Origin of the sequence: Streptomyces sp. NPDC056738 (assembly GCF_042790435.1) — a bacterium.
In the GTDB taxonomy this organism is placed as follows: domain Bacteria; phylum Actinomycetota; class Actinomycetes; order Streptomycetales; family Streptomycetaceae; genus Streptomyces.
The window spans coordinates 721487-779157 of record NZ_JBHTZF010000003.1; the positions used below are offsets into that span (position 1 = coordinate 721487).

Here is a 57671-nt window from a genome sequence, read left to right on the forward strand (position 1 = left end):
GGGTGCCTCAGATGTTCCACGCCGCCACTCCCCCCGATCGCGCAGCGAGGTCCAGAAACATCCCCCTGAGTTCTTGGCGGGAGGGCCTGTGACCAACTCGCTCCGACCCCACGGCCACCACAGATCACCACTCCCCCCGGCGCAGCAGTCGGTGGACGCGGTGCCGAGCCAGCGCTCCCCCCGGGCGTCCGCGACGGCGGGCACCGCGCCGGAGACCGCGCCGGGCGCCAAGCCCGCCAAGCAGCGCGACGCCTTCTTCGACAACGCCAAGTACCTGGCGATCGTGCTCGTGGCCATGGGTCACGCGTGGGAGCCGTTGAAGGGGCAGAGCCGCGTCCTGGAAGCGCTGTACACGGTCGTGTACACCTTCCACATGCCGGCGTTCATCATCATCTCCGGCTATTTCTCGCGCAGTTTCGACATGCGCCCCGACCGGCTGAAGCGGCTGGTCACCGGCGTGGTCGTCCCGTACGTCCTGTTCGAGACGGCGTACTCGCTCTTCGACCGCTTCGCCGGCGGCGACCCGGACCAGGCGATCAGCCTGCTCGACCCCTGGTACCTCACCTGGTTCCTGGTCGCGCTGTTCATCTGGCGGCTGACCACCCCGCTGTGGAAGGTGGTCCGCTGGCCGGTCCCGGTGGCGGTGTGCCTCGCCCTGCTCGCGTCCGTCTCGCCCGAGATCGGTGACGACCTGGACCTCCAGCGGGTGCTGCAGTTCCTGCCGTTCTTCGTCCTCGGTCTGTTCATGAAGCCCGAGCACTTCCAGATGGTGCGCCGCCGCGAGGTGCGCGTCCTGTCGGTGCCGGTCTTCGCGGCGGCGCTGCTGGTGGGCTGGTGGGCGGTGCCCCGGATGAACACCGCGTGGTTCTTCCACCGTGACAGCGCGCAGGAGCTGGGTGCCCCCTGGTGGGCCGGCGTCGTCATGACGCTCGCGCTCTACGGCTGTTCGCTGGTGCTCACGGCCTGCTTCTTCGCCTGGGTGCCGCGGCGCACGTTCTGGTTCACGGCGCTGGGCGCGGGCACGCTGTACGGCTATCTGCTGCACGGTTTCGTCGTCAAGGCGTCCGAGTACTGGGGCTGGTTCGACCACGGGTGGCTGCACAAGCCGCTCGGCGAGGTGCTCGTGACGGTATTCGCGGCCGCGCTCGTCACCGTCCTGTGCACCCGGCCGGTCCAGCGGATCTTCCGGTTCTCGATGGAGCCGAAGATGACGTGGGCGTTCAAGCCGGACCCGGCCCAGGCGGCCCGGGAGCGGGCCAAGGCCGGCGTCTAGCGGCGCGGCGGGCGATCGGCCGGACACGGGCCGGCCGAGGGCCGCGAGGCCGGTCGGCGGACGAGAGGCGCGTCAGAGGCGTACGAGAAGGGCGGGCCCGGAGCGATCCGGGCCCGCCCTTCCGCGTGTCGGCGTTCAGCCCGGCGGCAGCCCGAGCAGGGAGCGCATCGTCGCGTACTTCCTCGTGAGCCGGGCCCGGGTGAGCTCGTCGAGGACGGCGAGGCGGCCCGGGTCGGAGTTGTGGGCCAGGTCGGAGGCCTTGACCAGCAGGGCGCCCCGGGTGGTGCGGACGCGTCGGGCGTAGGACTCCGGGGCCTCGCCGTCCGCCTTGGTGAGCGCCCGCACGATGTCCTTCGTACGAGGGCTCAGCGCGGCCCCGTCCAGCCACTCCTCGGAGAGGGCGTCGTCCTCGACGGCGTCGTGCAGCCAGGCCGCCGCGATCTGGTCGTCGTCGCCGCCGCGCTCGCGGACGCCGTCCGCCACGGCCTGGAGGTGCTCGGCGTACGGCCGGCCGGCCTTGTCGGTCTGGGCCGCGTGCGCCGCGCGGGCGAGCGCTTCGACTTCGGCGAGGGTCAGGAGAGGTCGGGTCACGCGATCAGTGTCTCCTCGGTACGGGCCGCGGCTCGTGTCGCGGGGACCGCGGGGGCGGTCAGCGGACCGGGGCCAGGGCGTCGCGGCAGATGAGCAGGAGGGCCCGGTCGTCGTTGACGTCCCTGGCGACCGCCTCGATGAGGTGCCAGGCGGCGCCGTGGAAGCCGCCGGCGACATAGCGGTCGGCCTCTCCGGTGAGCCGGTCGATGCCCTCGACGATGTCCCGGTCGGCGGTCTCCACCAGGCCGTCCGTGAACAGCATGAGCACGTCCCCGGGCCGCAGCGAGCCCTTCACCGGGTCGAACTGGGCGCCGTCGTACACGCCGAGCAGGGGGCCTTCTGCGGCCTTCTCCTCCCAGCGGCCGCTGCCCGCGCTGAGCTGGAGGCCCGGCGGGTGTCCGGCGGAGAAGAGTTCGTAGTCGCCCGAGTCGAGGTCGAGCACCAGATGGATCGAGGTCGCGAAGCCCTCGTCCCAGTCCTGGCGCAGCAGATAGCCGTTCGCGGCGGGCAGGAAGGCGTGCGGCGGCAGGGAGCCGAGGAGTCCGCCGAAGGCCCCGGACAGCAGCAGGGCGCGTGACCCCGCGTCCATGCCCTTGCCGGAGACGTCCGTCAGGACGACTTCGAGGGTCCGGCCGCCGTTCGTCCGCGCGGCCACGACGAAGTCCCCGGAGAAGGACTGGCCGCCCGCCGGGCGCAGCGCCATCTCGCGGTGCCAGCCCACCGGCAGCTTCGGCAGCTTGCTCTGCACGCGGATGCGTTCGCGCAGGTCGAAGAGCATGGTGCCGCCGCGCCGCCAGGGCACGCCCACGCGGCTGCGGAACTGTGCGATCAGCAGTCCGAAGAAGCCGCAGGCCGCGACCACCAGGACCACGCCGGGCGTCACCCGGGAGGGGCCCTCGGTGTAGGGGCCGAGCTTCACGGACTCCACTATCAGCGCGGTGGCGGCGGCCGCGTACAGCCCGAGCAGGCTGGCGGGCCGCAGCAGCAGGCCGCCGGCCACGATCGGCAGGACCAGGGCGGCGGGTGAGCACCACACCGAGTTGACCAGGGTCGTGGAGGCGATCACCGGGATCATGATCAGCAGACCGGCCAGGGCGATCCAGTCGGAACCGTCCCCGCGGAAGTAGTCGACGGCGGATCTGCGCAGCCCTGTTCGGGCCCGGTGCCATTGCATCTTCAACCGGGCCGTGAACGTATCGGCTGCGGCGCGCCGCCCTCGTCCTGCTGCCATTAGTTCGGGACCCTATCCATCGGACCAGGCGCTTGGCACGGGAGGTCCTACTTGTCCCCCCTCCGAGCGCTCAACTTCACAGAGAACCGCGCCGGCGCGTGCGCGCCGGGGGCCGCCGCGGACGGGCGAAATTCCCTCGCTCGTACCGCATTGCCCTGGTAGGCATGGGCTATGACGACTGACGTTCGGGTGCTGCGGCAGGCCGACTGGGACGAATGGTACGAGAACCTGATCCGCGCGTTCGGAGGTGTGGCGGAGTCGTCCGAGGAGCGCGAGCTGTGGAACGCGCTCACAGAGTACGACCGTTCGCTGGGCGTGTGGGACGGGGAGAGCTGCGTGGGCACGGCGGGGGCCTTCTCCTTCCGTGTCACGGTGCCGGGCGGCGCCTCGGTGCCCGCGGCCGGGGTCACGATGGTGAGCGTCGCGGCCACGCACCGGCGGCGCGGGGTGCTGACCGCGATGATGCGCCGCCAGCTCGACGACGTACGGGCCAGAGGTGAGTCGCTCGCCGTCCTGGTCGCGTCGGAGCCGGTGATCTACGGGCGCTTCGGCTACGGCATCGCGACCCTGTCCGTCGGCGCGGAGATCGACACCGCCCGGGTCCGGCTGTCCGTGCCGGCCGGTACGGACGACGTACGGCTGCGCTACGCGGCGCCGGCCGAGGTGCTGGACGCGTGCGAGGCGGTGTACGCACGGCTCGTGCCGCTGCGGCCCGGGATGCTGGAGCGCCGGCCCGGCTGGGAGCGGCTCATGCTGCTCGACCCCGAGAGCGAGCGCGACGGTGCCTCGCCGCTGCAGTGCGTCGTCGCCGAGCGGGACGGCGAGGTCGTGGGGTACACGCGCTTCCGGGTCAAGCCGGGGTGGGGTCCGGCCGGACACAACGGCGCGGTGGCGATGGTGGATCTGGAGGGGCTGGACCCGGCGGTGCGGGCCGCGCTGTGGCGCTTCCTCTTCGACATCGACCTGACGTCCACGCTGCGGACCCGGGGTCGCCCCGTGGACGACGCCTGGCAGTACATGGTCTCCGACATCCGCCGCTGCCAGCTTCGGACGAAGGACTCGCTGCACGTGCGGCTCGTCGAGGTCGGCGCGGCGCTGGAGGCGCGCGCCTACCAGGCCCCGGTGGACGTGGTGTTCGAGGTCGAGGACTCCTTCTGCCCCTGGAACGAGGGGCGTTGGCGGCTCACCGGCGACACCAAGGGCGCGGTGTGCGCACGGACCGAGGACGCTCCCGATCTCGCTCTGACCGTCCGGGAGTTGGGGGCCGCCTATCTGGGCGGTGTGTCGCTGGCCTCGCTGGCGGCGGCGGGCAGGGTGCGTGAACTGCGGCAGGGAGCGCTGACGGAGGCGTCGACGGCGTTCACGTCGACGCTCGCCCCGTGGCTGCCGCACGGGTTCTAGGCCTGTCCGACGATTCCCGTCCGGCGGGCGCCGGGCGCCCGGCGGTCGCTCAGGCCTTCTGGCAGGCCGGGCACCAGAAGAGGTTGCGGGCGGCGAGATCGGCGGTGCGGATCTCGCCGCCACAGATGTGGCAGGGCAGGTCGGCCCTGCGGTAGACGTAGACCTCGCCGCCGTGGTCGTCCACGCGCGGCGGGCGGCCCATCGCCTCGGGGGTGTGCTCCGGCCGGACGGTGTCGATGCGGTTGTTGCGGACGCCCTCGCGCATGAGGTCCACGAGGTCGGCCCAGATGGCGTCCCATTCCGTGGCGCCGAGATCCTTCCCCGCCCGGTACGGGTCGATGCCGTGCCGGAAGAGGACCTCCGCGCGGTAGACGTTGCCCACCCCCGCGATCACCTTCTGGTCCATCAGCAGCGCGGCGATCGTCGTACGGCTGCGGGAGACCCGGCGGTAGGCCGCGGCGGGATCGGCGTCCGGGCGCAGCGGGTCCGGGCCGAGGCGGTCGTGTATCGCGTGTTTCTCGTCGTCCGTGATCAGCGCGCAGGTGGTGGGGCCGCGCAGGTCGACGTACGCGGTCTCGTTCGCGAGTCGCAGGCGGACGGTGTCGGTGGGCGGCGGGGCGGGCGTGCCTCCGAAGCCGACCTTGCCGAAGAGGCCGAGATGGATGTGGATCCAGCGCTCGGGGCGGAAGCCGAGGAAGAGGTGCTTGCCGTGGGCCTGCGTCTCGGTCAGGACCGATCCGTCGAGGAGGGCCGCCGCGTCACCGAACCTGCCCTGGGGGCTGGTGACGCGGACGCCGCGGCCACCGAACGCGGCGAGGTAGTCCTCCGCGAGCCGGTGAATGGTGTGCCCCTCGGGCACCGTTCCTCCTGCTGTCTGTCTCGTCCGGCGGACGGCGGCCCGGGCTCCGGCGGTTCGCCGGCACCCGGATCCGCGGCACGCGGCCCGTCGGTGTTACGCCTGCGGCTGCTGCGGGTGGTGGGCCGGGATCGGCGGGAGTTCCCGGGTCTTCTCGTAGTCCGCGAGCATCTCGATGCGCCTCACGTGGCGCTCCTCGCCGGTGAAGGGCGTGCCGAGGAAGGTCTCGACGAACTTCGTCGCCTCTTCCTGGGAGTGCATCCGGGCGCCGACGGAGATGACGTTCGCGTTGTTGTGCTCGCGGCCGAGCGCGGCGGTCTCCTCGCTCCAGGCGAGGACGGCCCGTACGCCGGCGACCTTGTTCGCGGCGATCTGCTCGCCGTTGCCGGAGCCGCCGATGACGACGCCGAGGGCGTCCGGGTCGGCCACCGTGCGCTCCGCCGCGCGGAGGCAGAACGGCGGGTAGTCGTCCTGGGCGTCGTAGATGTGGGGCCCGCAGTCGACGGGCTCGTGGCCGGCGGCCTTGAGCCACTCGACGAGGTGGTTCTTCAGTTCGAGACCGGCATGGTCGGATCCGAGATACACGCGCATGGTCCGAGTGTGACACGGCCGTTTCGGGGCAGTCGCGCCGGGTCCCACCACGCAAAACTGTGACCCAGCCTACAGAACCTCAAGGAAACCTCAAGTAACGATCTGGATTCAAAGGTTCACGAATCGGATCGCCTCCGTTTCACTGGACCAACTTGTACGCCGGTCCTCACAACGGACCGGTGCGCGCCCCGTACACCGCTCGTACGGATCGCGCGCTCTGTACGGGAATCTGCTCATCCGGCGCAAAGGAACCCACCTCATGACCTCGCAGCCGACCCCCACGAAGGCCGCACAGGCCTCCGGAGGCCCCGGAGAACCCGGTGGCGGCCTCCAGGCCGGACTCAAGAACCGCCATCTGTCGATGATCGCCATCGGCGGTGTCATCGGCGCCGGGCTCTTCGTCGGCTCCAAGGCCGGCATCGCCACGACGGGTCCCGGCATCCTCCTGTCGTACGCCCTCGTCGGCACGCTCGTGGTGCTGGTGATGCGGATGCTCGGCGAGATGTCCGCCGCCAACCCGACCTCGGGTTCGTTCTCCGCGCACGCCGACCGCGCGCTGGGCCGCTGGGCCGGCTTCTCCATCGGCTGGCTCTACTGGTTCTTCTGGGTCGTGGTCCTGGCCGTGGAGGCCACCGCGGGCGCCGACATCCTCGAGGGCTGGATCCCCGCCGTACCGCAGTGGGGCTGGGCGCTCATCGTGATGGTGGTGCTGACGGCCACCAACCTGGTCTCCGTCGGCTCGTACGGCGAGTTCGAGTTCTGGTTCGCCGGGATCAAGGTCGTGGCGATCGGCGCGTTCATCGTCGTCGGCGGCCTGGCCATCTTCGGGGTGCTGCCCGGCGTCGACGCCGAGAAGGCGGGACTGGGCAATCTGACCGACCACGGCGGATTCCTGCCGCACGGACCCGGCGCGGTCCTCACCGGTGTGCTCCTGGTCGTCTTCTCCTTCATGGGCAGCGAGATCGCGACGCTCGCCGCCGGTGAGTCCGAGGACCCGCAGCGCGCCGTCACCAAGTCGACGAACAGCATCATCTGGCGTATCGCCGTCTTCTACCTGGGCTCGATCCTCGTCGTCATCACCCTGCTGCCGTGGAACGACCCGTCCATCGAGAAGAACGGCTCGTACGTCGCCGCCCTCGACTCCCTCGGCATCGCGCACGCCGGTCAGATCATGAACTTCATCGTGCTGACGTCCGTGCTGTCCTGCCTCAACTCGGGCCTGTACACCGCCTCCCGCATGGCCCTCTCGCTCGGTGAGCGCGGGGACGCGCCGAAGATGTTCGCCAGGACCACCCGGCGCGGTGTGCCGATGGCCGCCATCGTCGTCTCGGTCGTGTTCGGCTTCGTCGCCGTCTTCTTCAACTACAAGTTCCCGGACTCGGTCTTCCTCTTCCTGGTCAACTCCTCCGGTGCGGTGGCCCTGTTCGTGTGGCTGGTCATCTGCTTCTCGCAGCTCCGGATGCGGAAGATCATCCAGCGCGAGGCGCCGGAGAAGCTCGTCGTGAAGATGTGGCTCTACCCGTACCTGACCTGGGCGACCGCCGCGATGATCGTCTTCGTGCTCGGCTACATGCTGACCGACACCGAACACGACGGCCGGGAGACCGTGCTGCTGTCGCTGATGGTCGCGGCGATCGTGCTGGTCATCGCCCTCGTCCGGCAGAAGGCCGGCGCGGGTTCCCGTTCTTCCGCGCGGGTCGAGAGCGACGCGCCGGAGAAGACCCGGGCCGAGGTCGGCGCCTGACCCGCCCCCGAAGCCCGAGCGAGGAGGGGCCCGCGGCACACCGCCGCGGGCCCCTCCCTGTTCACAGCACGGTGAAGCCGTCGTTCACAGCACGGTGAAGCCGTCCCTGACCCGGTCGTAGACCTCGATCGCGCGGCCCTCGACGTCCTCGTGGTACCAGGTGTTGATCTGGTACGACTTCCCGTCGGTGTCGAAGCCGAGCAGCCGCGCGTGCCAGCTCACGCCCCTGAGCGTGAAGGTGTACTCCCAGACGACCGCGGTCCGGCCGCGGAACATCGTCTGCTCCAGCCGGATCTTCCGGTAGTCCTGCCCCTGGTGGGCGTTCCGCTCGGAGGTCGTCCAGGTGTCCAGCAGATTCCCCCTGGCGATGGACGACTTGGCCGCCAGTTCCTGGGTGCCGTCGGGCGAGGTGTAGTGCACCTCGGAGCCGGTCTGCGGATCGCGCCGCCAGCCCTTGGGGGGCACCCAGGCGTAGCCCCCGGCCTCCCGGCGCGCTCCCGCGGGCAGGGTGGGCGGACGCGAGGTGCCCTCGACGGTGGGCGCCGGGGACGAGGGGCCTTCGGCGGCGGAGGCGGTCGACGCGGACGGGTGCGTGGCGGCGCCCGCGCCGCCGCTCGATCCGCCGGTCAGGGCCACGACGGCCCAGGCGACGGCTCCCGCCGCGACGATCCCGGCGGCGGCGAACGCGCCGCGCCGCCGGGCAACGGACCGGCTCCGGCCCCGGTCCTGGCCCCCGCTCCCGCTCTCGCCCCGGCTCGGGTCGGGGCTCCGGCGTCCGCCGCCCGGGGGGCCGGACGGCACGGCGGGCTCCGGGAGTTCGTGCGGCTCCGGCACCACGGGCACGCGCACCGTGGGCCGCCGGGAGGGAACTCCGGAGCCGGGTTCCGTACGCGGTCCGGAGGCGGCTTCGGTGGAGGCACTGGCCACCCCCGAGAGCCCCGGCCCCTGGACGGCGGCTGCGGCCTCGGGGTCCGGGATGGGCGCGGGTTGCGAGGCGGGCGTGGGTTGCGGGGCGGGCGTGGGTTGCGGGGCGGGTGCGGGTTGCGGGGCGGGTGCGGGTTGCGGGGCGGGCGTGGGTTGCAGGGTGGGCGTGGGTTGCGAGGCGGGTGCGGGTCGTGGGGCGGGGCCGGGTCGTGGGGCGAGGTCGGGTCGTGGTGCGACGTCGGGGCCGGGTCGTGGGGCGGGTGCGGGTTGCGGGGCGGGTGCGGGGCGTGGTGCGACTTCGAGTTGCGGGGCGGGGTCGGGGCCGGGTCGTGGGGCGGGTGCGGGTCGTGGGGCGGGTCGTGGGGCGGGGGTGAGGTCCGCGAGTGCTGTCTCCAGTTCCTCCAGACCGGGGCGCGCGGTCGGGTCCTTCTCCAGGAGGGCGGCCAGGATCTCCCGCAACTCCCCCACCTCAGCGGGGAGTTCGGGCTCCTCGTAGAGAACGGCGTGCAGGGTCGCGAGGGTGGTGGACCGGGAGAACGGGGAGCGGCCGCCGAGGGCCGCGCAGAGCGTGGCGCCCAGCGACCACACGTCGGAGGGCGGGCCCTGCGGGCGGCCGGAGACCCGCTCGGGCGCCATGTAGTCGGGGGAACCGACCAGCATGCCGACCATGGTGAGGGCCTCGGCGTCCTGGAGCGCGGCGATGCCGAAGTCGGTGAGGACGACGCGGTTCCGCCCGGCGCTCTCGACCAGGACGTTGCCCGGCTTGATGTCGCGGTGCAGCACTCCCTGGGCGTGCACCTGCCGCAGCGCCCCGACCAGTTCGAGACCGACGCGGGCCGCCTCGCGCGCCTCCAGCGGTCCGCCCTCGGCCACGATCCGTTCCAGCGAACGGCCGGCGACGAGTTCCATGACGATCCACAGCCGCTCGCCCGCGTCCACGACGTCGTAGACGCGCACGACGCCGGGATGGTCGATCCGGGCCGTCGCCCTCGCCTCGCGCAGGGTGCGCTCCCGGCGGGTCCTGGTGCCCTCGGGATCGAGTCCGTCGATGCGCATTTCCTTGACCGCGACCTGCCGGTCGAGCATTTCGTCGGCGGCTCGCCACACCCGCCCCATTCCCCCCTGACCAATACTCTCGACCAGCCGATAACGTCCGGTCACCAATAATCCCGGAACACCACCCTGTACGTTCGCCGACATTTCCTGCACCCCCCTGAACATCAGCCACGACCGCCCGTAACGACGGAACCACAAGGGTCACACTTCGGGCCGTACCAGCATAGTGCGGAGAAATCTTGTGGTACCTCTTCAAGTACTGCGAATTCAGGCGCGGCCAAGGGGGGCGAACATGAGTTCTCGTCGGACGACCATCATGACGGGATCCCTGCTCACAGCATGTTTCTCGACCATGATGATCCTTTCCTGGACCGCTGTCGCGGACGACGGCGGACCGGGGAGCGGCAAGGGCGGAAAGGCGGTGGACGAGGCGCCGGCGGGTGTGCGGGTGACCACGCTGCTGCCGGAGAAGATCTCGGTCGACAACAGTACTCAAAAGACGGCCATTTCCGCCACGGTGAAGAACGGGGGGACCAAGGAGAGCGGCGATATCAGGCTGCTGGTCGTCGGATTCGACGGCCTGAAGGTCAAGAACGTCGAAGGCTGCACCGCCATGGCGGAAAAGAATCTGCCGAAGGGGTCGAACAGCGGTTTCATCTGTTCCACCGGGAATCTCGCGGCGGGTGAATCGAAAACGTACGACGTCGAGGCCACGTTCGATGTGAGCCGGACCGGCAAGATCTGCCTTCCGGTCCAGACGGGCGACGGGAAGAAGACGTACTGGCAGCAGGGCCCGGTCCCGTTCGGTACGACGAATCCGTCCCCGAACGCCCCGGCGACCCCACTGCTGCTGGGCACCGACAACAAACCTGTGGCACCGGGCGGCGACCGACTGCCGAAGACGGGACCCGGAGAAGAGGTCGTGCCGCTCGGTCTGGCGGGCGCGGCGCTGATGTCGGCCGGAGCGGCGGGGCTGTGGTGGGCCGGCCGCAGGCCGCGGCGGGAGCACTGAGCGCCGGGCACACCGGCGGCCGGGAACGCGCGGAGGCCCGCCGGGTCGGAAACCGACCGGGCGGGCCTCGACGTCATCGCCTCACCGGCGCGGGCGTCACTTCTTGTCGACGAGCTTCCACGCCGTGGGCAGGATGCCCATCGCCAGGGCGGCCTTGAGAGCGTCGCCGATCAGGAACGGGGTGAGGCCCGCCGCGACGGCCGCGCTCGCCGACATGCCGGTGGCCAGGGCCAGGTAGGGCACGCCGATCGCGTAGATGATCGCCTCGCCGAGCAGCATCGTGCCCGCCATGCGCAGCACGGAGCGGTCGGCGCCGCGGCGGGCGAGGGCGCCCACGACGGTCGACGCGAGCAGCATGCCGAGGATGTAGCCGAAGGACGGGGCCGAGGCGCCGGAGCCGCCCTGCGCGAACCACGGGACGCCGGCCATGCCCACGAGCGCGTACACCGCGAGCGACAGGAAGCCGCGGCGGGCGCCGAGCGCGGTGCCGACGAGCAGCGCGGCGAAGGTCTGGCCGGTCACCGGCACCGGGGAACCCGGGACGGGCAGCGAGATCTGCGCGGCGAGACCGGTGAGCGCGGCACCTCCGAGCACGAGGGCGGCGTCACGGACGCGGGAGGCCGGGAGAAGGTCGGCGAGGACCTCGCCCGGGCGGGAGGGCGTGGCGACAGCGGTGCTCATGAGGACTCCGGCGAACAGGGGTTGCCCCCTCGGCCCATGGAGGGCCCGGGGGAAGGACAGGTCGGAACACGGCGACGCTATCCCAGGGGTGCACGGGTGATCACCGTCAGCGCTCGACAAAGCGCGGATCAACGGCTTGGTGGGCTCCTTACAAAGAGTGCCTGGTACACCTGCCCGAAGGTGATGCTGGTCACTGAGGTGACGTCGTTTTCGCTACGGGTCGGTTCGGGGGCCGGACTGTGGGGACTCACCAAAGGCTCCGTCGGGCGCTCGACCGCCGGGCGGAGGGGGCGCCGGTCCGTGGGCGCGTCCGGCAGGCGGTGTCCGGTCCGTGGGCGCATCTGGCAGGTCCACCCGGCGAGCCCCTACCCTTCACCCCATGGTTCCCCAGGCCCTGAACTTCTCGTCGCGTCGCTATGTCGACCTGCGACGCCAGGGAACCGCCACCTGTCGCCACGCCTCCTGAGGCGGGGCGGAGCGGATCCGGCCCGCCGGGACGAGACCACAGCGGACCCCACCAGGCCATGTCGCGGCTGTCGCGGCGTGGCGTACGTGACGGCGCCCGGCCGGACCAGCTCCCGAGGATGAACTCCATGGCCAGTACGGTGGCACCCCCTTCCCTGTCCCCTCCCTCCCCCGTTCTCGACCGGCGCCGGGCGAGCGCCAGCGTGATCCTGCGGTCGGTGCTGGAGCACGGGCCGGTCGCCCGCAGCACCATCTCGCGGCTGACCGGACTCTCCCCGGCGTCGGTGACCGACTACTGCGCACGGTTCACCGAGCGGGGCCTGATCCGTGAGGCCGCCGCACCCCTCAGGTCGGGCGGGGTCGGGCGGCCGCACCTCCCGGTCGATCTGGACCACTCCCGCTTCGTGGTCGGCGGGGTGCACGTGGCCGTGCCGTACACGACCGTCGCGCTGCTCGACCTGCGCGGCCGGGTCCTCGCCGAGAAGCGGCTGCGGCACGAGGGCACCGAGCCGGGCCGGGTCCTCGCGAACGCCGCCGAGGCGATCACCGCGCTCCTCGCCGGTGTTCCCGGCCGCACCGCGCTCGGCGTCGGTGTGGCGGCGGGCGGCTGGGTGGACGCCGAGTCCGGCACGATCGTGGAGCACCCGCTGCTGGGCTGGTACGACGTGGCCGTCCGGGAGACCCTCGGAGCGCGTACGGGGCTGCCGGTCCATGTGGACGGCCACGCGCGGGCGCTGGTCAACGGGGAGCGGCTGTTCGGGCGGGCCAGGGGCAGCCGGAGCGTCCTTCATCTGTTCGCCGGCAACGTGGTGGACGCCGCCTTCGCCACGCACGACCAGGTGCACCACGGACCCCGCTCGCAGGCCGGCGCGATCGCCCATCTGCCGCTGACGGGCGGCTCGGAGCGGTGCGACTGCGGCCGGACGGGGTGCCTCCAGGCCGAGCTGAGCGAACGGACGCTGTGCCGGCGGGCCCGGGAACTCGGCGTCACGGACGGCTCGAACCCGATGCACGTGGTCTCCGCGGCGGCCGCGGGCGACCTACTGGCCGTGGGACTGCTGACGGAGCGGTCGCGGATGGTCGGGCGGGCCGCGGGGCTGCTGCTCGACGTGCTCAACCCGGAGACGGTCGTCGTCACCGAGATCGGCGCCATACACCGGGAGGACTGCCTGGAGGCGCTGCGCGAGGCGGTGGGACCCGCGCGGGCGTCGGCGGTCGTGCCCACCAGCTTCCCCGATTCGGTGCTCGCCGTGGCGGGCGGATCGGTCGTGCTCGACGTCCTGTACCGCGACCCGCTGGGCTCTCCGGGCCGCTCACCGGGCGCTAATTAATTCAGAAAGTCGGAATGTTGACAGGGCTCGTTCCCGAACAGGAGCATCGTGGACATGAGCAGCGCGCGGGTGCAGGTTCCGCTCACCAAGTGCCGTGTGGTCGACCTGATGCGGGTCGCACGCACACGTTGTTGCTGACCCCTTGTCGCCGACCGGTCGCCCCTGACGTCTCGTCACCGGCACCGTGTCGCCGGTCCTTCGGGACGCCGATCCGCTGACGCGCCGAGCCGCCGGCCGGCCGGTCCCCTCTCCGGCTGATCCGCCGGAGCGCGGGATCCGCAGGCGGCCTTCACCCGAGGGCCGCCCGGACGCCGCCACAGCCGCACACGCCCCGCCTCGCGCGGCACGCCTCCCCACGATCGGCCGGCCGACGCCTCCCGTCAGGCGGGCGCTTCGGCTGTCGTCGCCCTGATCGCCCGTCTCTTCAGGCACGCCACCGGCGTGCGTCCCTTCGGCGCGCCCGCGTCCCCTCCGGCCTCGCCCTGCCCGGAACCTCGCGCGCCCTCCCGCCACTTGGAATCCCCGGAGTCCTTCCATGCCACCACTGTCCGCACGGTCCACGCGTTCCTCCTCTCCCCTGTCCGCGTCCGGTGTCGACCGGCGCGTGTTCCTGTCCTCCCTCGTCGGTGCCGCCGCGGCGGCGGGCCTGAGCGGCTGCGCCGGTGCGAGCGCGGCCGGCAGCCGGTCCCAGGGGGACCTGTCGGCGCCCCTGTCCGGCAAGGTGCCGCAGGGCACCGAGCTCAAGATCGCCTCGTACCAGGGCGTCCAGGAACTCCAGTTCAAGCTGGCGGGGCTGTCCGACCTGCCGTTCACCGTCTCCGACTGGGTGAACATCGGCGCCGGACCCGACGTCATCAACGCCTTCCGCGCCAAGTCCCTGGACGTCGGCAACAACGCGGGCATCCCGCCGATCCAGGCGCACTTCCAGGGCTTCGACGCGAAGATCGTCGCGATCAACATCACCCGCAAGCCCAACTACCTGTTCGCCACGAAGCCCGGCAGCGACATCAAGGACGTCCAGGGTTTCAAGGGCAGGAAGCTGGCCTTCTCCCAGGGGCAGGCGCAGGGCGTCGTCCTGCTGCGCGCCCTGAAGCAGGCCGGCATCGCCTACGACGACGTGACCCTCGTACCGCTGACCAGCAACCAGTTCCTCACGGCGCTCCAGGCGGGCCAGGTGGACATCGCCCCGCTCGCGAACAGCCAGGCGCCGGCCTATCTCAAGCAGTACGGGTCCAAGGGCGCCCACACCATCACGACCGACGTGGTGGACCTGCTCAACCTGCTCTGGGCTCCGTCGTCGGTGCTGGCCGACCGCGCGAAGGCCGCCGCGGTCGCCGCGTACATCCCGCGCTGGGCGAAGGGCCAGGTGTGGGCGTACGAGCACCCCGACGCCTGGAACGAGGAGTTCTACGTCAAGACGCAGAACCTGACCCTTCCGCAGGCGCAGGCGATCACCGCCCTGGCCAACAAGCCCTTGTTCCCGCCGAGCTGGGACGAGGCCGTCAAGTGGGAGCAGGAGACCGCCGATCTGCTCGCGGAGGGCGGCTTCGTGAAGGGCTTCAAGGTCGGCTCGCTCTTCGACCGGCGCTTCGAGGCCATCGCCGCCAGGGCCGTGCCCGCGGAATACCGGAAGTGACGGCCATGACGACCAGGACCACGACCGCGACTCCGGACACCACCGACACCGAGACGGCGGCTCGGGCCGCGGCCACGGCCACGGCCACGGCCACGGCCGGGAACGAGACCGGGACCGAGGCCTCGGCCGCACCCGGGAAGGAGACCGGGACCACGGTTGCGGCCACGCCCGGGACCGGGACCGGGACCGGAGCCGGAGCTGGAGCCGGGACAGCGGCGGTCGAGGCGGAGCCAGCCGAAGCGGCCGACGCGGCCGACGCGGCGGCGGGCGGCGGGGCCGCACCCGGGGAGCGCCGGGAGCGCCGGTTCCGGCGAGCCCCCCGTGCGCGGCGGCGCGGTCTCGCGCCCGGCAAGCGGCTGCCCGCCTCCCGGCTCATCGGACCGGCGCTGTTCCTCGCCCTGTGGGCCGTCGCCTCAGCCGCCGGACAGCTCGATCCCGGCGCGATCCCCGCGCCCTGGACGGTGCTGCGGACCACCGGTCACCTGTGGACCGACGGCACCCTGCCCACCGATGTGCTGACCTCCCTGGAGCGCGCGGGATACGGCTTCGCGTTCGGCCTGACCGCAGGTGTCCTCCTCGCCCTCGCGTCCGGGCTCAGCCGCGTCGGCGAGGCGCTGATCGACGGGACCGTGCAGCTCAACCGGGCGATCCCGACCCTCGGTCTGATCCCGCTGTTCATCCTCTGGCTGGGCATCGGCGAGACCTTCAAGATCGCGATCATCGCCATCGTCGTCTACATCCCGATCTATCTGAACCTGCACTCCGCGCTGTCCGGCATCGACCACCGCTTCGTGGAACTCGCCGAGGTCCAGGGGCTGTCGAGGCTCCGCTTCGTCCGGGAGATCGTGATCCCCGGCGCGCTGCCGGGCTTCTTCGTCGGGCTCCGGCTCGGCGTGACCGGCTCCTGGCTCTCCCTGGTCGTCCTGGAGCAGATCAACGCCACCAGCGGCCTCGGCTACATGATGTTCCAGGCCCAGAACTACGGCCGGACCGACATCATCCTCGTCGGCCTGCTGATCTACGGCATCTTCGGGCTCGTCTCCGACAGCGCGGTTCGTCTCGTCGAACGAAAGGTGCTGTCATGGCGACGCACGCTCAGCAACTGACCCGTCCCGACACGGTCCGTCTGCGCGGACTCACCCGGTCGTTCGAGGGCCGCACGGTCCTCGACGGAATCGACCTCGACCTCCCGGCGGGCCAGTTCACCGCACTGCTCGGCCACAGCGGCTCCGGCAAGAGCACCTTGCTGCGCGCCATCGCCGGCCTCGATCACGGCGTCGCCGGGAGCGGCGAACTCACCGCCCCGCAAAGGGTGTCCGTCGTCTTCCAGGACTCCCGGCTGCTGCCGTGGCGCCGCGTCCTCGACAACGTCCTGCTGGGCACGGACGGCCGGGAGGCCGCCGAGAAGGGCCGCTCGGCCCTGGCGGAGGTGGGACTCGCGGGGCGGGAACGGGCCTGGCCCAACGAGCTGTCCGGCGGCGAGGCACAGCGCGCCGCCCTGGCCCGCTCGCTCGTCCGCGAACCCGAACTGCTGCTGGCCGACGAGCCGTTCGGGGCGCTGGACGCGCTCACCCGGATCCGTATGCACGTGCTGCTGCGCGAACTGTGGGAACGCCACCGGCCGTCCGTGCTGCTCGTCACGCACGACGTGGACGAGGCGATCGTGCTGGCCGACCGGGTGCTCGTGCTCGACCACGGCCGCATCGGCGTCGACCTGACCATCGACCGCCCGCACCCCCGCTCGTACCGCGAACCGCTGCTCGGTGAGTACCGCGAACGGCTGCTCGCCGCCCTCGGCGTCACGGAGGACCACGCATGACCCGCCGACTGCACCTGAACGCGTTCCTGATGAACACCGGCCACCACGAGGCGTCGTGGCGGCTGCCGGAGAGCGACCCGTACGCGCACGTCCGGCTCGACCACTACGTACGGCTGGCGCGGATCGCCGAACGCGGCACGTTCGACTCGCTGTTCCTCGCGGACGGCCCCCAGCTCTGGAGCCGGGTGGCGCAGCGGCCGGCCGGGGCGCTGGAACCGCTGACCCTGCTCACCGCGCTGGCGACGGCGACCGAGCACATCGGCCTGATCGCCACGGCGTCGACGTCGTACAACTCGCCCTACAACCTGGCCCGCACGTTCGCCTCGCTGGACATCATCAGCGGCGGGCGGGCCGGCTGGAACATCGTGACGACCGCGGGTGCCGAGGCGGCCCGCAACTTCGGCCTGGAGCACGAGCCCGCCCACGCCGAACGGTACGCCCGCGCCGCGGAGTTCGTGGACGTGGCGCTGAAGCTCTGGGACAGCTGGGAGGACGACACGGTCGTCGCCGACAAGGAGCGGGGGGTCTGGGGCGACGACGACAAGATCCATCCGCCGCGCCACAAGGGCACGTACTTCCGTGTCGAGGGCGCCCTGAACGTGCCGCGCACACCGCAGGGTCACCCGCTGCTGGTGCAGGCGGGCTCCTCGGCGGACGGCAGGGCCTTCGCCGCCCGCTCCGCGGAGGCGGTGTTCACCGCGCAGCAGACCCTCGACGACGCGCGGGCCTTCTACGGCGACCTCAAGTCCCGTGCGCGGCGGGCGGGACGCGACCCGGAGCACGTCAAGGTGCTGCCCGGCATCGTCCCGGTGATCGGCTCCACCGAGGCCGAGGCACGCGGGCTCGAACAGGCCCTGGAGGACCACATCGTGTACGACCACGGCGTGGCCCGGCTGGAGTCGCTGCTCCAACTGCCCGCCGGGACGCTCGCGCTGGACGAGCGGCTGCCCGCCGACCTGCCGCCGGAGAGCGCCGTCGAGGGAGCCAAGAGCCGCTACACCCTCGTCGTGGAGCTCGCCCGGCGCGAGCGGCTCACGGTCCGCGAGCTGATCGGCCGGCTCGGCGGCGGGCGGGGCCATCTGACCTTCACCGGGACGCCCGGGCAGGTCGCCGACGCGATCGAGGAGTGGTTCCGCGGCGGGGCCGCCGACGGCTTCAACATCATGCCCCCCGTGCTGCCGTCCGGCCTGGACCTCTTCGTCGACCACGTGGTGCCGATCCTGCGCGAGAGGGATCTGCTCCGCCGGGAGTACGGGCCCCGGCAGACCCTGCGGGAGCGCTACGGGCTGCCGCGCCCGGCCAACCGGTACGCGACTCCGGCCACGACGGCGACCACGCTTCCCGCGTCGGCACCGGCACCGGCACCCACCCAGGCGACCGCGTCCGCTCTCGCCTGACCCCGCCTGACCCCGTTCGCGCTCCCCGAGCCCCAATCCCGAACCCCGAATCCCTGAATCCCCGAACCCCCGAACGGCCGAACCGAAAGGACCCGTACCCATGTCGGACATCGAGATCCAGAAGGTCACCGCGCACATCGGTGCCCGCGTCCTGGGCGTCGACATCTCCAAGCCCCTGGACGACATCACCGCCGCCGCCCTGCGCACAGCCCTCGACGAGCACAAGGCGCTGGTCTTCGACGACGTCGACCTGGACGACGAGGGGCAGCAGGCCTTCGCCCGTCACTTCGGCGACCTCACCACCGCGCACCCCACGGTGCCCGCCGTGGACGGCGCCCCGAACGTGCTGCCCGTCGACAGCGAGCGGGGCCGCGCCAACCACTGGCACACCGACGTGACCTTCGTGCTCAACCCGCCGCAGGCCAGCACCCTGCGCAGCATCACCGTGCCGCCGTACGGCGGTGAGACGCTCATCGCCAATTCCGCGGCCGCCTACCGCGATCTGCCCGAACCGCTCCGCGCGTTCGCCGACACCCTGTGGGCCGAGCACACCAACGACTACGACTACGCGGTGCCGGACGAGAACATCGACGAGGAGCAGGCCGCGCAGCGAGCCCAGTTCACCTCCATCAAGTTCCGCACAGCGCACCCGGTCGTCCGGGTGCACCCGCTGACCGGTGAACGCGGCCTGTTCATCGGCGGGTTCGCGCAGCGGATCATCGGGCTGTCGGTGGGCGAGTCCCGCAAGATCCTCGACCTGCTCCAGGCGTACGTCACCCGGCCCGAGAACGTGCTGCGCTGGCGCTGGTCCCCGAACCAGCTCGTCCTGTTCGACAACCGGATCACCCAGCACTACGCGATCGACAACTACGACGGTCTGCCGCGCCGGCTGCACCGGGTGACGGTCGCCGGTGACGTGCCGGTCGGCATCGAGGGCAAGGAGAGTCACTCGATCGAGGGAGACGCCTCGCACTACACGTCGGTGGCCGCGTGACGCCGTACCGGATCGTGTGACCGGCGACGAACAACGGACGCCGGACGGCGGACGACGGGGCGGCCCCCGCGAGGATCCCCCTCGCGGGGGCCGTCCGTCAGGGCCCGCACGGCACGTTCAACGAGATCAGGGCGGCCGCCCCGTCCTCCAGCCGGAGTTCGGTGATCGCCGCGTTGCGCAGGCCCGGCAGGACGCGGCGGTACTCGCCCAGCGGGACGGACAGCGCGGCGCACAGCACCAGCCGCAGCAGGGTGTTGTGGGCGACGACCAGCACGCGCTCGCCGGGGTGGGCCTCGGCGATCCGGCGCAGGGCGCGGGTCCCCCGGGCCGCCGCGGTGCGGGGATCCTCCGCCTCGGGGAAGGGATAGGACACCGGATCGGCGCGGAACGCCTTGGCCCGGACCGGGTTCTCCAGCTCGAACTCGGCGAGCGTGCGGCCCTCCAGCACCCCGAAGTCGCATTCGCGCAGCGCGGGTTCACGCCGGGCGACCAGCCCGAGGGCGCGGCACGCGGGCTCGGCCGTGGCGACGGCACGGGACATGGTCGAGGTCCAGATCGCGTCGACGGGGTGCGCGGCGGCCCAGCGGCCGAGGGCCTCCGCCTGGGCGCGGCCCTCCTCGGTGAGCTGGACGTCGCTCACTCCGGCGTAGCGGTTCTCCGCGTGCCAGACGGTCTGCCCGTGCCGGGCCAGGAGGAGGGTCGTACTGCGGCTCGTAGTACTCATGAGGCCGCAGTATCCAGGTCGGGCCGGGCCCGCGGGCGCACCACGAGAAGTCCGGCCCGGGACCGGGCGCGGCACACCGGCCGCCACGCACGACACCCCCGCCGGCGGGCACGGGACACCCCGTCGCCGGGCCGGTCCGCGCGGGACCGGGACCGGGTCCGGGGTGCAGGGTGCGGGGTGACGAAGGGGCTAGAGGTTGCTGAAGTCCGGTCCCGCCGTCCGCGTGCGCTTGATCTCGTAGAAGCCCGGCACCGAGGCGACCATGAGCGTGCCGTCCCAGAGCTTGGCGGCGTCCTCGCCCTTGGGGGCCGGGGTGACGACCGGGCCGAAGAAGGCGAGCTGCTCGCCGTCGGAGCCGGGCACGGCGATGACCGGGGTACCGACGTCCTGGCCGACCTTGTCGATGCCCTCCTTGTGGGAGGCGCGCAGCTCGGCGTCGAACTCGAAGTCCTCCTGGTCGGCGTAGTCGATCAGGTCGGCGGGGAGCCCCACCTCTTCGAGAGCGCCGGCTATCGCTTCCTTGGTCGGGCCCGCGCCGTCGTTGTGGAAACGGTTGCCGAGCGCGGTGTACAGCGGGCCGAGGACGTCGTCGCCGTGCTTCTGCCAGGCGGCGGTGACCACCCGGACGGGCTGCCACGCCGTGGTCGCGAGCATCTCGCGGTAGTTCTCGGGAAGCTCGTCGAGCTTGGGCTCGTTCAGTACGGCGAGGCTCATGATGTGCCAGCGGACCTCGATGTCGCGGACCTTCTCCACTTCCAGCACCCAGCGCGAGGTCATCCAGGCCCAGGGGCACAGCGGGTCGAACCAGAAGTCGACGGGGGTCTTGCCGGAACTGGTCTGAGCGGTCTGCTCGGGCATGCTTCTCCTCGGAACGCGGTGTTTCCCGTGGCAACACCGGCACGCGCCCGCACCATTCCCGCGCATCCGTGCGATTCGAGGGTGGCCATGGGGATTCCCCTGTGTCGCCGCCGCCGCGCTGCCCGCCGTAAGGAGCACATGGGAGGATCGGCCCTGTTCGCACATGTCTATGACGCCATGAGGGAGTGCAGCCGTGCCCGGTGAGAATCTGTCCCGCGACGAGGCCCAGGAGCGGGCGGCACTGCTGTCCGTCGACAGCTACGACGTCTTCCTCGACCTGCGCTCGGCCGTCGGGGACACGGAACCCGGCGGGTCGGGCGGCGGGCCCCGCACCTTCCGCTCGGTCACCACGCTCCGCTTCCGCTGCGCCGAGCCGGGCGCGGCGAGCTTCGCGGACCTGATCGCGCCGAGTGTGACGGCCGTCTCGCTCAACGGGCGGGACCTCGACCCGGGTGAGGTGTTCGACGGCTCCCGGATCCGCCTGGAGGAGCTGGCCGCCGAGAACGAGCTCGTCGTGGACGCCCAGTGCGCCTACTCCCGTACCGGCGAGGGCATGCACCGCTTCGTCGACCCGGAGGACGGCGAGGTGTATCTGTACACGCAGTACGAGCCCGCCGACTCGCGGCGTGTCTTCGCGAACTTCGAGCAGCCGGACCTCAAGGCGCCGTTCCGCTTCGAGGTACGGGCCCCCGAGGGCTGGACCGTCTGGAGCAACGGGGTCGGCGAACTCGTCGACGGCGTGTGGAAGTTCGCCGAGACCAAGCCGATCTCGACGTACATCACGGCGGTCGTGGCGGGCCCGTACCACTATGTGACGGACTCCTATTCCCGCGTCTTCGACGACGGTACGACGCTGGAGATCCCCCTCGGCGCGATGTGCCGCAAGGGTCTGGCCCCCCACTTCGACGCCGACGACGTGTTCCTGGTGACCAAGCAGGGCCTGGACTTCTTCCACGACCACTTCGACTACCCGTACCCCTTCGGGAAGTACGACCAGGCGTTCGTGCCCGAGTACAACCTCGGCGCGATGGAGAACCCGGGGCTCGTCACGTTTCGCGAGGAGTACATCTTCCGCGGCAAGGTGACGCAGACGTCGTACGAGGCGCGGGCGAACGTCATCCTGCACGAGATGGCGCACATGTGGTTCGGCGACCTCGTCACCATGGTCTGGTGGGACGACCTGTGGCTGAAGGAGTCCTTCGCGGACTTCATGGGCACGTTCGCGAACGTGGGCGCGACCCGCTTCACCGACGCCTGGATCACGTTCGCCAACCGCCGCAAGGCCTGGGCCTACCGGGCGGACCAGCTCCCGTCCACCCACCCGATCACGGCCGACATCCGTGACCTCCAGGACGCCAAGCTGAACTTCGACGGCATCACCTACGCCAAGGGCGCCTCCGTCCTGAAGCAGTTGGTGGCGTACGCCGGACAGGACGCCTTCCTGGAGGGCGCGCGCCGCTACTTCAAGCGGAACGCGTACGGGAACACCCGCCTCGGCGATCTGCTGTCGGCCCTGGAGGAGACGAGCGGCCGGGACATGGCCGCCTGGTCCCGGTCCTGGCTCCAGACCGCGGGCGTCAACTCCCTCACCCCGCAGGTGATCCTGGACGCGGAGGGGCGGATCGGCGAGCTCGCGGTGCTCCAGGAGGCGCCCGAGTCGCATCCCGAACTGCGCCCGCACCGGGTGGCCGTGGGCCTGTACCACCGTGAGGACGGCGAGGGTCCGCTCGTGCGGTACGCGCGCGCCGAGGTCGACGTCGACGGGCCGCGCACGATCGTCACCGAGCTCGCGGGCGCGCAGGCCCCGGCGCTCGTCCTGGTCAACGACGACGACCTCACGTACTGCAAGATCCGCTTCGACGAGGGCTCGCTGGCCACGCTGCGGGACGCGCTCGGCGAGATCACCGACCCGCTCGCACGGGCCCTGTGCTGGTCGGCGCTGTGGAACCTCACGCGCGACGCGATCCTGCCGGCCCGGGACTTCATCGCCCTGGTGCTGCGGTTCGCGGGCCGCGAGTCCGACATCGGCGTCCTGCAGATGCTCCAGGCCTGGGCGAACTCCGCGCTCGTCAACTACGCGGCGCCCGGATGGCGCGAGGAGGGCGGGGCGCTGCTCGCCGAGGGCGCGCTGAAGGAGCTGCGGCTCGCCGAGCCGGGTGGCGAGCACCAGCTCGCCTGGGCCCGGTTCTTCGCCACCGTCGCCTCCTCCGAGGCCGACCTCCAGCTCCTCCAGGGTCTGCTGGAAGGGACGGCGAAGATCGACGGTCTCGACGTCGACCAGGAGCTGCGCTGGGCGTTCCTGGAGCCGCTGGCCGCGCGGGGCGCCGCCGACGAGTCCGTCCTCGCCGCCGAACTCGCCCGTGACGACACGGCGTCCGGCAAGCGGCACCAGGTCCGCTGTCTGGCCGCCCGTCCCTCGGCCGCGGTCAAGGCGCAGGCCTGGGCGGCGGTCGTGGAGTCCGACGCGCTGTCCAACGCCCTCGTCGAGGCGACGATCTCCGGCTTCGGCCAGCCGTCCCGGCGGGACCTGCTGGAGCCGTACACCGCGAAGTACTTCGCCGCCATCGAGCGCGTGTGGGCGGAGCGGTCCATCCAGATCGGCATGGACGTCGTCCGGGGGCTGTTCCCCTCGCTCCAGGACTCCCCGGAGACCCTGGCCGCGACGGACGCCTGGCTCGCGGCGCACGAGGACGCGCCGCCGGCACTGCGCCGGCTGGTGCTGGAGTCGCGGGACGATCTGGCGCGGGCGCTGCGGGGGCAGGCCCGCGACATCGCCGCCGCGGGCTGATCACCGGTCCGCCACGGACCCGACCGAGGAGGGCACCGGACGCCTGGGGCGCCGGTGCCCTCCTCGGCCGGACCGGGCCGACCGCCGCCGCCTCCTGGACCGGGCCACTCGCGCCCGCCGACGCGACGCGACCGGTGCCGGCCCCGAGGGCAGGCCGCCGCGACCAGCCGGCCGCGCGCGACCGGAGCCGACCTCAGGGACCAGGCCGCCGCGCCACCGGGGACGCGACCGGTGCCGCCTCCGCGTCCCGGGCGCCCCGAGACCGGTGCGGGCTCCGGGATCGGGCCGCCGGGCCCGCCGACGGGGTGCCCCGGTGTGTCTCCGGTGAACTGATCCGATCCGCGACTCGGTTGACTCATCCGATCCGCGCATTGGTTACGAAATGCAGGTATGCACAGCCGTAACCCCTATTAACACGCACGCGGACCAGCGGCTTTACCCGGTCGAACGCGCGTGCACCCGAGGGCGGTTGTCCCGATTCGCCGACGGGCGGGTAACAGCCGTTAGAAGTCGGCTCGGCGGCGGAAAACCCCGGACCATGAGTCACGGCACCCCCATCTCCCCCCGCGCCCTCCACTCCACGTCCCGCGTACGGCAGCGGGTTCTGACCTCCGCCCGGTTGCGCGACCACGGCGTGACGGCCGCGGACGCCAACGAGCGGTGCCGCCCCGGCGGTCCCTGGCAGCGGATCCTTCCCGGCGTCTTCCTGCTGCGTCCGGGACCACCCACGCCGGAGGAGCGGCTGCACGCGGCGCTGCTCTACACCGCCCGGCCGCCCTCCGCCCGTACGGCGCCCCGCGTCCCCGCCCAGCCCGGCTCCCCGGAGCCGTGCACGCCCCGGCCCGCCGCGGACGCGCTGATCACCGGCCTGGCGGCCCTGGCCCTGCACGGCTTCGACTGCGCCCCGCCGCTGCCCTCCCTCGACACGATCGACGTGCTCGTCCCCCGGCTCCGCCGGCTGCGCTCGGCCGGCTGTGTCCGCATCGTGCGGACGACCGTGCTGCCGGCGCCCGTGTTCGTGGCGGGCGTGCCGGTCTCCGCCGTCCCCCGCGCGCTGGCCGACGCGGTCGCGGAGCTGACCGACGCGGAGACCGTGCGCGCGCTGCTGACGGAGGCGGTGCGCCGCGGCTACTGCGAACCGCGCTCGGTCGTGGAGGAGCTGACGGCGGCCCGGCTGCTCGACCGCCCGCACGTGGTGGACGCCGTGGACTCGCTGGTGGCGGAGGGCCGGGCGATCGCGGAGAACCGGCTGTACCGGATGGTCTTCGAACACAGGCTGCCCGACCCGGTCTGGAACGTCGAGCTGCGGCTGCCGGGAGGCCCGCGCCTCGGCGCGGTCGACGCGTACTGGCCCGAGCAGGCGGTCGCGGTCGAGCTGGACACCCGGACCCCGCTCCAGGACGCGGACGACGCCCGGGCCGCCGAGCGGACCCGCAGGCGCGAGCATCTGGAGCGGCTGGGCGTCACCGTCGTCCACATCACCCCGCGAAGGCTCAGGGACGCGATGGAGCAGCAGGCCACGATCGTTCGGACCGCTCTCATGGCGGCGAACGACCGGGATCCGGCCGCGTATGTCGTGGTGCTGCCCCGGTCGTGACGGACAGGGCCGCGCCCGGAGGGGAGGGAGAGGGCCCGTGAGCCGTTCTCGCGGGCCCTCTCCCGGTTTCCGGTGGCTTTGTCAGTGCCCGGATCTACTGTGGTGCGAGCAGGACTTCCCTGGACGGACGCGCCTGCGTGACGAGCCGGACCGAAGACAGGAGAGCGCGATGACGACCCTGCCCGACCGCCCGAACACGGCGCTGCTGGTGATCGACATGCAGCACGGAGCGGTGGACGGCGCCCACGGCCTCGCGGGCGTGATCGCGAACATCGACACCCTCGTCGCCAGAGCTCGCGCCGAGGCCGTGCCGGTGATCTGGGTGCAGCACTCCGACGATCACATGAAGTACGGCAGCGATTCCTGGCAGTACGTGCCGGAGCTGGTCCGCGCGGAGGCGGAGCCGGTCGTCCACAAGAAGTACGGCGACTCCTTCGAGGCCACCGAGCTGGAGGACCTCCTCGCCGAGCGGGCCGTCGGTCATGTCGTGGTCACCGGCGCCCAGACCGACATGTGCGTCCGCTCCACGCTCCACAGCGCCTTCACCCGGGGGTACGACGTCACGCTGGTCGGCGACGCCCACACCACGGAGGACCTCACCGCGTACGGCGCCCCCACCCCGGCCGAGGTCGTCGCCCACACCAATCTGTACTGGCGGGAGCAGCGCGCGCCCGGTCGGCGCGGGGACACCGTGGAGACGGCGAACGTGAGCTTCGCCGCCGGAGCGGGCGGAGCCGCCGGCTAGAGCCGGTCGCCCAGGGCCTGGGACAGACCCCGGGACAGGCTCCGGGAGTGCTCGGACCGGTCCTGGGACGGGTTCGTCGCGGTCGGCGCGGTCGGCGGGGTCCCGCAGAACTCCGCCTCCGCGACCGCCAGGCTGTCGCCCGCCCAGTCGCCGTTGAAGTTGAAGGCGAGGGAATGGCGGCCGTCCGCGGTGGCGAGGGCGACGGTGGACGAGCCGTGGATGCCTCCGTCATGGCCCCAGACCCGGACGCCGCAGCTCAGCGTCCCCTCCAGGAGGCCCAGGCCGTAGCGCATGCCCGGGACGCCGTCGACGGCGACCGTCGTCCGCATCTCCCGGAGCTGCTCGCGCGGCAGGAGCCTGCCGCGCAGGAGCGCGGTGTAGAAGCGGTTCAGGTCGGCGTTGTCGGAGATCATCTCCCCCGCGGAGGACGCCCAGGAGGGGTTCAGAGCGGTGACGTCGTAGGTCGGTCCCGTCGTGGTCTCGGCGAGTTTGGAGTACGCCCTGCTGCTGGGTGAGGGGAGCGTGACGCGGGTGCCGGGCAGCGAGGTGGCACGCAGCTTGAGGGGCTTGATGATCCGGTCGCGGATCTGCGAGGCGTAGGACCGTCCGGTGACCTTCTCGATCACCATGCCGGCCAGGACGTAGTTGGTGTTGGAGTAGTTCCAGGACGCGCCCGGGGCGAAGTCCGGCTCGTGGGACAGCGCGACGGCGACGAGTTGTCCGGGGGTGAGCGTGTCGTAGCGGTGCCGGAGGAATCCGTCCCTGGCGAGATAGGTGGCGCCGAAGCCGTCGTCGGCGGTGTAGTTGAAGATCCCGCTGGTGTGGTTGAGGAGTTGGCGGACGGTGATCGCGGTGCCGTCGTTGCCGTTGCCGCGCACCACGCCGGGCAGCCAGGTGTCCACGGTGTCGTCCAGGGACAGCCGTCCCTCCGCCTCTAGCTGGAGCAGGACGGTGGAGATGAACGTCTTGGTGATGCTGCCGACGCGGTAGCGGTCGTCCGCGGACCGCGGTGCGCCGCTCCTGAGATCTCCGACGCCCGCGGTGGCCGACCAGGCGCCGTGCCGGTCCACGGCCTTCGCCGTCACCCCCGGGACACCGGCGTGCACGGCCGCTTCCATGGCCTGCCGTGTCGGCGCGTGGCCGTCCTTCGCGGGCGCCGCCGTCGCGATGCCCGCCTGCGTCACCGCGACCCCCGCGGCGATCGCCCCCACCAGTGCCGTACGAACCCTCATGTCTTCCCCGTCTCGCTGTGGGACTCGGTCGGGGGGAGGGACACGAGGGGACACCGTCGGGTTGCCCGGTCGGCGCGGGTTGATCCTTTTTCAGCCCTTCTTCAGGATCAGCTCGGTGTTGCGGTCGCGTGAGGTGCCCGACAGGTCGGTGCGGGCGCCGGGGGCGTTGAAGGAGAGCTCGCGGTACAGCGCCGCGAGGCCGGTCTGGGTGAGGTCGGAGAAGTCCGTGGCGTGCGGGGCCGCGGACTCGATGAGCGTGGTGAACAGCGAGAGCGTGCCGTCCTTGTTGTCCACCAGCTCGATGACCCGGGCGAGCTGGGGGAAGTCGACGTGGGAGGCGGTGCAGATCTCCCAGAAGGAGCGGTTGCCGGCGGCGGCGTGCGGGATGATCTCGTTCTTGTGGGTGTGTCCGTTCACCCAGGCCAGCGTGTTGCTGTAGCGGGCGAGCAGGGCGACTACCTCGTCACCGCCGTGCCGCTGCTCGGTCGGGTGGGCGGGGTCGGCGTGGGTGTTGCGCATCGTCTTGCTGGTGTGGTGGCTGAAGACGATGACGTACGAGTCCGCGTTCTCGCGCAGTGTCCGCTCCAGCCAGCGCAGTTGCGCCGTGCCGATGGAGCCCTCGTAGTGGCCGCCCGGGTCGGTGGTGTCCAGGCTGACGCCGATGACGTCCTCGGCGATCCGGAACGTGTAGTACTGGGTGCCCGCGGAGAGGTTCGCGGAGGAGTAGCCGTGGCCGATCGGGCCCGGTCCGGTGTTCGCCGGGTCGAGGTGCGCCTTGATGTACTCGGCGGGGGTGAACGGGGCGCGCTTCTCGTCGGGCGTGACCGAGCGCATCTCGCGGGCGTGCGCCCTGAGCAGGTCGTGGAAGGCGGCGCCCTTGGGACTGCTGCCGTTCTTGATGCTCTTGGCGAGCGTGGTGGCCTCCGCCGAGCCCAGCGACATCAGCTTCTTGCCGCCGACGGCGAAGTCGGTGAGGTAGGAGTCGCCGCGCGACCCGTAGCAGCCGAGCGGGAGGGCGTCGTGGTTGCCGACGGTGGAGTACCAGGGCAGCTTCAGGCCGGGGCTGCGCACCTCGCGGATGGCCGCGGCCAGGAAGCCCTGGATGCGCGGGAAGCCGAGCTGCTTGTCGGCGTCGCGCAGGGCGGCGTCGGGCTGCCAGTAGGTCTTCAGGTTGCTGGCCTGGACACCCTCGTAGTGCCGCGGGTCACCGCTGTTGGGGGTGATGCGGCCGCCGCTCATGACCTTCAGGAACCACTCCAGCTCCGTCTTGGAGTTGTTGTCGGTGTTGTCCCCGGTGGTCATGACGAAGTGCAGCGGAGCCCCGGTGGCGGGGGCTCCGTGCAGCGAGTTGACCCGCTCGATCAGGGAGACGGCGCCCGCGACGGTCAGCGCCTCCTGCGGGCGCCAGGCGCTCTTGCTCTGGGAGCGCAGGTACTCCAGGCGCAGCGGGTGCTGGGAGTCGATCAGGTGCAGGTCGGTGAGCTGCACGAACGCGGCGAGCGCGGTGCGCCGGTCGGCACGGCCCGTCTTGGGCGCGGCCAGTTCGTCGCGCACGACGCGCTTCCAGCCGGCGCCGTCGCCGAGCCTGCGGTAGCCGGTCGAACCGGAGCGCGGGGTGGCGACGGAGCCCAGGGTCGTGCCCCGGGTGTACGGGACGAGCGCGGCCGGAGCCTTCGGGCCGGTGGTGGCCATCCGTCCCTCGGCGTGGGCGACGGAGTCGGCGACGGGCGCCTGGGCGGCCGTCGACGCGTGCGCCGGGGACTGCGGGCGCAGGGCCAGACCGATCCCCGCGGAGAGGGACACGGCTCCGGTGGCGGCCAGCAGGGTGCGGCGGTTGAGGGCGGGTACGGTGGCGACAGAGCGTATGCGCGGCATGGCGCGGTCTCCCCGAGTGCGAACGCGTCGGCAGTGGCCGCGGGGGGCTCGACTGGCGAACTCCCCGCTCGTACTGGATCGTTGGCACTGGGGATGACCTGCGCGTTAACTGGGCGGCAACGGGCGACGCCGATCACCGTACGTCGATCTCCGCGCACCCTGGACGTCCATGGAGTCCTGTCCGAACGGCCGGTGGACGGTCACTCCGTGTTCACTTTGCGGGGTAGGGGAGGTGAATCCGGGTGCGCCGCGGGGGCGTTCGCGGTCGCGCCCGGCCGTTCACGGATTCGCCCGCGCGTTCATGGATTCGCCGGGGAGTAGGCGGGAGCGGACCAGCGCAGCGGGCTGGCAGCGGGCGTCTCGACGGCCTCGGCGAGGGTGAAGCGGACGGTCCTCCCGCCGTCGGGGGTGAACTCGGTACGGGCCGTGCCGGTGAGCTGGAGCAGCGATCCCGAGGTCCAGTCCAGGAAGAGCAGACCGGCGCGCGGGTCGGCGGTGAGGTTGCCGAGGGTCAGGAACATGGAGTTCCCGGGGTAGTCGGGCCAGCTCAGTTCGCCGGGCGCGTCGACGCGCACGAAGCCGGGGTTGCCGCCGCGGTGGCTGGCGTCGGCGCCGTGCGGGTGGACCGTGGCGAGGAAGAAGGTGTCGGCGGTCTCGACGAACTCCCGCTGGGCGGGGGTGAGTTCCCTGCCGTGCCGGGGAGCGCCCGGCTCCCGGCCGGTCACCGTCTCGTAGGTCTGCCGCTGCTGGAGGTACTTGGGGCAGTTGGCGAAGACCTGGTCGGCCTCGACGGCGAAGCCGCGCGGGGTGGGCCGGACCCGGCCGTTGAGGCGCATACGGCGACGGGTGCGCGGGTCGAGTGCGATGGTGCCGACGGCGGTGCCCGGGGTGGCGAGCGCGCCGGTGAGCGGGTCGCCGGCCGGGAGGCCGCCCACGACCGAGATCTGCCGGGGCCCGGTGGCCCGCACGAATCCCGGCCGTCCGGTGAGCAGCGAGGCCCACACGCCGCCTCCCGCAGGGGCGGCCCCTCCCTCCGTCGGCGTGCCGCTCTCCGGGGCGGCCGCGCCGACGACCAGCATGGGCTGGAGTTCCAGGAACGCGGCCGCCACGGGCCGGATGCCCTGGCCGACGGCCCGGCCCACGTGATCGGCGAGGTCCCGGACGCCGACCCGGTCCTGGATGGCGCGCGAGCCGGAGTGATACGTCATGACGACTCCAGGTGCTAGAAGAAACCGCAGGTCGGCGCGGACGCGTTCGGCGCCGGTGCCTCCTCGGCGCCGGTCGCCGCGAAGATCTCCAGGCGGGTGCCGTCCGGGTCGTGGAAGAAGATGCCGCCCGAGGCCGCGCCCTCCCGGTGGGCGACCAGGCCCTCGTAGGCGAACGTGACGCCGTGGTCGCGCAGGGCCGTCTCGTACCGCCTGACCCGCTCGACGGAGTCGGCTTCGAGGGCGAGGTGGTGCAGGCCCGCCAGGCCCGTGTCGTGGGCGCCGCGCGCCTGCTGCCAGAGCGTGAGCGCGGGGCGGCCGTCGCCGGAGGGGGACCCGAGGAACGCGTACCGCCGCTCCCCCTCGTCGCCGGCCTCGCCCTGGCCGAGCACCCCGAAGCCGAGGACGTCGCGGTAGAAGGCGAGCGAGCGGTCGAGGTCCGTGACGTTCAGGCCGACGTGGCCGGTGCTCAGCGTCATGACAGTGCCTTTCTGCCGTGGCCGCCTCACCGAGAGGCTAACCCTTGTCATCGACATTAGAGGTTAGAAATGAGAGCGTCAACCGGTGACCTACCCTTGAGTGGTTAGCCCTGAAGGGAGACCCCATGTCCACCAGCCCCGACCCCCGCCCCCTCACCGGCGAGCCCGTCTCGCTCGACCTGCTCAACACCCGCTGGGTCCACGAGGGCGAGGTGCGCGACCTGCTGACCGACACCGGGGGCCTCGCCGTCTGGCTGGCGGGCAACGGGCTCGACTTCCCGGCCGACGACACCGTCCTGCGGCACACGCTCGAAGCGCGCGACGCCCTGCGCGCCGCCGTCGACACCCCCCGCGGGCAGACCGGCGAGGAGGGCTCCCCTTTCCCGGCCGAGGCCGCCGCGCGTGTCGACGCCGTCCTCGGACACGGACGCGTCCGGCTGACCCTGACCGACCGGGGACCGGGCGGGACACCGGAGTTCGACGACCCCTCCTGGGGCCCGGCCTGGCTCGCCGCGCGCGACTACCTGGAACTGCTCCGGGCCGCCCCGGACCGCATCCGCCGCTGCGCCCACGAGGCCTGCGTCCTGCACTTCTTCGACACCTCACGCAACGGCACCCGCCGCTGGTGCTCGATGGCGGCCTGCGGTAACCGCGCGAAGGCGTCCCGCCACTACGCGCGCACAAAAGAGAGCTGAATCGACAAAGAGAGACATCCGAGCCGTCCGGGATATCCCCCCATAGCCCGTCATCGACGGCATGACGCATGGCGGAAGTACGCCATGCGTCCATCCTTGCTTGGTCAACTCTCCCCAAACAACTGCCCCTTGAGCAAAGCTGAGCGGTCATCCGGGTCCACATTCCGGACTGATGCGACCGGTGCCACAAGAACCGCCGGAACCGGCCGTTCCACGCTCGTTCCTTTACCTACAAGGGATGCAGATGATCTCCGACCCTCAGCGCGCACCTATATCGGGCGCGAGACGCGTGGCCCGTCTGGCCATGGCAGCGGGCCTGGTGGCCGCGCTCTCCGCGGCCGGGCCGATACCCATGGCCTTCTCCGCGGACGCGGGCGCACCCACGGCCGATCCCGGCACCAAGTCCGCCGCCGCCAAACTCGGTTCGAACGACGCCGACCTCCTCGCCGAGGCCAAGGCCAACGGCGACAAGAACGTCACGATGATGATCGCGACGGCTCCCGGCCAGACCGAGCAGGTCGCCAAGGAGCTGGACGCCGTCAAGGGCGGTTCGGTCGGCCGCAGTTACGACAAGCTGGGCTACGTCCGCGCCACCGTCCCGACGAGCAGGGCGGACTCGGCCATCGCCGCCGCCGCGAAGCTGTCCTCGGTGCACGGGATCGATCTGCGCCAGGAGATCGCGCTGGACGACCCCACCCCGAGCGCCGACACGGCCAAGCACGGCAGCAACACCCCGACGGCCGCCACCTACTCCGGTCCCGGCAAGAACACCCCCGCCGAGAACCCGTACAACCCCTCCTTCGAGACGGGTGCGGTCGACTTCGTCAAGGACCACCCGAAGGCGGACGGCCGGGGCATCACCATCGGCATCCTCGACTCCGGCGTCGACCTGGGCCACCCCGCCCTGCAGAAGACCACCACCGGAGAGCGCAAGATCGTCGACTGGGTCACCTCGACCGACCCGATCCTCGACAGCGACGCGACCTGGCGCCCGATGGTCACCCCCGTGGCCGGGCCCACCTTCACGTACAGCGGCAGGACGTGGACGGCCCCCGCGGGTTCGTACGAGATCAGCACGTTCCGGGAGTCGGCGACGGCGGGCGGCGACGCCGCGGGCGACGCGAACCGCGACGGTGACACCACCGACGTGTGGGGCGTGCTCTACGACCCGACGGCCGGCACGGTCACCGTCGACCTGAACAACAACGGCGACTTCACCGACGACACGCCGATGAAGCCGTACAAGGACGGCTTCCAGATCGGCTACTTCGGCACCGACAACCCGGCGACGGACGTCGTCGAGCGGCAGCCGTTCGTCGTGGAGATCCGCAAGGACGTCCCCATGGACCCGTACGGCGGGACCTGGGTCGGCAAGAAGGCCGACTTCGTCAACATCGGCGTCATCGAGTCCGAGCACGGTACGCACGTCGCGGGCATCACCTCCGCCAACGGCCTGTTCGGCGGCAAGATGAACGGCGCCGCGCCCGGCGCGAAGATCGTCTCCTCGCGCGCCTGCACCTGGACCGGCGGCTGCACCAACGTGGCGCTCACCGAGGGCATGATCGACCTCGTCGCCAACCGCGGTGTGGACATCGTCAACATGTCCATCGGCGGTCTGCCCGCGCTCAACGACGGCAACAACGCGCGCTCCGAGCTCTACACGCGTCTCATCGACACCTACGGCGTCCAGCTCGTGATCTCCGCGGGCAACTCCGGCCCCGGCGCGAACACCATCGGCGACCCGGGCCTGGCCGACAAGGTCATCTCGGTCGGCGCGACCATCTCCAAGGAGACCTGGGCCGCCAACTACGGCTCGCAGGTGGAGAAGAAGTACGCGATGCTGCCCTTCTCCTCGCGCGGCCCGCGTGAGGACGGCGGCTTCACGCCGACGCTGAGCGCGCCCGGCGCCTCCATCAACTCCACCCAGACCTGGCTGCCGGGCTCCCCGGTCGCCGAGGCGGGCTACACCCTTCCGGCCGGCTACTCGATGCTCCAGGGCACCTCGATGGCCTCCCCGCAGGCCGCGGGCGCCTCGGCGCTGCTGCTGAGCGCGGCGAAGCAGAAGGGCATCAGCCTCACCCCGGCCACCCTGCGCACCGCGCTGACGTCGACCGCCGACCACATCAAGGGCGTTCAGGCGTACGCGGAGGGCGCGGGCCTGATCGACATCAACGACGCCTGGGACTCCATCAAGGACGGCGCCACCGCCCACGACTACACGGTCAAGGCACCGGTCGACACCGCGATCGACTACGCGCTGAAGACCCCGGGCTTCGGCACCGGCCTGTACGACCGCGAGGGCGGCCTCAAGGCCGGGCAGCGCAAGACGTACGACGTCACCATCACGCGCACCTCGGGCGCGGACCGGCCGGTCCGCCACGAGCTGTCCTTCGAGAACAACGCCGGAGACACCTTCCGGATCCTCGGCAAGGACGAGGTGAACCTCCCGCTGAACCAGCCGGTCACCGTCAAGGTGCAGGCCGCGCCGGAGTCGGCCGGGCTCAAGAGCGCGATCCTCGAGGTCGACGACCCGCGCACCGAGGGCGTCGACAAGCAGATCCTGTCGACCGTCGTGGTCTCGTCGCCGCTCAAGTACACCTACAGCAAGTCGAGTTCGGTGCAGCGCAACAGCACCACCTCGTACTTCGTGACGGTCCCCGAGGGCGCGACGTCCCTGGAGGTCGCGATCGGCGGGCTCAAGGACAAGAGCCAGACCCGGTTCATCGCGATCCACCCGTACGGCGTCCCGGTCGACAACACCAGCACCCCGTACTGCTACAACAACTACCTCGACGGCAACGGCTGCAAGCCCGACGTGCGTTCGTACGCCGACCCGCAGCCCGGCGTCTGGGAGATCGAGGTCGAGGCGCGCCGCACCTCGCCGCTGCTCGACAACCCCTACAAGCTGGATGTCGCCGTGCTCGGCGCGGCGTTCGACCCGGCCGTCGTGACCGTCCCCGAGGCCAAGGTCGGCACCCCGGCCACCGCCTCCTGGAAGGTGACGAACAACTTCGCCGCGCTCGACGGCAAGCTGAAGGGCGGTCCGCTCGGCTCCTCCAAGAACGCGCGGCCGACCATCACCGAGGGCGTCACGCAGACCACCACGGTGGAGGTGCCCGCGGGCGCCGCGTCGCTGGACGTGGTCATCGGCAACGTCTCGGACAACGCCGCCGACCTCGACCTGACGGTGAAGAACGCCGCCGGGACCGTCGTCGGGCAGTCCGCGGACGGTGACTCGGAGGAAGCCGTCTCCATCGCCAACCCCGCGGCCGGGACGTACACCATCGAGGTCGCGGGCTACGCGGTCCCGTCGGGTTCGACGGCCTACGACTACCGGGACGTGTTCTTCTCCAGCGCGCTCGGCACAGTCTCGGTCGACGACTCCACCCCGGTGAAGCTCGCCACCGGCGCCTCGGCCACGGTGTCCGGCTCGGTCACCGCCGCCGCGGCGGCACCCGAGGGACGCGAGTTCTTCGGTCAGGTCCAGCTCGTGAACGCGCGCGGCACAGTCGCCGGCCTCGGCAGCGTGAAGATCGAGAAGGTCACGCCGTAACGGTGTGATCCCCGGCCGCGCGAGCGGTCCGGGACCTCGGGGCGGGCGTCCGGCCACGGACGCCCGCCCTTTCGTGTGCCCCGAGCCCCCCGCCCGCGGCGGCCGGGCCCCTCAGCCGCCGGCCCCGCCCGTACCGCGTGTCACTGCTCGCACCTCATGCCCCGGGACTCGGGCAGCGCCTTGACGATCCAGGAGCGGTCGCGGGCGATCTGCTGCTCCCCCGTGGTCCAGATGTCGGGTGTCGAGGCGCGCCGCTGGATGGCGACGAGCACCTCGTCGCCCCGGTGCAGCCGCGGGTCGACGTCCTGGTCCATGAGGAAGGTGACCTTCTTCTCGCCCGTGGCCGGCTTGTAGTAGTGGAAGACGTCCAGGGTGATCCGGTCCTGAGCGGTGCCGGGGACCGCGGCCACCTTGGTGACCGTGCCCTCCACGATGAGCCGGGAGCAGGCGATGTAGCCGGGGGCGCTGAGCGAGCCCGAGCCGCCGCTGTCCTGCACCTTGGCGTCGGAGTTGGCCGAGTCGCCGCTCGTGACGTCCGACCCGCCTGTCGCGGCCAGCCAGCCCATCCCGACCACCAGCGTGGCCACCGCGGCCGTCACCAGCGTGCCGATGACGAGGGCCCGCGAAGGCAGGCGCCGCTTCTTCGGGGATCCCCCGGGCCGCCCGCCCCCGGCGGCCCGGGGTCCGTCGGCCCCGCGGGGCCTCCCGGACCTCCCGGACCTCCCCGGCTTCCGGGAGTCCCTTCCCGCTCCGGCGGGCCGCCCGGCGTCCGCCAGCGCGTCACCGATGACGACGAGCTGCTCCCGGAGCAGGTCCACGTCCTCGGTGGCCGAGCGGTGCTCGGCCATGAACACGACGTCGTCGCGCGCCTCCTCGGGCAGTTCGGCGTCCGTGATCGCGGCCATCAGCGCGTCCACACCTTCGTACTCGGCCACGTCACACCACCTCGTCCTCGTGCAGGCGGGCGCGCAGCGCGCGGACCGCCGTGTGCAGCCTGCTCTTGACCGTGCCCTCGGGTATGCCGAGCTCGTCGGCGATGTCCCGCACCGGCAGGTCCGCGTAGAACCGCAGGACGAGGACCTGGCGCTGGGCGTCGGGCAGTTCGTCCAGGCCCTGGGCGACGGCCAGCGAGAGCACGCTGGACTCCTCGTCGGAGGGCTGCTCCAACTGGCGCAGCGAGGCGAGGCGCTCACCCAGCCGCTCCTGCCGGCGCTTGGCCCGGTGCCAGTCCATCGCGAGGTTCGAGGCGACGACCGCCGCCCAGGCCGACACGTCGCGCGGCGCCTCGTCCCCCTTGGCGGCCCGCTCCAGCAGCCGCAGCCGGACCTGCTGTACCCCGTCCGGCAGGTCCGCCTGCGGCACGCCGCCGAGCGCGAGCACCGCCCGCACCCGGCGTTCCTGCGTCGCGTCCAGGGGGTCGTCCGCCCCCGACGCCCGGCGTGGCTTTCTGCGCAGCACAGCCACCTCTCCCCTCCCCGCGTCCCCCTCTACGACGCCGGCGCGGGTGAAAACGTTCGGCTCCGATCGAGTCGTACGTCACACCGGGCCCCGGATCATGAACGGGACGCACCGTACGGCTTGCGGTCCCCCCGTGTCGCCGGGCGATTTCTTCGTATCCGGACGCCCGGCCGCCGCAGGATCGGGCTCCCGCGCGCGGTTCCGCGTCCCACGCTGTGAGCCGCGCGACGAAAGGATTGGACACGCGGGCCCGGGTGAGACGCATCATGGAAGCGCTGGACCACGAAGAACGCACGTCAAGGGAGTCGCCGTGAGGGTCGGAATCGTCGGAGCCACCGGTATGGTCGGCACAGCCATGCGCAAGATCCTCGTCGAGCGGGACTTCCCGGTCGAGGAGCTGCGTCTGTTCGCCTCGGCCCGTTCGGCCGGGACGGTCGTCGACGGAGTCACGGTGGAGGACGCTTCCACGGCGGACTACTCGGGCCTGGACATCGTGCTGTTCTCGGCGGGCGGGGCCACGTCCAAGGCGCTGGCCGAGAAGGTCGCCTCCCAGGGCGCCGTCGTGATCGACAACTCCTCGGCCTGGCGCAAGGACCCCGAGGTACCCCTCGTCGTCTCCGAGGTGAACCCGCACGCGATCGCCGACCGTCCCAAGGGCATCATCGCCAACCCGAACTGCACGACGATGGCCGCGATGCCGGTCCTGAAGCCGCTGCACGAGGAGGCGGGCCTGCGGGCGCTCGTCGTCGCCACCTACCAGGCGGTGTCCGGTTCGGGTGTCGCCGGTGTGGCGGAGCTGCACGGCCAGGCGCTGAAGGTCGTCGGCGAGGCCGACGGGCTGACCCACGACGGCGAGGCGGTCGACTTCCCCGAGCCGCAGGTCTACAAGCGCCCCATCGCCTTCAACGTGCTCCCCCTCGCGGGTTCGATCGTCGACGACGGTCTGAACGAGACGGACGAGGAGCAGAAGCTGCGCCACGAGTCGCGCAAGATCCTGGAGATCCCCGCCCTCAAGGTCTCCGGCACCTGCGTCCGCGTCCCGGTGTTCTCCGGCCACTCCCTCCAGGTGAACGCCCGCTTCGACCGCCCGATCTCCGCCGAGCGCGCCACCGAGCTCCTCGGCGGCGCCCCTGGTGTCGCCCTCTCGGACATCCCGACCCCGCTCCAGGCCGCCGGCAAGGACGCCTCGTACGTCGGCCGCATCCGGCCGGACGAGACCGTCGAGCACGGCCTCGCGCTGTTCATCTCCAACGACAACCTCCGCAAGGGCGCCGCGCTGAACGCGGTGCAGATCGCGGAGCTGGTGGCGGCCGAGCTCAACGAGGGCTGACACCCGCGTCCGGCACACGCCCGAGGGGGCGGGCACCGTCCGGTGCCCGCCCCCTCGGGGTTCCTCGGTCCTGCCGCGTTCGTTCCCGCCGCGTCGCTAGGCGGTGGCCGCGCGCGCGTCCGCCGCCTGCGCCTTCAGGGCGCGCTCGACGCCCGAGCGGGACTCCGAGACGAGGCGCCGCAGGGCGGCGTTGGGCTCGGCCGAGGCCAGCCACGCGTCCGTCCTGGCGAGGGTCTCCTCGGCGATGTGGATGCCCGGGTAGAGACCGGTCGCGATCTGCTGGGCGATCTCGTGCGAGCGCGCGTCCCAGATCTCCTTGACCACGGCGAAGTACTTGTCCGTGTACGGGGCGAGCAGCTCACGCTGGTCGCTCTGCACGAAGCCGCCGATGACCGCTTCCTGCACGGCGTTCGGGAGCTTGTCGGACTCGACGACGGAGGCCCAGGCCTCGGCCTTCGCCTCCGCGGTGGGCCGGGCGGCGCGGGCGGTGGCCGCGTGCCGCTCGCCCGCGGCGGTCTTGTCGCGCTCGTACTCGGCGGCGATCTCCGCCTCGTCGAAGCGTCCGACGGCCGCGAGCCGCTGGACGAACGCCCAGCGCAGCTCGGTGTCGACGGCGAGGCCCTCGACGGTCTCGCGGCCTTCGAGCAGCGCCTCCAGGAGGTCGAGCTGCTCCGGGGTGCGCGCGGTCGCGGCGAAGGCGCGCGCCCAGGCGAGCTGGTGGTCGCCGCCGGCCTCGGCCGCGCGCAGGTGGGCGAGCGTGGCGTCGGTCCAGCGGGTCAGCAGCGCCTCGCGGGCCGCCGGGTCGGCGTACAGCTCGATCGCGAGCTTCACCTGGCGGTGCAGCGACTGCACGACACCGATGTCGGACTCCTTGCCGATGCCGGACAGCACCAGGGCCAGGTAGTCGCGGGTGGCGAGTTCGGCGTCGCGGGTCATGTCCCAGGCCGAGGCCCAGCACAGGGCGCGCGGCAGGGAGGACTCGAAGTCGCCGAGGTGCTCGGTGACGAACGCCAGGGAGTCCTCGTCGAGGCGGACCTTGGCGTACGACAGGTCGTCGTCGTTGAGCAGGATCACGTCGGGGCGGCGCTTGCCGAGCAGGTGCGGGACGGCGGTCAGCTCGCCGTCGACGTCCAGCTCGATGCGCTCGTCGCGCACCAGCTTGCCGCTGGCGCCGTCGAGCTCGTAGAGGCCGACCGCGATGCGGTGCGGGCGCAGCGTGGGCTCGCCCTGGGCGCCGGCGGGCAGCGCGGGCGCCTCCTGGCGGATGGCGAACGCGGTCACGACGCCCTGGGCGTCGGTCTCGATCTCCGGGCGCAGGATGTTGATGCCGGCGGTCTGGAGCCACTTCTGCGACCAGGTGCCGAGGTCGCGTCCGGAGGTCTCCTCCAGGGCGCCGAGCAGGTCGGACAGGCGCGTGTTCCCGAAGGCGTGGGCCTTGAAGTAGGCCTGGACGCCGCGGAAGAACTCGTCCATGCCGACGTAGGCGACGAGCTGCTTGAGGACGGAGGCGCCCTTGGCGTACGTGATGCCGTCGAAGTTGACGAGCACGTCGTCGAGGTCGCGGATCTCGGCCATGATCGGGTGGGTGGAGGGGAGCTGGTCCTGCCGGTACGCCCACGTCTTCATGGAGTTGGCGAAGGTGGTCCAGGAGTGCGGCCAGCGGCTGTCGGGGTGGTAGGCCTGACAGGCGATGGAGGTGTAGGTGGCGAACGACTCGTTCAGCCACAGGTCGTTCCACCACTCCATGGTCACGAGGTCGCCGAACCACATGTGGGCCAGCTCGTGCAGGATCGTCTCGGCGCGCAGCTCGTACGCGGCGTCGGTGACCTTGGAGCGGAAGACGTACTGGTCGCGGATGGTGACCGCGCCCGCGTTCTCCATGGCGCCCGCGTTGAACTCGGGCACGAAGAGCTGGTCGTACTTCGTGAAGGGGTACGCGTAGTCGAACTTCTCCTGGAACCAGTCGAAGCCCTGCCGGGTGACCTCGAAGATCGCGTCCGAGTCGAGGAACTCGGCGAGCGAGGGGCGGCAGTAGATGCCGAGCGGAACGGTCTGCCCGTCCTTCTCGTACACGCTGTGCACGGAGTGGTACGGGCCGACGATGAGCGCGGTGATGTACGTCGAGATCCGCGGCGTGGGCTCGAAGACCCAGACGTCGTCCTTGGGCTCCGGGGTCGGCGAGTTGGAGATGACCGTCCAGCCGGTCGGCGCCTTCACGGTGAACTGGAAGGTGGCCTTGAGGTCGGGCTGCTCGAAGGACGCGAAGACGCGGCGGGCGTCCGGCACCTCGAACTGGGTGTAGAGGTAGGCCTGCTGGTCGACGGGGTCGACGAACCGGTGCAGGCCCTCACCGGTGTTGGTGTAGGCGCAGTCGGCGACGACGCGCAGGACGTTGCGCCCCTCCAGGAGCCCGGGCAGCGCGATCCGCGAGTCCTGGAAGACCTCGGCCGCGTCGAGCGGGTCGCCGTTGAGGGCGACCTCGTGGACGGCCGGGGCGACCAGGTCGATGAAGGACTCCGCGCCGGTCTCGGCGGAGTCGAAGCGCACCGTGGTCACGGACCGGTAGGTGCCGCCCTCCTGCGCGCCGGAGAGGTCGAGTTCGACCTCGTACGAGTCAACGGTGAGCAGCTTCGCCCGCTGCTGCGCCTCTTCGCGGGTCAGGTTTGTGCCAGGCACGCGGTCATCTCCTCGTTATGTGTGGGTTGCGCCATCCTTCCACGGGACCCGCACACAGCGCGATGTCCGTTTCCCGCCGGTGCCGGGCCGTCGCGCGCGTGAGCCTTGGGGTATGACGACGTACACCGCACAGCCCATCGGCGCGGCCGCCCTGAAGGAGCTCCGCGACACCGACGACGCGGGCCGCCGGCCCGTCCCGCTGACCGACGAGGAGGGCGGGTCCCCCTTGCGGTGCTGTCTGCGCCGCAGCGAGCCCGGGGAGCGTGTCTGCCTGGTCTCCTACGCCCCGTTGCGCCGCTGGGCGGCACGGACCGGAGCGCAGCCGGGTCCCTACGAGGAGACGGGCCCGGTCTTCGTCCACGCGGACGAGTGCGCGGGCCCGGCCACGGACGTCCTGCCCTTCACGAACGCCCACCGCGTGGTCCGCCGCTATTCGGCCCAGGGACACATCCTGGGCGGCCGGCTGGCCGCGACGCCGTCCGCGTTCGGCGAGGCCTTCACGGAGGCGTTCGCGGACCCGGAGGTGGCGCTGGTCCACGTACGGGCGGTGGAGTACGGCTGCTTCCTGTACGAGGTGCGGCGGCCCTGAGGCGGCGCGGCGGAGCGGCCGGGAAACGCGTCGAGGGAGTCCGCGCACCGGTGGGTGCGCGGACTCCCTCGACACGGAGTCGGTGGGCGGGGTTCAGCCCTGCTTCGGCTGCTTGTGGGACTTGTCCAGGACCATCACGAGGGCGGTGATGCCCCCGAACAGCACGAGCGGCAGCGCGACGTAGAGGCCGAGCGTCTCGATCACGCTCAGGCCGGAGCCGGGGTCGTCGCCGTCGTCGCGGGTCAGCGCGAGCGCGGGGGACGACATGAGCAGCATCATCAGCGTCGTGCCGGCCGCCAGGGCACCGGCGCGCAGGGCGTTCTTCTTGTCCACGGTGCAAACGTAGCGAACACCCGACCGGGCCGCGCGCCCGGGGTGCCGTACGGAGGTCACGGGGCGCGGGGCGGCCGCTCCGGAGGGCTCCCGGACCCGCCCGTGCGGTCGCTCTCGGCCCGTACGACGTCGATGAGGGCGTGCAGCCTGGGCGAGGCGGCCAGTTCCTCCAGGGTCACCGGGCGGCCCTCGGCGTCGGCGACGGGCAGCCGCCAGTTGGGGTACTCGTCCCAGGTGCCCGGAAGGTTCTGCGGGCGGCGGTCGCCGACGGCGTCCGGGAGCCAGACGCCGATCAGCCGGGCCGGGGTGCGCAGCAGGAAGCGGTGCACGGCCTGGATCTCGGCCTCCTCCACCGAGGCGGGCGCCCCGCCGCTCGGACCGCGCAGCAGCCCGAGCCGGGAGAGCAGGGCCAGCCACTCCCGGACGTCCGCGGCGGCGGCCGCCCGTTCCTCGTCGAGCGAACCGGTCAACAGTCCGAGCCGGTCGCGGAGTTCGACGTGCTCGCCGGTGAACCGGGCCGCGGTGGACGGCAGGTCGTGGGTGGTGGCGGTGGCCAGGCAGTCGGTGCGCCAGGCCTCGGGCGGCAGGGGCAGGCCGTCCCCGTCCCAGTCGCGTTCGAACCACAGCACGGAGGTGCCGAGCACTCCGCGTTCCTGGAGCTTCTCGCGCACCCCGGGTTCGACGGTGCCGAGGTCCTCGCCGATGACCAGCGCTCCGGCCCGCGAGGCCTCCAGGACGAGGATCGCGAGCATCGCCTCGGCGTCGTAGCGGACGTACGTGCCCTCGGTGGGGGGCTGCCCCTCGGGGATCCACCAGAGCCGGAACAGGCCCATGACGTGGTCGATGCGCAGGGCGCCCGCGTGCCGCAGGAGCGCGCGCAGCAGCCGGCGGTAGGGGGCGTAGCCGGAGGCGGCGAGCCGGTCGGGCCGCCAGGGCGGCAGGCCCCAGTCCTGGCCGCGGGCGTTGAAGGCGTCGGGGGGCGCGCCGACGGACATGCCGGCGGCGAAGTACTCCTGCTGGGCCCAGGCGTCGGCTCCGTCGGGGTGGACGCCGACGGCGAGGTCGTGCACGAGACCGACGGCCATGCCCGCGTCGCGCGCGGAGCGCTGGGCGCGGGCGAGCTGGGCCTCGGTGAGCCAGGCGAGCCGGCTGTGGAAGTCGACGCGGTCCATCAGTTCGGCCCGGGCTCGGGCGGTCGCGGACGAGCGGGGGTCGCGCAGGGCCGCGGGCCAGTTCCGCCAGTCGGAGCCGTGCACCTCGGCGAGCGCGCACCAGGTGGCGTGGTCCTCCAGCGCGCGGCCCTCCTCGGCGAGGAAATCGGCGTACGCGGCCTGCCGTCCGGGCCCGAGCGGGACGGCGCGCACCGCCGCGAGGGCCTCGCGCTTGAGCTCCCACACGGCGTCGCGGTCGATGAGCGCGCCCTTGCGCAGAACGGAGTCGCGCAGCCGTTCTGCGCGCTCGCGCAGGGTGCGCAGCCGGTCCTGGTCCTCGGCGTAGGGGTACTCGGGGATGTCCTCGACGCGCAGGTGCACCGGGTCGGGGAAGCGGCGGGAGGAGGGCCGGTACGGGGAGGGGTCGGTGGGGTCGCCGGGCACGGCCGCGTGCAGCGGGTTGACCTGGACGAATCCGGCGCCGAGCGCCCGTCCCGCCCAGGCGGTCAGTTCGGCGAGGTCGCCGAGGTCGCCCATGCCCCAGGAGTGGCGGGAGAGCAGGGAGTAGAGCTGGACGAGCAGGCCGTAGGCGCGTCCGGGCGGCGCGGGCAGCCGGGTGGGGGCGACGACGAGGTGGGCGTCGGCGGCGCGGCCGTCGGGGGCACTGGCGTGCAGCGTGTGGACACCCGGCGGAAGGTTCTCGGCGGACGCCCGGGACTCGCCCTGTTCGGTGGTCACGCTCAGGCGGGTGCCGTCCGGCAGCGCGGCGATCTCGGCGGGGACGAGTCCGCCCCAGCACACCAGGGTCGGCGGCAGCAGCCGCCGCGCCGTCCCGGCCTCGTGCAGCGCGAGGGCGGCCCGGACGGCCTCCGGGGTGCTCGCGTCGACGCCGAGGGCGGCCAGGATCGCGACGAGCGCCGTGTCGGGCGCCGCGATCGTGCGGCCGGGGGACGGGCTGTACTCGGGGGCGACACCGTGCAGTTCGGCGAGCTGGGACAGGGGCGTCCGCGGCGCCGGCTCCGAGGCCGTCCGCGGCGGGTCGGCGGGCCCGGTGGGTGGCATCAGACCCCCGACGCGGCGCCGGCCGAGGTGGGCTCGCTCGTCAGATGCGCGGTGTCCGCGAGCGGCGGCTCACTGGTCAGCGGCTCGGCGTCGGGCAGCGGGGGTTCGCTGGTCAGCGGTGCCGCCGTGCAGGCGCTCTCCGAGCCGAGCGGGCTCAGGTGGGCGTCCTCGGGCTCGGCGGACGCCCGGCCGGCGCGGGGGCCGGGGACGGACGAGTGAGCCGCGCGTTCGGACAGGGCCGTGAGGAGCAGGTGTGCCGATGCGGCCACGGGGGCCTCCTTGTCGAGGTCGGATACGGCGACCGGGGGCATTCCGGCGGTTCGTGCCGGAAACGGATGCCCCGGGCGGTCATCGCAGCCCTACCCCGTGGGCGCGACGGCAGACGCTCACGGACGGACAACGTGGTCCTGGTCACACTCCGTCGCCGTCCCGCGGGGCCGGACCGCGCCTCCAGGCTGGGGTAATCCCGGCACTTCGGCCACTCTCGTTGACACCCTCACCACCCGAATGGTGGGCTCGACGGCACACCGAAGCCGCAGCCGGGATGGCGGGCTACGAGGGGGAACCGTGCGACTCGGGCGTGGAAAAGGAGCGACCGCACTGGCGTTCGCCGTGGTCGCGAGCACGTTCGTGACGGCCCCCGCGGCTCTCGCGGCGCCCCACGGCCCGGCGGCCTCCGCGGACGACCGCGAACCCGCCGGAGGCGACCAGGCCGCCGGGAGCACCGCGCCCGCCGTCTGGCCGCGCCCTCAGTCGCTGCGCGCGAACGGCACCCCGGTCACCGTCACGGACGAGGTCGTCCTGGTCACCCCCGCGGCGGACACCTCCGGCGGCTCGCGTCCGGCGGGTTCGTACGCCCCGGGCGTCCCCCTGGCCCCGCACGCCCCCGGCGTGAGCGTCGACGCGTACGCCCCGGACAGCGATCTCGACCCGTACGCCCTCGAAGCGCTGCGCGCGTTGCTGCGACAGGCCGGCGCGCGCACGATCACAACCGCGCGTGACGGTGACGCGCTCCCGGCGCACGCGCTGGTGGTGCGGCTGGGGACGGACACCGCGGACACCGGCGGGCGGGGCGCCGGGACCTTCGGCGTCCCGCCCGCCACATCCGGCTCCCTGGAGCGGGCGCTCACGGCGCTCGGCGCCGCGCCCCGGGCCGATCTGCCCTCCGGCGGCTACCGGCTGGCCGTCGGCCGCGTGGACGGCCGGGACACGGTCGCGCTCGCGGGAGTCGGCGAGGACGGCCTGTTCCACGGGGTGCAGAGCCTCGGTCAACTCCTGGGCGCCGACCGCCGGATCGCCGGTGCCGTCGTCCGCGACTGGCCCGGCACCGCCGTGCGGGGCGTCACCGAGGGGTTCTACGGCAGCCCGTGGACCCCCGAACAGCGGCTCGCGCAGCTCGACTTCATGGGCAGGACCAAGCAGAACCGCTACGTGTACGCGCCCGGCGACGACCTCTTCCGGCAGGCGCGCTGGCGTGAGCCGTACCCGGCCGGGGAGCGCGCCCGCTTCCGGGACCTGGCGGAGCGGGCGCGCCGCAACCACGTCACGCTGACCTGGGCGGTGGCCCCGGGGCAGGCGATGTGCTTCTCCTCGGACGCCGACGTCAAGGCCCTGACGCGCAAGCTCGACGCCATGTGGGCGCTCGGATTCCGGTCCTTCCAGCTCCAGTTCCAGGACGTCAGCTACACCGAGTGGCACTGCGGGGCGGACGCGGACGCGTTCGGCTCCGGCCCCGGCGCGGCGGCGAAGGCACAGGCACGGGTGGCGAACGCCGTGGCCCGGCATCTCGCCGCCCGCCACCCGGAGGTGGCCGCGCTGTCCCTGATGCCGACGGAGTACTACGAGGACGGTTCGACCGACTACCGCCGGAAGCTGGCGGCCGCCCTGGACAAGGGCGTCGAGATCGCCTGGACGGGCATCGGGGTCGTGCCGAAGACCATCACCGGCGGCGAACTGGCCCGCACCCGGGCGGTGTTCGGCAGCCACCGGCTCGTCACCATGGACAACTACCCCGTCAACGACTACGCCCAGGACCGCGTCTTCCTCGGCCCCTACCAGGGGCGCGACCCTGCGGTGGCCACCGGTTCGGCGGCCCTGCTCGCCAACGCGATGCCCCAGGCCGAAGCCTCCCGCATCCCGCTGTTCACGACGGCCGACTACGCCTGGAACCCGCGGGACTACCGCCCCCAGGAGTCCTGGCGGGCCGCGATCGAGGACCTCGCGGGCGGGGACGCCGAGGACGCGGACGCGCTGCGCGCGCTGGCCGGGAACGAGGCCTCCTCCGTCCTCGGCGGCGAGGAGTCGGCTTACCTGCGCCCGCTCATGGAGGCGTTCTGGCAGGCGCGGACAGGCACGGACCGCGCGGCGGCCGAGAGTGCGGCCGGGCGGCTGCGCGCCGCCTTCACGGTGATGCGCGAGACGCCGGGGCGGCTGGCCGGCCGCCCTATCGCCACCGAAGTGGCTCCCTGGACCGAGCAGTTGGCGCGCTACGGCGCGGCCGGTGAGACGGCCGTCGACCTGCTCGCCGCCCAGTCGAACGGTGACGCGACGACGGCGTGGGCGGCGTACCGCGCCCTGAACCGGCTGCGCGGCGAACTCGCGGCGAGCGGGGCGAAGGTCGGCACGGGCGTGCTCGACCCGTTCCTGAAGCGGGCCCGCACGGCGTACGAGCAGTGGGCGGGCCTCGACAACGAGTCCTCCACCGGCCGGGACACCCCGAAGAACCCCGGCGCGGCCGGGAACGGCGGCACCGGAACCGGCGGCGGGGGCACGGCGGACCCGGGCGGAAAGGGCGACGGCGGCGCGGACGGCGCGGGGGCCGCGCCGGACGACGGCACCACGGGGGACGGCGACGCGCGGGACGGCCGTCTCGTGCTGCTCCCGCGCCCGCGCACCCTCACCGACCTCAGCGTGCTCACCGACCCCACCGCGACGGGCTTCGTCGAGGCCCACGTGCCGGGCGAGGGCTGGCGGTACCTCGGCCCCCTCACCGCCGGGGGCGCGACGGAACTCGGCGCGGCGCAGCTCGGCGCGCGGGGCGTGCGCGTGGACGCGCTGCGGGTCGTGGGACCCGGGCGTTCCCAGGTCCGCCACCTCGTGCCGTGGTTCGCCGACACGCCCGCCGCGGCCCTGGACCTGGAACGCACCACGACGGACGTGGAGATCGGCGGCACGGAGCGGATCACCGCCCGGCTGACGTCCCTGCGCCCCACCGGCGTCAGGGGTGAGCTGACCGCACGCGCCCCCGAGGGCATCCGGGTCAAGGTCTCCCGGCCCTCGCCCACCCTGGCGCGTGGCGCCGTGGTCGACAGCGTCGTCGAGGTCACGGTCCCTCAGGGAACGCCGTCGGGCTCGTACGAGGTGACGGTCGCGTTCGGCGCGCAGACCCGCACCCTGACGGTCCGCGCCTTCCCGCGTACGGCGGGCCCCGACCTCGCCCGCACCGGCACGGCCTCCTCGTCCGCCGACGAGACCCCCGACTTCCCGGCCTCGGCGGCCAACGACGGGGACCCGGCGACCCGCTGGTCCTCCCCGGTGGACGACGGCGCCTGGTGGCAGGTGGAGCTGGCCGAACCGGCGCGCCTCGGCCGGCTCGTGCTGACCTGGCAGGACGCGCACCCCTCCGCGTACCGCGTCCAGGTCTCCGCCGACGGCCGCGTCTGGCGCACGGCGACGACCGTGACCGACAGCCGCGGCGGCCGGGAATCCCTCCGCTTCGACGAACGCGACGTCCGCTACGTCCGCGTCCAGGGGACGCGGAGGGCCACGGCGTACGGGTACTCACTGTGGTCGGCGGAGGCGTACGCGGTCGCGGAGTGAGGCCCGGCCGGGGCTCTCGCCGCTCCCGGCTTCCCTCTGCACTCTCTCGCGCTCCCGCGTGCCCCTCGGCACTACCCGACGCTCCTCGGCTCTCCTCCGCGCCCCTCGGGCAATGGGTGATCAGCTTTTCGTGGCCAGCTATTCACTCAGTACATATCTTGAGTGCATACTGATCTCCATGAGCACCCGTCACATCCTGTTGGGGCTGCTCGCCGGAGGACCCAGCCATGGGTACGACCTCAAGCGACGCCACGACGAACGCTTCCCGCAGGCCCGCCCCCTGGCGTACGGGCAGGTGTACACGACCTTGCAACGGCTGGTCCGCGACGGCCTCGCCGCGGTCGACGGCACCGACTCGGACGGAGGACCCGAGCGGACCCTGTACCGCTCGACCGGGGACGGAACGCGTGAACTGACCCACTGGGCGGGCGAGATCGCGCCCCCTGCACCCTTCGTGACGAACGAGATCTTCGCCAAGGTCGTCGTCTCGATCCTGGCCTCGGCCGACCCGGCCGGCTATCTGCGGGCGCAGCGCGCCGCGCACATGGCGCGGATGCGCGAGCTCACGGCGGTCAAGACGGCACCCGGCGCGGACCTCGCGACCGTCCTGTCGGCCGACTACGCCCTCAACCACCTCGACGCCGATCTCCGCTGGATGGCGACCACGGCGGCCCGGCTCACCACCCTGACCGCGGAGGTCGACACAGCATGAGCACCCCCCTTCTGACCGCCAGGGACCTGGTCAAGGCGCACGGCCCGACCCCCGCCCTGCGCGGCGCCTCACTGGACCTGGCCGCGGGCGAGGTCCTCGCCGTCACCGGGGCCAGCGGCAGCGGCAAGTCCACCCTGCTCCACTGCCTGGCCGGCATCGTCAGGCCCGACGGCGGAACGGTGGAGTACGCGGGTGAGCGCCTCGACCTGCTCCCGGAGAAGCGGCTCGGCGAGCTGCGCCGCACGGACTTCGGGGTGGTGTTCCAGTTCGGCCAGCTCATCCCCGAACTGACCGCCGCCGACAACGTGGCGCTGCCCCTGCTGCTCGCGGGCGCCTCACGGGCGGCCGCGCGGGAGCGGGCGGGCGAGTGGCTGGAGCGGTTCGGCGTGCGGGGGCAGGAGGCGCTGCGGCCCGGTGAGATGAGCGGCGGCCAGGCCCAGCGGGTCGCGCTGGCCAGGGCCCTCGTCACGGATCCGAAGGCCGTCTTCGCGGACGAGCCGACCGGCGCGCTGGACTCCCTCGCCGGGGAGCAGGTGATGACCGCCCTGATCCACACCGCCCGGGAGGCCGGCACGGCGGTCCTGCTGATCACGCACGACGCCCAGGTGGCGGCGTACGCGGACCGTGAGATCTCGCTGCGGGACGGCGTCGTGACCGGCTCCGACACCCCGGCGACGGCCCCGGCGGCCACGACGGAGGTGTCCCGGTGAGGACCGACCTCCGTATCGCCCTGCTCCTGACCCGCGGTTCCGACCGGCGCGAGGGGTGGCGGGTCGCGCTCACGGCCGTGGGGGCGGCCCTCGCCACCGGGCTCTGCCTGGCGGCCGTCGCCATCGCCTCGCTCCAGGGGCAGTACGCCCTGCCGCTCGCCCACGGCCTGCTCCAGCAGCCGGGCGAACGGGCGGGCGTGGTCCTGACCCTGCTGCTCCTGCTGGTGCCGGTCCTCGGGTTCCTCGGGCAGTGCGCCCGCATCGGGGCCGTGCACCGCGACCGGCGGATGGCCGCGCTGCGCCTCGCCGGCGCCGCCCCCGCGCAGGTGCGGCGGATCGCCGCGCTGGAGGCGGGCCTCGCGTGTCTGACCGGCTCGGCCGTCGCCACCGGCGTCTCCGCCGGGGTCCTGCTGCGCCAGTGGCACAACCCGCCGGCGGTCGTCTGGGCCGGCTTCGCGGGAATCGCCCTCGCCGTGCCCGTGCTGGGCGCGCTGGTGAGCGCGCTGGCCCTGCGCCGGGTGGTGGCCTCACCGCTGGGCTGGGTGCGCCGCACGCGCCCGAGCCGCGGGCGGGGTCCGGGCCTCGCCGTGCTCCTGACGGCTCTCGTGATACTTCTCACCGGGCTCGTCCTCGCTCCGCGCAGCTTCGGCGGGTTCGAGACGACTCCGCTGTTCGTGTTCGGCGTGGTGATCATCACGGGCACCGGCGCCATCTGGGCGGCCGGGGCGAGCGCCCGGCTGACGGGCCGCGTGCTCGCGGAGCGGACGGGAAACCCGGCGGTGCTGATCGCGGCCGAGCGGCTGCGGGACGACCCCTGGGCGGGTGCCCGCACCCATGCGGCGGTGCTGCTGGTGACGGTGGTGGGGACGGGCTTCGTCGGCATACGGCAGGTCCTGCTCGACGCGCTCGCCGGGCGTGACCGCGCCTCGCTGCCCGCCGACCCGGCCTTCTACACGACCGGTCTCGATCTCGTGGGCGCCGCGATCCTGCTCGCCCTCGCGATCACCCTGTCCGGGCTGGCCGTGGGGACCGCCGAATCGCTGGCCGCCCGCCGCCGCGGCCTCGCCGCGCAGGCTGCGGCGGGAGTGCCGCGGTCGGTGCTGGGGCGGGCTCTGATCCTGGAGACCGCGCTGCCGCTGGCCCCGGCGGTCGCGCTGGCCGGGGCCGGGGGCCTGGCGATCGGCGTCTGGTACGGGCAGCTCGCGGGCGATGGATCCGTGCCGGTGCTGCCGCTGGTCGTCCCCGTCGCCGTCTACGCGGCGTCCCTGCTGGCCGCGGCCACGTCGCGACCTCTCCTGCGCCGCTCGGTGCGGCCCGCGGAGCTGCGTCACGCGTGATGCGCGCCCGGTCCGTCCCGGTCCCGTCCGCGGAAGGTGGGCCCGGCGCCCCGGCACGCGGACCGGGCCCGAAGCCCGCGGACGGAGCCGGTGACCGAGTGCCCGTTGACCCTCTGGCGCGCGAGCAGGGCACGGTGTCCGCGCGGCACGCGGACAGGGCCGGCCGGCCGTGCGGCACGGGGGCGGCTGCCGGAAGGCACGGGGGTCCTCCCGGTCAGCCGGAGGTGGCGGCGGCCGAGGCCGGCGCCACCAACGCGAAGGCCCGGATCGTCAGGCTGAGATGCCGTCGATCCGGGCCATGGCGTCGTCCGCGCCGTACGGTTGGAGGTAGGGCATCCAGCGCGGGTCCCTGTGCCCGGTTCCGATGATGCGCCAGGCGAGCCCCGTCGGCGGGGCGGGTTTGTGGCGCAGGCGCCAGCCGATCTCCACCAGGTGGCGGTCGGCCTTCGTGTGGTTGCAGCGGCGGCAGGACGCCACCACGTTGTCCCAGGCGTGCTGACCCCCGCGGGAGCGCGGGATGACGTGGTCGACGCTGGTTGCGACGCCACCGCAGTACATGCACCGGCCGCCGTCGCGGGCGAACAGAGCTCGCCTGGTCAGCGGGACGGGCCCTCGGTAGGGGACCCGGACGAACCTCTTCAGCCGGACCACGCTGGGTGCGGGGACAGTAACGGTCGCGCTGTGCATGAAGGCGCCGGATTCCTCGAGACAGACGGCTTTGTTCTCGAGGACGAGGACGAGCGCGCGGTGGAGCGGTACGACGCCGAGCGGCTCGTACGACGCGTTGAGGACCAGGACGTGCGGCACGGATGCCTCCTTGTACGCCGGCGGCGCGTGGCTCGCGCCGGGACGATCTGCAGTCAGTCTCCCCTCATGCCTGGTGGTGGCGCCACCATGTCCCGGTAACGGGCTGGGAGTGTTTTCGACCACACCCCCTACATCCCCAGGTGAGCACGGTCTCTCCCCCGTAGATGACAACGATCCACACACGATGCCCCGTTAGTGTGGTGGTTCTGCCCGGACGGCAACCCCTCCCGTGTCCCCGCCGCGGGCAGACCGCTACGCCTGGAGGTACCTGCTGTGTCCCTGCCCGTCCTATCGGCCCTGGCGGCCGGTCCGGCTCCGTCGCCGTCCCCCTCGACGACGACCGGTCCGGTGACCCCCACGCTTCAGGACGCCCAGGAGAAGGCGACCCATGCCGCGAGCTGGGTCGAGGAGAACTGGTCGACCTGGCTGGCCATAGGTCTGCGTGTCCTGCTGGTGCTGGTGATCGCGGCGATACTGAGAGTGTTCGTGCGCCGGGCGATCACCAAGCTCATCGACCGGATGGGCCGCACCGCCGAGGCGGTCGACGGCACGGCGCTGGGCGGCCTGCTGGTGAACGTGGAGCGCCGCCGTCAGCGCTCCCAGGCCATCGGCTCGGTCCTGCGCTCGGTCGCGTCCTTCCTGATCATGGGCACCGCCGCGCTGATGATCCTCAGCACGTTCGAGATCAACCTGGCCCCGCTGCTCGCCTCGGCGGGTGTGGCCGGTGTCGCGATCGGTTTCGGCGCCCGCAACCTGGTCACGGACTTCCTCTCCGGCGTCTTCATGATCCTGGAGGACCAGTACGGCGTCGGCGACGTGATCGACGCGGGTGTGGCCTCCGGCGAGGTCATCGAGGTGGGTCTGCGCGTGACCAAGCTGCGCGGCGACAACGGCGAGATCTGGTACATCCGCAACGGCGAGGTCAAGCGCATCGGGAACCTCTCCCAGGGCTGGGCGACGGCCGGTGTGGACGTCACGGTCCGCGCCTCGGAGGACCTGGACCACGTCCGGTCCGTCATCGGCGAGGTCGCCGAGACCATCAGCAAGGAAGAGCCCTGGAACGAGCGTCTGTGGGGCCCGATCGAGATCCTGGGCCTGGACAGCGTCCTCCTCGACTCGATGGTGGTCCGGGTCTCGGCCAAGACGATGCCCGGCAAGGCCATGTCCGTGGAGCGCGAGCTGCGCTGGCGCATCAAGCGCGCCTTCGACGCCGCGGAGATCCGCATCGTGGGCGGCCCCACCGCGCCCGCGGAGGAGGAGCCCCTCGACCCGTCGGCCGCGGTGGCGGCCCCGTCGGTGTACGCCAACGCCGAGTCCCCCCAGTCGGTGGCGACCTCACCCATCCCGGCTCCGGCCGCGGCCCCGGCTCAGTCGAGCGTGCCGAAGTAGGACACGGCGGTACGGGGAAGGGGCGGCGTCCGGAACATCCGGGCGCCGCCCCTTCCCCGTCGGGTGCCCCCTTCGCCGTCGGGTGCCCCTTTCGCCGTCGCTCGCCCCTTCGCCACCAGGTGCCCCTTCACCGTCGCGCACCCCATCGCCACCGGGTGCCCCTTCACCGTCGCGCGCCCCTTCACCACCGGCCCCTCCACGAGCGCTCACCCCGGCCCGCCGGCCGGCGCGCGGTTGATCGTCTTCACACGACCCCCGCATTCCGGCCACCTTCTCCGGCCGTCTACTGTCGCAGCCACAGCGGGCCCTTGTTCTGGAGCTCAACGCCCAGGGGACCGCCTCGAATGTGGGGAACCATGCACAAGTACGCCATAGGTGCCGCCGTGTCCGGCGCCCTGGCCCTGTCCGCCCTGGCCGTGCCGTCCGCGTCGGCCGCCACGCCGGACCTGACCTTCTCCGACGTGGCCGTCAACAACGGCAAGCCGATCGTCGTGGGCACCACCACCACGGTGAAGGTCCCGGTGACGTACACCTTCGTGCGGCCCGCCGACCTCGTCGTCGACGGCGTGAAGAGCGTCGCGGGCATCCTCCTGTACCGCGGGGCGTCGCTCTCGCGGCAGGAGAACGAGCTGGGGCCGGACGACGCCCCGGTCTGCACCACCACGGCCACGACGGCGACGACCGTCACGCAGTCCTGCCACGAGGCCATCTACGTCGAACCCGACGAGTACCTCTACGAGGCCGCGGACGCCGGCACCTGGAAGGTGGCCGGCTTCTACAGCAGCAACACCTCGGACAACGACGACTCCGACAACCACATCAGCATGCAGTTCGGCTACGACATGTGGGGGGTTCCCGGCTCCGCCCAGGTCAAGCGCGCCGCCAGGCTCACCGTCAACGCCACTCCCGAGCCGGTGAAGAAGGGTGCCACCCTCACCGTCAAGGACGCGCTGACGCGTGCCGACTGGGCGTCGGGCAAGTACACCGGCTACAAGGGCCAGCCGGCCGCCCTTCAGTTCAAGGCCAAGGGCGCCGCCTCCTACAAGACCGTCAAGACGGTGACCTCCGGCACCGCGGGCGCCCTGAGCACCACGGTCAAGGCCGCGGCCGACGGCACCTACCGCTACTCGTTCGCGGGCACGTCCACCACGGGCACCGCCACGGCCGCCGGCGACTACGTCGACGTGAAGTAGCCGAGGCCGGCGCCTCCTCCGTCCCACCCGAGCCTCCTCCGCCCCACCCGAGCCGCCCCCGCAGCAGACGAACTCGTCCGCGGCGGGGGCGGCTTCGCGCGTTCCGGCGACGACCCCGCGACCCGGACGGCGGTTGCTCTTGACGCCCGCACCCCCTCCGGCCTACTTTCCTCGCACCAGCAATAGGAAACTTTTCTAACAATGATCTTGGGTGGACTTCCCGAAGGCACCCCTGGGAAGCTGGTCGGTCGAAGAAGGGCAGGTGGCGACACCATGGCAGGATCCGCCGGCACGCCGGGCACCCCGCGCGTCCTGCGCGCGATGAACGACCGCGCCGCCCTCGATCTGCTGCTCGCGCACGGACCGCTCTCGCGGACCCGGATCGGGAAGCTCACCGGGCTGTCCAAGCCCACCGCCTCCCAGCTCCTCGCCCGCCTGGAAGCCGCCGGGCTCGTCCTGGCCACCGGCACCAGCGAGGGCCGACCGGGCCCCAGCGCCCAGCTCTACGAGGTCAATCCGGGCGCCGCGCACGCCGCGGGCCTCGACGTCACCCCCGAGCGGATCCTCGCCGCCGTCGCCGACATCACCGGCCGCACGATCGGCACGTACGAACTGCCCACCCCCGGCCGCCGCGCGGCCCAGCCCGTCGTACGGCAGGTCACCGACGCCCTCGACGGCGCGGTGAAGGCCGCCGGGCTCGCCCGCGACGACGTCCGCCGTCTGGTCATCGCGACGCCCGGCGCCTTCGACCCCAACACCGGCCGGCTGCGCTACGCCTCGCACCTGCCCGGCTGGCACTCCCCCACGCTCCTCGACGAACTGGCCGCGGCCCTGCCGATGCCCGTCGAGTACGAGAACGACGTCAACCTCGTGGCCATCGCCGAGCAGCGGCTCGGCGCCGCCCGGGGCCACGAGGACTTCGTCCTGCTGTGGAACGAGGGCGGTCTCGGCGCCGCCCTCGTCCTCGGCGGCCGGCTGCACCGCGGCTGGACCGGCGGCGCGGGCGAGGTCGGCTTCCTGCCGGTGCCCGGCGCGCCCCTGGTGCGCCAAGTGACCCGCGCCAACAGCGGTGGCTACCAGGAGCTCGCCGGCTCCCAGGCCCTCCCCGCGCTGGCCCGTGAACTCGGCGTCCAGGACCTGCCCACCGGCCCGTACACCGAGGTCGCGGCCACCCTCGTCGAACGGGCCGCCGCCGTCGACACGGGCCCCTACCGGCAGCTCCTGGAGCGGTACGCGACCGGACTGGCCACCGGTCTGGCCTCCCTCGTCTCCGTGCTCGACCCCGAACTGGTCGTCCTCAGCGGAGCCTCGCTCACCGCGGGCGGCGAACCGCTGCGCGCTTTGGTCCAGGCCGAACTGGAGGAGCTGGCCGCGTCCCGGCCGCGCCTCGTCGTCGGCGACGTCCACGAACACCCCGTGCTGCGCGGGGCGCTGGAGAGCGCCCTGGCGGCCACCCGCGACGAGGTCTTCGACACCTCCCGCTGAGTCCGCCCGCCCCGCCGCTCCCCTCCTTCCCGAGCCCCCACCCCGTCATGTCCCGCCCCGTCCTTCGCAGGGAGATCCCGCCATGCCCGGAATGTCACGAAAGGCGGCCGTCGCACTCGCCGCGTCCGCCTCGATAGCCCTCCTCGCCACCGCCTGTACCGGCCAGTCCGACAGCGGCGGAGGCGACGACGCGTCCAAGGAACAGACGATCAACTTCTGGCACGGCTGGAGCGCGCCGAACGAGGTCAAGGCCGTGAAGTCGCTGGTCGCAGGCTTCGAGAAGGCGCACCCCAACATCCACGTGAACATCGTCGGCAACATGACCGACGACAAGATCAACCAGGCGCTGCGCGCGGGCGGCGACAAGGCCCCGGACGTGGTCTCGTCCTTCACCACCAACAACGTGGGCAAGTTCTGCTCGTCCGGCGCCTTCGTCGATCTGAACCCCTACTTCAAGAAGGCGAACATCGACCCCGAGACGGCCTTCCCGAAGGCCATGAACGAGTACACCCAGTTCGACGGCAACCGCTGCACGGTGCCGCTCCTCGGTGACGCGTACGGGCTCTACTACAACAAGGACGCGTTCGCGAAGGCCGGGATCGCCTCCCCGCCGAAGACCTGGTCCGAGTTCGAGAAGGACGCCAAGAAGCTCACGATCGCCCAGGGCGACTCGTACTCCCAGCTCGGCTTCATGCCGAACTACCACGGCTGGGAGTCCACCACCGAGCACTACTTCGGGCAGTTCTCGCCGACGTACTTCGACAGCGCGGGCAAGTCGAACGTCGCCAAGGACCCCGCCTTCACGGCCGGGTTCACGCTCCAGAAGAAGCTCGTCGACGAACTCGGCGGCTTCAAGAAGCTGGAGACCTTCCGTTCCAAGCTCGGTGACGAGTGGGGCCCCAAGCACCCCTTCCACACCGGTCAGGTGGCCATGCAGCTCGACGGCGAGTGGCGGCTCGGCATGGCCGAGGAGGCCAAGCCGGACTTCGAGATCGGCGTCGCCCCGCTGCCCGTCCCGGACGACCAGGCGGACCAGTACGGCAAGGGCTACATCACCGGCACGATCGCGGGCATCCCGTCCACCAGCAGGAAGCAGAACGCGGCCTGGGAGCTGGTCAAGTACATGACCACGAACACGGACGCGGTGGTCGGCTTCGCCAACGACATCCACAACGTGCCCTCGACGCTCGCCGCCCTCAAGTCACCGAAGCTGAAGTACGACCCGCGCTTCAAGACGTTCCTGGACATCGCCTCGAACCCGAACTCGACGACGACCCCGGCGTCCATCAACGGCGGCACCTACCTCGTGACGCTCCAGCAGTTCGGATACGACTACGAGAGCGGCAGGACGAAGGATCTGAAGGCGGGCCTCGCGGCCACGGCCAAGCAGATCGACACGGACATCGCGCAGGCGAAGTAGCCGCACGGACATGACCACTGTCACCCTCGCCTCCAAGCGCCGCAGGTCGGCGCTGCGGACCCTCGCCTTCATGTCGCCCTGGCTGATCGGCTTCGCGGTCTTCTTCGCCTACCCGCTGATCTCCACCGTCTACTTCTCCTTCATGCACTACGACGGCTTCAGGGCGCCGACGTGGAGCGGGACGCAGAACTGGCGCTACGTCTTCGAGAACTACCCGCTGTTCTGGCCCGCGTTGCGCAACACCCTGTGGCTGGTCCTCGTCATGGTGACCCTGCGGGTGCTGTTCGGGCTCGGCGTCGGACTGCTGATCACGAAGATCAAGACGGGCACGGGGGTCTTCCGCACCCTCTTCTACCTGCCCTACCTCGCCCCGCCGGTGGCCGCCACCATGGCCTTCGCCTTCCTCCTCAACCCCGGCACGGGACCGGTCAACTCGCTGCTGGAGAAGGTCGGCATCTCGGCCCCCGGCTGGTTCAACGACCCCTCCTGGTCCAAGCCCGCCCTGACCCTGCTGGCCCTGTGGGGCATCGGCGACCTGATGGTCATCTTCATGGCCGCGCTGCTGGACGTACCCACCGAGCAGTACGAGGCCGCCGAACTGGACGGCGCCTCGGCCTGGCAGCGCTTCCGGTACGTCACGCTGCCGAACATCTCGCCCATCGTGATGTTCGCCGTGGTCACCGGGGTCATCCAGACCATGCAGTACTACACCCAGCCGCTGATCGCCGGGAAGGTCGCCTCCGGCGTCATCCAGGGCGCCGGCACGCAGTTCGAGCCCGGCTACCCCGACAAGTCGACGCTCACCCTGCCCCAGCTCGTCTACAACCTCGGCTTCCAGCGCTTCGACTACGGCTCCGCCTGTGTGGTCGCGCTCGTGCTGTTCGCCCTGTCCATGGTGTTCACCGCGTTCCTGATGCGGCGCCGGGGCGGCCTCATCCAGGCAGGTGACTGACCGATGACCCAAGTACTCGACAAGCCGGTGGGGCTGGCGAAGCCCGTCTCCCCCGCCGAGCGCACCGCCCGCCGCAGGGCCCTCCTGGAGTGGGTCGCGGTCCACTCCCTGGGCGTCGCGGCCGCCCTCTTCTTCGTGCTGCCCTTCGTGTTCGTGTTCCTGACCTCGCTCATGAGCGACAGCCAGGCACTCAGCCGCGACCTGATCCCGCACACCTGGGAGTGGGGCAACTACAAGAAGGTCTTCGACACCCCCGGCTTCCTCACCTGGTGGAAGAACACCCTGCTGTACGCCGGCTTCGGCACGGTCCTGACGGTCGTCTCGTCGATCCCCGTCGCCTACGCCCTGGCCAAGTTCCGCTTCCGCGGCCGGAATCTGTCGCTGATGCTGGTCATCTCGATGATGATGCTGCCGCCGCAGGTCGTGATCATCCCCATGTACCTGTTCTGGGCCAAGCAGCTCGACCTGTCCGGCACCCTGTGGCCGCTGATCATC

At 72.2% G+C, this 57671-nt stretch carries 46 protein-coding genes (1 of these 46 cut by a window edge); 27 read left to right on the top strand and 19 right to left on the bottom strand.

What is annotated here, in order from left to right:
- The first annotated feature begins 88 nt into the window (after nt 1-88).
- Nucleotides 89-1273, top strand: coding sequence for an acyltransferase family protein (locus ACFRIC_RS10770; RefSeq protein WP_382782566.1), 1185 nt, complete (start codon nt 89-91; stop codon nt 1271-1273).
- Between the two features lie 135 nt (nt 1274-1408).
- On the opposite strand, the gene ACFRIC_RS10775 is transcribed toward ACFRIC_RS10770, so the two are convergent.
- Both ACFRIC_RS10775 and ACFRIC_RS10780 read right to left on the bottom strand, forming a co-directional pair.
- Complete coding sequence (locus tag ACFRIC_RS10775) at nt 1409-1864, bottom strand: HD domain-containing protein (RefSeq protein ID WP_382782567.1); 456 nt, start codon at nt 1862-1864, stop codon at nt 1409-1411.
- A 58-nt stretch (nt 1865-1922) separates the two neighbouring features.
- A complete protein-coding gene (locus tag ACFRIC_RS10780) occupies nt 1923-3095 on the bottom strand; it encodes a PP2C family protein-serine/threonine phosphatase (RefSeq protein WP_382782569.1) in 1173 nt (390 codons plus the stop codon).
- Nucleotides 3096-3266: 171 nt separating this feature from the next.
- Here ACFRIC_RS10780 and ACFRIC_RS10785 point away from each other — a divergent pair, with 171 nt between their 5' ends.
- Nucleotides 3267-4496 (top strand): GNAT family N-acetyltransferase, encoded by a 1230-nt coding sequence (locus ACFRIC_RS10785; protein WP_382782572.1) that lies wholly within the window; start codon nt 3267-3269, stop codon nt 4494-4496.
- A gap of 49 nt (nt 4497-4545) precedes the next feature.
- On the opposite strand, the gene ACFRIC_RS10790 is transcribed toward ACFRIC_RS10785, so the two are convergent.
- Nucleotides 4546-5355: an Fpg/Nei family DNA glycosylase gene (locus ACFRIC_RS10790; protein ID WP_382782574.1), complete on the bottom strand. Its 810-nt coding sequence runs from the start codon at nt 5353-5355 to the stop codon at nt 4546-4548.
- 93 nt (nt 5356-5448) lie between these two features.
- A complete protein-coding gene (locus ACFRIC_RS10795) occupies nt 5449-5943 on the bottom strand; it encodes a ribose-5-phosphate isomerase (RefSeq protein WP_382782576.1) in 495 nt (164 codons plus the stop codon).
- Nucleotides 5944-6202: 259 nt separating this feature from the next.
- Between ACFRIC_RS10795 and ACFRIC_RS10800 the strand changes: the two genes are divergently transcribed.
- Nucleotides 6203-7687: an amino acid permease gene (locus ACFRIC_RS10800; protein ID WP_382782578.1), complete on the top strand. Its 1485-nt coding sequence runs from the start codon at nt 6203-6205 to the stop codon at nt 7685-7687.
- Between the two features lie 84 nt (nt 7688-7771).
- On the opposite strand, the gene ACFRIC_RS10805 is transcribed toward ACFRIC_RS10800, so the two are convergent.
- Nucleotides 7772-9832, bottom strand: a complete 2061-nt coding sequence (locus tag ACFRIC_RS10805) for a protein kinase (protein ID WP_382782581.1) — start codon at nt 9830-9832, stop codon at nt 7772-7774.
- 127 nt (nt 9833-9959) lie between these two features.
- Here ACFRIC_RS10805 and ACFRIC_RS10810 point away from each other — a divergent pair, with 127 nt between their 5' ends.
- Nucleotides 9960-10679 (top strand): LPXTG cell wall anchor domain-containing protein, encoded by a 720-nt coding sequence (locus ACFRIC_RS10810; protein ID WP_382782779.1) that lies wholly within the window; start codon nt 9960-9962, stop codon nt 10677-10679.
- 96 nt (nt 10680-10775) lie between these two features.
- On the opposite strand, the gene ACFRIC_RS10815 is transcribed toward ACFRIC_RS10810, so the two are convergent.
- Nucleotides 10776-11360, bottom strand: a complete 585-nt coding sequence (locus ACFRIC_RS10815) for a biotin transporter BioY (RefSeq protein WP_382782584.1) — start codon at nt 11358-11360, stop codon at nt 10776-10778.
- Nucleotides 11361-11953: 593 nt separating this feature from the next.
- Here ACFRIC_RS10815 and ACFRIC_RS10820 point away from each other — a divergent pair.
- The 6 genes from ACFRIC_RS10820 to ACFRIC_RS10845 all read left to right on the top strand — a co-directional run bounded on the left by ACFRIC_RS10820 (nt 11954) and on the right by ACFRIC_RS10845 (nt 19002).
- The gene (locus tag ACFRIC_RS10820) at nt 11954-13156 is read left to right on the top strand and encodes an ROK family protein (RefSeq protein WP_382782587.1); all 1203 of its coding nucleotides are present in this window, start codon (nt 11954-11956) and stop codon (nt 13154-13156) included.
- Nucleotides 13157-13691: 535 nt separating this feature from the next.
- A complete protein-coding gene (locus tag ACFRIC_RS10825; protein ID WP_382782589.1) occupies nt 13692-14792 on the top strand; it encodes an ABC transporter substrate-binding protein in 1101 nt (366 codons plus the stop codon).
- Nucleotides 14793-14797: 5 nt separating this feature from the next.
- A complete protein-coding gene (locus ACFRIC_RS10830; RefSeq protein ID WP_382782592.1) occupies nt 14798-15898 on the top strand; it encodes an ABC transporter permease in 1101 nt (366 codons plus the stop codon).
- Nucleotides 15874-16611: an ABC transporter ATP-binding protein gene (locus tag ACFRIC_RS10835; protein ID WP_382782595.1), complete on the top strand. Its 738-nt coding sequence runs from the start codon at nt 15874-15876 to the stop codon at nt 16609-16611. Before ACFRIC_RS10830 ends, ACFRIC_RS10835 begins: the two co-directional genes overlap by 25 nt.
- A complete protein-coding gene (locus ACFRIC_RS10840; RefSeq protein WP_382782598.1) occupies nt 16608-18008 on the top strand; it encodes an LLM class flavin-dependent oxidoreductase in 1401 nt (466 codons plus the stop codon). The genes ACFRIC_RS10835 and ACFRIC_RS10840 overlap by 4 nt, the downstream gene beginning before the upstream one ends.
- Nucleotides 18009-18108: 100 nt before the next feature.
- Entirely contained in the window at nt 18109-19002 is an 894-nt protein-coding gene (locus ACFRIC_RS10845) for a TauD/TfdA dioxygenase family protein (RefSeq protein WP_382782600.1), read from the top strand.
- A 97-nt stretch (nt 19003-19099) separates the two neighbouring features.
- Here ACFRIC_RS10845 and ACFRIC_RS10850 read toward each other — a convergent pair whose 3' ends face one another.
- Together ACFRIC_RS10850 and ACFRIC_RS10855 are read right to left on the bottom strand one after the other, a co-directional pair.
- Nucleotides 19100-19726, bottom strand: a complete 627-nt coding sequence (locus ACFRIC_RS10850) for a histidine phosphatase family protein (RefSeq protein ID WP_382782602.1) — start codon at nt 19724-19726, stop codon at nt 19100-19102.
- 189 nt (nt 19727-19915) lie between these two features.
- Entirely contained in the window at nt 19916-20584 is a 669-nt protein-coding gene (locus ACFRIC_RS10855; protein WP_382782605.1) for a DsbA family protein, read from the bottom strand.
- 193 nt (nt 20585-20777) lie between these two features.
- Between ACFRIC_RS10855 and pepN (ACFRIC_RS10860) the strand changes: the two genes are divergently transcribed.
- The 3 genes from pepN (ACFRIC_RS10860) (at nt 20778) to ACFRIC_RS10870 (ending at nt 25714) form a co-directional block, all read left to right on the top strand.
- Nucleotides 20778-23372: an aminopeptidase N gene (gene pepN / locus ACFRIC_RS10860; RefSeq protein WP_382782607.1), complete on the top strand. Its 2595-nt coding sequence runs from the start codon at nt 20778-20780 to the stop codon at nt 23370-23372.
- A 538-nt stretch (nt 23373-23910) separates the two neighbouring features.
- Nucleotides 23911-24969, top strand: coding sequence for a hypothetical protein (locus ACFRIC_RS10865; RefSeq protein ID WP_382782610.1), 1059 nt, complete (start codon nt 23911-23913; stop codon nt 24967-24969).
- Between the two features lie 169 nt (nt 24970-25138).
- Nucleotides 25139-25714, top strand: a complete 576-nt coding sequence (locus ACFRIC_RS10870; RefSeq protein ID WP_382782613.1) for a cysteine hydrolase family protein — start codon at nt 25139-25141, stop codon at nt 25712-25714.
- Here the strand turns inward: ACFRIC_RS10870 and ACFRIC_RS10875 are convergent.
- The 4 genes from ACFRIC_RS10875 to ACFRIC_RS10890 form a co-directional block, all read right to left on the bottom strand.
- Nucleotides 25711-26946, bottom strand: a complete 1236-nt coding sequence (locus tag ACFRIC_RS10875) for a serine hydrolase domain-containing protein (RefSeq protein ID WP_382782616.1) — start codon at nt 26944-26946, stop codon at nt 25711-25713. The two genes, ACFRIC_RS10870 and ACFRIC_RS10875, sit on opposite strands and share 4 nt — an antisense overlap.
- A 90-nt stretch (nt 26947-27036) precedes the next feature.
- The gene (locus ACFRIC_RS10880) at nt 27037-28821 is read right to left on the bottom strand and encodes a TIGR03767 family metallophosphoesterase (protein ID WP_382782617.1); all 1785 of its coding nucleotides are present in this window, start codon (nt 28819-28821) and stop codon (nt 27037-27039) included.
- A 299-nt stretch (nt 28822-29120) separates the two neighbouring features.
- Nucleotides 29121-30029, bottom strand: coding sequence for a pyridoxamine 5'-phosphate oxidase family protein (locus ACFRIC_RS10885; RefSeq protein WP_382782620.1), 909 nt, complete (start codon nt 30027-30029; stop codon nt 29121-29123).
- 14 nt (nt 30030-30043) lie between these two features.
- Nucleotides 30044-30505, bottom strand: a complete 462-nt coding sequence (locus ACFRIC_RS10890; protein WP_382782622.1) for a VOC family protein — start codon at nt 30503-30505, stop codon at nt 30044-30046.
- A gap of 125 nt (nt 30506-30630) precedes the next feature.
- Here ACFRIC_RS10890 and ACFRIC_RS10895 point away from each other — a divergent pair, with 125 nt between their 5' ends.
- Both ACFRIC_RS10895 and ACFRIC_RS10900 read left to right on the top strand, forming a co-directional pair.
- Entirely contained in the window at nt 30631-31200 is a 570-nt protein-coding gene (locus tag ACFRIC_RS10895; RefSeq protein WP_382782625.1) for a CGNR zinc finger domain-containing protein, read from the top strand.
- Between the two features lie 244 nt (nt 31201-31444).
- On the top strand, nt 31445-34753 hold the full coding sequence (locus ACFRIC_RS10900; RefSeq protein ID WP_382782627.1) for a S8 family serine peptidase: 3309 nt from the start codon (nt 31445-31447) through the stop codon (nt 34751-34753).
- 140 nt (nt 34754-34893) lie between these two features.
- Here the strand turns inward: ACFRIC_RS10900 and ACFRIC_RS10905 are convergent, their stop codons facing one another.
- Together ACFRIC_RS10905 and ACFRIC_RS10910 are read right to left on the bottom strand one after the other, a co-directional pair.
- Entirely contained in the window at nt 34894-35688 is a 795-nt protein-coding gene (locus ACFRIC_RS10905; protein ID WP_382782630.1) for a hypothetical protein, read from the bottom strand.
- Nucleotide 35689: 1 nt separating this feature from the next.
- On the bottom strand, nt 35690-36217 hold the full coding sequence (locus ACFRIC_RS10910) for a sigma-70 family RNA polymerase sigma factor (RefSeq protein ID WP_355775954.1): 528 nt from the start codon (nt 36215-36217) through the stop codon (nt 35690-35692).
- A 304-nt stretch (nt 36218-36521) separates the two neighbouring features.
- On the opposite strand from ACFRIC_RS10910, the gene ACFRIC_RS10915 reads away from it, so the two are divergent.
- Nucleotides 36522-37541, top strand: a complete 1020-nt coding sequence (locus ACFRIC_RS10915) for an aspartate-semialdehyde dehydrogenase (protein WP_382782634.1) — start codon at nt 36522-36524, stop codon at nt 37539-37541.
- Between the two features lie 96 nt (nt 37542-37637).
- Here ACFRIC_RS10915 and pepN (ACFRIC_RS10920) read toward each other — a convergent pair whose 3' ends face one another.
- Entirely contained in the window at nt 37638-40217 is a 2580-nt protein-coding gene (pepN, locus tag ACFRIC_RS10920; protein ID WP_382782637.1) for an aminopeptidase N, read from the bottom strand.
- A 112-nt stretch (nt 40218-40329) separates the two neighbouring features.
- Here pepN (ACFRIC_RS10920) and ACFRIC_RS10925 point away from each other — a divergent pair, with 112 nt between their 5' ends.
- Nucleotides 40330-40806 (top strand): DUF1203 domain-containing protein, encoded by a 477-nt coding sequence (locus ACFRIC_RS10925; RefSeq protein WP_382782640.1) that lies wholly within the window; start codon nt 40330-40332, stop codon nt 40804-40806.
- Between the two features lie 93 nt (nt 40807-40899).
- On the opposite strand, the gene ACFRIC_RS10930 is transcribed toward ACFRIC_RS10925, so the two are convergent.
- From ACFRIC_RS10930 to ACFRIC_RS10940, 3 genes are read right to left on the bottom strand one after another with little or no spacing between them, the layout of a single operon-like run.
- Nucleotides 40900-41139: a hypothetical protein gene (locus tag ACFRIC_RS10930; protein WP_339129379.1), complete on the bottom strand. Its 240-nt coding sequence runs from the start codon at nt 41137-41139 to the stop codon at nt 40900-40902.
- 56 nt (nt 41140-41195) lie between these two features.
- The gene (malQ, locus tag ACFRIC_RS10935; RefSeq protein ID WP_382782642.1) at nt 41196-43352 is read right to left on the bottom strand and encodes a 4-alpha-glucanotransferase; all 2157 of its coding nucleotides are present in this window, start codon (nt 43350-43352) and stop codon (nt 41196-41198) included.
- Complete coding sequence (locus tag ACFRIC_RS10940; protein ID WP_382782645.1) at nt 43352-43621, bottom strand: hypothetical protein; 270 nt, start codon at nt 43619-43621, stop codon at nt 43352-43354. Before ACFRIC_RS10940 ends, malQ begins: the two co-directional genes overlap by 1 nt.
- Nucleotides 43622-43919: 298 nt before the next feature.
- On the opposite strand from ACFRIC_RS10940, the gene ACFRIC_RS10945 reads away from it, so the two are divergent.
- The 4 genes from ACFRIC_RS10945 (at nt 43920) to ACFRIC_RS10960 (ending at nt 49930) form a co-directional block, all read left to right on the top strand.
- Entirely contained in the window at nt 43920-47171 is a 3252-nt protein-coding gene (locus ACFRIC_RS10945) for a beta-N-acetylglucosaminidase domain-containing protein (RefSeq protein WP_382782648.1), read from the top strand.
- A 178-nt stretch (nt 47172-47349) separates the two neighbouring features.
- Nucleotides 47350-47883 (top strand): PadR family transcriptional regulator, encoded by a 534-nt coding sequence (locus ACFRIC_RS10950; RefSeq protein WP_382782651.1) that lies wholly within the window; start codon nt 47350-47352, stop codon nt 47881-47883.
- On the top strand, nt 47880-48593 hold the full coding sequence (locus tag ACFRIC_RS10955; RefSeq protein WP_382782654.1) for an ABC transporter ATP-binding protein: 714 nt from the start codon (nt 47880-47882) through the stop codon (nt 48591-48593). Before ACFRIC_RS10950 ends, ACFRIC_RS10955 begins: the two co-directional genes overlap by 4 nt.
- Entirely contained in the window at nt 48590-49930 is a 1341-nt protein-coding gene (locus tag ACFRIC_RS10960) for an FtsX-like permease family protein (RefSeq protein WP_382782656.1), read from the top strand. The genes ACFRIC_RS10955 and ACFRIC_RS10960 overlap by 4 nt, the downstream gene beginning before the upstream one ends.
- Nucleotides 49931-50200: 270 nt before the next feature.
- Here ACFRIC_RS10960 and ACFRIC_RS10965 read toward each other — a convergent pair whose 3' ends face one another.
- A complete protein-coding gene (locus tag ACFRIC_RS10965; protein WP_037618871.1) occupies nt 50201-50737 on the bottom strand; it encodes an HNH endonuclease in 537 nt (178 codons plus the stop codon).
- A 273-nt stretch (nt 50738-51010) separates the two neighbouring features.
- Between ACFRIC_RS10965 and ACFRIC_RS10970 the strand changes: the two genes are divergently transcribed.
- The 6 genes from ACFRIC_RS10970 to ACFRIC_RS10995 form a co-directional block, all read left to right on the top strand.
- Nucleotides 51011-52126 (top strand): mechanosensitive ion channel family protein, encoded by a 1116-nt coding sequence (locus ACFRIC_RS10970; protein ID WP_382782661.1) that lies wholly within the window; start codon nt 51011-51013, stop codon nt 52124-52126.
- Between the two features lie 356 nt (nt 52127-52482).
- Nucleotides 52483-53319 carry a hypothetical protein gene (locus tag ACFRIC_RS10975; RefSeq protein ID WP_382782664.1) on the top strand — a complete coding sequence of 279 codons (837 nt, stop codon included), beginning with the start codon at nt 52483-52485 and terminating at the stop codon, nt 53317-53319.
- 273 nt (nt 53320-53592) lie between these two features.
- The gene (locus ACFRIC_RS10980) at nt 53593-54804 is read left to right on the top strand and encodes an ROK family transcriptional regulator (protein WP_382782666.1); all 1212 of its coding nucleotides are present in this window, start codon (nt 53593-53595) and stop codon (nt 54802-54804) included.
- Nucleotides 54805-54886: 82 nt separating this feature from the next.
- Complete coding sequence (locus ACFRIC_RS10985; protein WP_382782669.1) at nt 54887-56224, top strand: ABC transporter substrate-binding protein; 1338 nt, start codon at nt 54887-54889, stop codon at nt 56222-56224.
- 10 nt (nt 56225-56234) lie between these two features.
- Nucleotides 56235-57176 (top strand): carbohydrate ABC transporter permease, encoded by a 942-nt coding sequence (locus ACFRIC_RS10990; protein ID WP_382782671.1) that lies wholly within the window; start codon nt 56235-56237, stop codon nt 57174-57176.
- 3 nt (nt 57177-57179) lie between these two features.
- Nucleotides 57180-57671: the 5' portion of a carbohydrate ABC transporter permease gene (locus ACFRIC_RS10995; RefSeq protein WP_382782675.1), read on the top strand. The gene runs 402 nt beyond the window's last position; only the first 492 of its 894 coding nucleotides appear in the window; it begins with the start codon at nt 57180-57182; the stop codon falls past the right edge of the window.

What these genes read in the sequence shown, in the direction of transcription:
- ACFRIC_RS10985 (WP_382782669.1), top strand. Translation starts at nt 54,887, where the DNA reads ATGCCCGGAATGTCACGAAAGGCGGCCGTCGCACTCGCCGCGTCCGCC.
- ACFRIC_RS10900 (WP_382782627.1), top strand. Translation starts at nt 31,445, where the DNA reads ATGATCTCCGACCCTCAGCGCGCACCTATATCGGGCGCGAGACGCGTG.
- ACFRIC_RS10890 (WP_382782622.1), bottom strand. Translation starts at nt 30,505, where the DNA reads ATGACGCTGAGCACCGGCCACGTCGGCCTGAACGTCACGGACCTCGAC.
- ACFRIC_RS10800 (WP_382782578.1), top strand. Translation starts at nt 6,203, where the DNA reads ATGACCTCGCAGCCGACCCCCACGAAGGCCGCACAGGCCTCCGGAGGC.
- ACFRIC_RS10990 (WP_382782671.1), top strand. Translation starts at nt 56,235, where the DNA reads ATGACCACTGTCACCCTCGCCTCCAAGCGCCGCAGGTCGGCGCTGCGG.
- ACFRIC_RS10980 (WP_382782666.1), top strand. Translation starts at nt 53,593, where the DNA reads ATGGCAGGATCCGCCGGCACGCCGGGCACCCCGCGCGTCCTGCGCGCG.
- ACFRIC_RS10850 (WP_382782602.1), bottom strand. Translation starts at nt 19,726, where the DNA reads ATGAGTACTACGAGCCGCAGTACGACCCTCCTCCTGGCCCGGCACGGG.
- ACFRIC_RS10835 (WP_382782595.1), top strand. Translation starts at nt 15,874, where the DNA reads ATGGCGACGCACGCTCAGCAACTGACCCGTCCCGACACGGTCCGTCTG.
- ACFRIC_RS10855 (WP_382782605.1), bottom strand. Translation starts at nt 20,584, where the DNA reads ATGCCCGAGCAGACCGCTCAGACCAGTTCCGGCAAGACCCCCGTCGAC.
- ACFRIC_RS10845 (WP_382782600.1), top strand. Translation starts at nt 18,109, where the DNA reads ATGTCGGACATCGAGATCCAGAAGGTCACCGCGCACATCGGTGCCCGC.
- ACFRIC_RS10830 (WP_382782592.1), top strand. Translation starts at nt 14,798, where the DNA reads ATGACGACCAGGACCACGACCGCGACTCCGGACACCACCGACACCGAG.
- ACFRIC_RS10895 (WP_382782625.1), top strand. Translation starts at nt 30,631, where the DNA reads ATGTCCACCAGCCCCGACCCCCGCCCCCTCACCGGCGAGCCCGTCTCG.
- ACFRIC_RS10785 (WP_382782572.1), top strand. Translation starts at nt 3,267, where the DNA reads ATGACGACTGACGTTCGGGTGCTGCGGCAGGCCGACTGGGACGAATGG.
- ACFRIC_RS10840 (WP_382782598.1), top strand. Translation starts at nt 16,608, where the DNA reads ATGACCCGCCGACTGCACCTGAACGCGTTCCTGATGAACACCGGCCAC.
- ACFRIC_RS10955 (WP_382782654.1), top strand. Translation starts at nt 47,880, where the DNA reads ATGAGCACCCCCCTTCTGACCGCCAGGGACCTGGTCAAGGCGCACGGC.
- ACFRIC_RS10780 (WP_382782569.1), bottom strand. Translation starts at nt 3,095, where the DNA reads ATGGCAGCAGGACGAGGGCGGCGCGCCGCAGCCGATACGTTCACGGCC.
- malQ (WP_382782642.1), bottom strand. Translation starts at nt 43,352, where the DNA reads ATGCCACCCACCGGGCCCGCCGACCCGCCGCGGACGGCCTCGGAGCCG.
- ACFRIC_RS10805 (WP_382782581.1), bottom strand. Translation starts at nt 9,832, where the DNA reads ATGTTCAGGGGGGTGCAGGAAATGTCGGCGAACGTACAGGGTGGTGTT.
- ACFRIC_RS10975 (WP_382782664.1), top strand. Translation starts at nt 52,483, where the DNA reads ATGCACAAGTACGCCATAGGTGCCGCCGTGTCCGGCGCCCTGGCCCTG.
- ACFRIC_RS10875 (WP_382782616.1), bottom strand. Translation starts at nt 26,946, where the DNA reads ATGAGGGTTCGTACGGCACTGGTGGGGGCGATCGCCGCGGGGGTCGCG.
- ACFRIC_RS10925 (WP_382782640.1), top strand. Translation starts at nt 40,330, where the DNA reads ATGACGACGTACACCGCACAGCCCATCGGCGCGGCCGCCCTGAAGGAG.
- ACFRIC_RS10815 (WP_382782584.1), bottom strand. Translation starts at nt 11,360, where the DNA reads ATGAGCACCGCTGTCGCCACGCCCTCCCGCCCGGGCGAGGTCCTCGCC.
- ACFRIC_RS10795 (WP_382782576.1), bottom strand. Translation starts at nt 5,943, where the DNA reads ATGCGCGTGTATCTCGGATCCGACCATGCCGGTCTCGAACTGAAGAAC.
- ACFRIC_RS10810 (WP_382782779.1), top strand. Translation starts at nt 9,960, where the DNA reads ATGAGTTCTCGTCGGACGACCATCATGACGGGATCCCTGCTCACAGCA.
- ACFRIC_RS10820 (WP_382782587.1), top strand. Translation starts at nt 11,954, where the DNA reads ATGGCCAGTACGGTGGCACCCCCTTCCCTGTCCCCTCCCTCCCCCGTT.
- ACFRIC_RS10880 (WP_382782617.1), bottom strand. Translation starts at nt 28,821, where the DNA reads ATGCCGCGCATACGCTCTGTCGCCACCGTACCCGCCCTCAACCGCCGC.
- ACFRIC_RS10825 (WP_382782589.1), top strand. Translation starts at nt 13,692, where the DNA reads ATGCCACCACTGTCCGCACGGTCCACGCGTTCCTCCTCTCCCCTGTCC.
- ACFRIC_RS10870 (WP_382782613.1), top strand. Translation starts at nt 25,139, where the DNA reads ATGACGACCCTGCCCGACCGCCCGAACACGGCGCTGCTGGTGATCGAC.
- ACFRIC_RS10950 (WP_382782651.1), top strand. Translation starts at nt 47,350, where the DNA reads ATGAGCACCCGTCACATCCTGTTGGGGCTGCTCGCCGGAGGACCCAGC.
- ACFRIC_RS10865 (WP_382782610.1), top strand. Translation starts at nt 23,911, where the DNA reads ATGAGTCACGGCACCCCCATCTCCCCCCGCGCCCTCCACTCCACGTCC.
- ACFRIC_RS10885 (WP_382782620.1), bottom strand. Translation starts at nt 30,029, where the DNA reads ATGACGTATCACTCCGGCTCGCGCGCCATCCAGGACCGGGTCGGCGTC.